Annotated in this window: 56 protein-coding genes (2 of these 56 running past the window's edge); 23 read left to right on the top strand and 33 right to left on the bottom strand. The window is 72.6% G+C overall.

The window, feature by feature from the left end:
- The 8 genes from ABD979_RS01025 to ABD979_RS00990 all read right to left on the bottom strand — a co-directional run.
- Window positions 1-755 carry the 5' portion of a GNAT family N-acetyltransferase gene (locus tag ABD979_RS01025; protein WP_345505553.1) on the bottom strand. Its footprint begins 43 nt before the window's first position, so the window shows 755 of its 798 coding nt (coding positions 1-755); the start codon lies at window positions 753-755; its stop codon lies off the left edge, out of view.
- Entirely contained in the window at window positions 745-1,911 is a 1,167-nt protein-coding gene (locus ABD979_RS01020) for a M20 family metallopeptidase (protein WP_345505552.1), read from the bottom strand. Before ABD979_RS01020 ends, ABD979_RS01025 begins: the two co-directional genes overlap by 11 nt.
- On the bottom strand, window positions 1,908-3,341 hold the full coding sequence (locus ABD979_RS01015) for a serine hydrolase domain-containing protein (protein WP_345505551.1): 1,434 nt from the start codon (window positions 3,339-3,341) through the stop codon (window positions 1,908-1,910). Before ABD979_RS01015 ends, ABD979_RS01020 begins: the two co-directional genes overlap by 4 nt.
- Window positions 3,338-4,105, bottom strand: coding sequence for an ABC transporter ATP-binding protein (locus tag ABD979_RS01010; protein WP_345505550.1), 768 nt, complete (start codon window positions 4,103-4,105; stop codon window positions 3,338-3,340). The genes ABD979_RS01015 and ABD979_RS01010 overlap by 4 nt, the downstream gene beginning before the upstream one ends.
- The gene (locus ABD979_RS01005; RefSeq protein WP_345505549.1) at window positions 4,102-6,021 is read right to left on the bottom strand and encodes a dipeptide/oligopeptide/nickel ABC transporter permease/ATP-binding protein; all 1,920 of its coding nucleotides are present in this window, start codon (window positions 6,019-6,021) and stop codon (window positions 4,102-4,104) included. The genes ABD979_RS01010 and ABD979_RS01005 overlap by 4 nt, the downstream gene beginning before the upstream one ends.
- A 2-nt stretch (window positions 6,022-6,023) precedes the next feature.
- Window positions 6,024-7,034, bottom strand: coding sequence for an ABC transporter permease (locus tag ABD979_RS01000; protein ID WP_345505548.1), 1,011 nt, complete (start codon window positions 7,032-7,034; stop codon window positions 6,024-6,026).
- A gap of 18 nt (window positions 7,035-7,052) precedes the next feature.
- A complete protein-coding gene (locus tag ABD979_RS00995; protein ID WP_345505547.1) occupies window positions 7,053-8,642 on the bottom strand; it encodes an ABC transporter substrate-binding protein in 1,590 nt (529 codons plus the stop codon).
- 79 nt (window positions 8,643-8,721) lie between these two features.
- Entirely contained in the window at window positions 8,722-10,155 is a 1,434-nt protein-coding gene (locus ABD979_RS00990; protein ID WP_345505546.1) for a serine hydrolase domain-containing protein, read from the bottom strand.
- A 116-nt stretch (window positions 10,156-10,271) separates the two neighbouring features.
- Here ABD979_RS00990 and ABD979_RS00985 point away from each other — a divergent pair, with 116 nt between their 5' ends.
- Window positions 10,272-11,753, top strand: coding sequence for an amidohydrolase family protein (locus tag ABD979_RS00985; RefSeq protein ID WP_345505545.1), 1,482 nt, complete (start codon window positions 10,272-10,274; stop codon window positions 11,751-11,753).
- A gap of 26 nt (window positions 11,754-11,779) precedes the next feature.
- On the opposite strand, the gene ABD979_RS00980 is transcribed toward ABD979_RS00985, so the two are convergent.
- Complete coding sequence (locus tag ABD979_RS00980) at window positions 11,780-12,628, bottom strand: hypothetical protein (protein WP_345505544.1); 849 nt, start codon at window positions 12,626-12,628, stop codon at window positions 11,780-11,782.
- Window positions 12,629-13,167: 539 nt separating this feature from the next.
- Here ABD979_RS00980 and ABD979_RS00975 point away from each other — a divergent pair.
- The gene (locus ABD979_RS00975; RefSeq protein ID WP_345505543.1) at window positions 13,168-13,560 is read left to right on the top strand and encodes a YciI family protein; all 393 of its coding nucleotides are present in this window, start codon (window positions 13,168-13,170) and stop codon (window positions 13,558-13,560) included.
- Window positions 13,561-13,600: 40 nt separating this feature from the next.
- Here the strand turns inward: ABD979_RS00975 and ABD979_RS00970 are convergent, their stop codons facing one another.
- The gene (locus ABD979_RS00970) at window positions 13,601-14,716 is read right to left on the bottom strand and encodes a DNA glycosylase AlkZ-like family protein (protein ID WP_345505542.1); all 1,116 of its coding nucleotides are present in this window, start codon (window positions 14,714-14,716) and stop codon (window positions 13,601-13,603) included.
- A 101-nt stretch (window positions 14,717-14,817) separates the two neighbouring features.
- On the opposite strand from ABD979_RS00970, the gene ABD979_RS00965 reads away from it, so the two are divergent.
- Window positions 14,818-15,267, top strand: coding sequence for a VOC family protein (locus tag ABD979_RS00965; protein WP_345505541.1), 450 nt, complete (start codon window positions 14,818-14,820; stop codon window positions 15,265-15,267).
- A gap of 40 nt (window positions 15,268-15,307) precedes the next feature.
- On the opposite strand, the gene ABD979_RS00960 is transcribed toward ABD979_RS00965, so the two are convergent.
- Together ABD979_RS00960 and ABD979_RS00955 are read right to left on the bottom strand one after the other, a co-directional pair.
- The gene (locus ABD979_RS00960; RefSeq protein ID WP_345505540.1) at window positions 15,308-15,901 is read right to left on the bottom strand and encodes a GNAT family N-acetyltransferase; all 594 of its coding nucleotides are present in this window, start codon (window positions 15,899-15,901) and stop codon (window positions 15,308-15,310) included.
- A gap of 41 nt (window positions 15,902-15,942) precedes the next feature.
- A complete protein-coding gene (locus tag ABD979_RS00955; RefSeq protein ID WP_345505539.1) occupies window positions 15,943-16,206 on the bottom strand; it encodes a DUF1905 domain-containing protein in 264 nt (87 codons plus the stop codon).
- 61 nt (window positions 16,207-16,267) lie between these two features.
- Between ABD979_RS00955 and ABD979_RS00950 the strand changes: the two genes are divergently transcribed.
- From ABD979_RS00950 to mraY, 4 genes are all read left to right on the top strand, one after another.
- Complete coding sequence (locus ABD979_RS00950) at window positions 16,268-16,801, top strand: GNAT family N-acetyltransferase (RefSeq protein WP_345505538.1); 534 nt, start codon at window positions 16,268-16,270, stop codon at window positions 16,799-16,801.
- A gap of 36 nt (window positions 16,802-16,837) precedes the next feature.
- Window positions 16,838-17,419 carry a DinB family protein gene (locus ABD979_RS00945; protein WP_345505537.1) on the top strand — a complete coding sequence of 194 codons (582 nt, stop codon included), beginning with the start codon at window positions 16,838-16,840 and terminating at the stop codon, window positions 17,417-17,419.
- Window positions 17,420-17,466: 47 nt separating this feature from the next.
- Window positions 17,467-18,168, top strand: a complete 702-nt coding sequence (locus ABD979_RS00940) for a class I SAM-dependent methyltransferase (protein WP_345505536.1) — start codon at window positions 17,467-17,469, stop codon at window positions 18,166-18,168.
- 120 nt (window positions 18,169-18,288) lie between these two features.
- Entirely contained in the window at window positions 18,289-19,401 is a 1,113-nt protein-coding gene (mraY, locus tag ABD979_RS00935) for a phospho-N-acetylmuramoyl-pentapeptide-transferase (protein ID WP_345505535.1), read from the top strand.
- 12 nt (window positions 19,402-19,413) lie between these two features.
- Here mraY and ABD979_RS00930 read toward each other — a convergent pair whose 3' ends face one another.
- Complete coding sequence (locus ABD979_RS00930; RefSeq protein WP_345505534.1) at window positions 19,414-19,617, bottom strand: DUF4177 domain-containing protein; 204 nt, start codon at window positions 19,615-19,617, stop codon at window positions 19,414-19,416.
- 161 nt (window positions 19,618-19,778) lie between these two features.
- Here ABD979_RS00930 and ABD979_RS00925 point away from each other — a divergent pair, with 161 nt between their 5' ends.
- The gene (locus ABD979_RS00925) at window positions 19,779-20,411 is read left to right on the top strand and encodes a dihydrofolate reductase family protein (protein WP_345505533.1); all 633 of its coding nucleotides are present in this window, start codon (window positions 19,779-19,781) and stop codon (window positions 20,409-20,411) included.
- Between the two features lie 21 nt (window positions 20,412-20,432).
- Here the strand turns inward: ABD979_RS00925 and ABD979_RS00920 are convergent, their stop codons facing one another.
- Window positions 20,433-21,467, bottom strand: a complete 1,035-nt coding sequence (locus ABD979_RS00920; RefSeq protein ID WP_345505532.1) for a zinc-dependent alcohol dehydrogenase family protein — start codon at window positions 21,465-21,467, stop codon at window positions 20,433-20,435.
- A gap of 147 nt (window positions 21,468-21,614) precedes the next feature.
- Between ABD979_RS00920 and ABD979_RS00915 the strand changes: the two genes are divergently transcribed.
- The gene (locus tag ABD979_RS00915) at window positions 21,615-22,055 is read left to right on the top strand and encodes a VOC family protein (RefSeq protein ID WP_345505531.1); all 441 of its coding nucleotides are present in this window, start codon (window positions 21,615-21,617) and stop codon (window positions 22,053-22,055) included.
- Window positions 22,056-22,058: 3 nt separating this feature from the next.
- Here ABD979_RS00915 and ABD979_RS00910 read toward each other — a convergent pair whose 3' ends face one another.
- The 4 genes from ABD979_RS00910 to ABD979_RS00895 all read right to left on the bottom strand — a co-directional run bounded on the left by ABD979_RS00910 (window position 22,059) and on the right by ABD979_RS00895 (window position 25,899).
- Window positions 22,059-22,958 (bottom strand): NAD-dependent epimerase/dehydratase family protein, encoded by a 900-nt coding sequence (locus tag ABD979_RS00910; RefSeq protein WP_345505530.1) that lies wholly within the window; start codon window positions 22,956-22,958, stop codon window positions 22,059-22,061.
- Between the two features lie 94 nt (window positions 22,959-23,052).
- Window positions 23,053-24,204, bottom strand: a complete 1,152-nt coding sequence (locus ABD979_RS00905; RefSeq protein ID WP_345505529.1) for a permease — start codon at window positions 24,202-24,204, stop codon at window positions 23,053-23,055.
- Window positions 24,205-24,309: 105 nt separating this feature from the next.
- On the bottom strand, window positions 24,310-25,095 hold the full coding sequence (locus tag ABD979_RS00900; protein WP_345505528.1) for an SDR family NAD(P)-dependent oxidoreductase: 786 nt from the start codon (window positions 25,093-25,095) through the stop codon (window positions 24,310-24,312).
- Between the two features lie 3 nt (window positions 25,096-25,098).
- Complete coding sequence (locus tag ABD979_RS00895; protein WP_345505527.1) at window positions 25,099-25,899, bottom strand: alpha/beta hydrolase; 801 nt, start codon at window positions 25,897-25,899, stop codon at window positions 25,099-25,101.
- Window positions 25,900-26,093: 194 nt separating this feature from the next.
- Here ABD979_RS00895 and ABD979_RS00890 point away from each other — a divergent pair, with 194 nt between their 5' ends.
- Window positions 26,094-27,077, top strand: coding sequence for a LysR family transcriptional regulator (locus tag ABD979_RS00890; protein ID WP_345505526.1), 984 nt, complete (start codon window positions 26,094-26,096; stop codon window positions 27,075-27,077).
- A 104-nt stretch (window positions 27,078-27,181) separates the two neighbouring features.
- Here the strand turns inward: ABD979_RS00890 and ABD979_RS00885 are convergent, their stop codons facing one another.
- Window positions 27,182-28,405 carry an amidohydrolase gene (locus ABD979_RS00885; protein WP_345505571.1) on the bottom strand — a complete coding sequence of 408 codons (1,224 nt, stop codon included), beginning with the start codon at window positions 28,403-28,405 and terminating at the stop codon, window positions 27,182-27,184.
- A gap of 106 nt (window positions 28,406-28,511) precedes the next feature.
- Between ABD979_RS00885 and ABD979_RS00880 the strand changes: the two genes are divergently transcribed.
- Together ABD979_RS00880 and ypfJ are read left to right on the top strand one after the other, a co-directional pair.
- A complete protein-coding gene (locus ABD979_RS00880; RefSeq protein WP_345505525.1) occupies window positions 28,512-29,495 on the top strand; it encodes a helix-turn-helix transcriptional regulator in 984 nt (327 codons plus the stop codon).
- A gap of 85 nt (window positions 29,496-29,580) precedes the next feature.
- The gene (gene ypfJ / locus ABD979_RS00875) at window positions 29,581-30,552 is read left to right on the top strand and encodes a KPN_02809 family neutral zinc metallopeptidase (RefSeq protein ID WP_345505524.1); all 972 of its coding nucleotides are present in this window, start codon (window positions 29,581-29,583) and stop codon (window positions 30,550-30,552) included.
- Here ypfJ and ABD979_RS00870 read toward each other — a convergent pair.
- Genes ABD979_RS00870 through ABD979_RS00830 form a run of 9 tightly spaced genes read right to left on the bottom strand, consistent with a single transcriptional unit; the run spans window position 30,545 to window position 38,739 of the window.
- Window positions 30,545-31,168 (bottom strand): acVLRF1 family peptidyl-tRNA hydrolase, encoded by a 624-nt coding sequence (locus tag ABD979_RS00870; protein ID WP_345505523.1) that lies wholly within the window; start codon window positions 31,166-31,168, stop codon window positions 30,545-30,547. The two genes, ypfJ and ABD979_RS00870, sit on opposite strands and share 8 nt — an antisense overlap.
- 19 nt (window positions 31,169-31,187) lie before the next feature.
- Complete coding sequence (locus tag ABD979_RS00865) at window positions 31,188-31,514, bottom strand: metal-sulfur cluster assembly factor (protein ID WP_345505522.1); 327 nt, start codon at window positions 31,512-31,514, stop codon at window positions 31,188-31,190.
- On the bottom strand, window positions 31,511-31,993 hold the full coding sequence (gene sufU, locus ABD979_RS00860) for a Fe-S cluster assembly sulfur transfer protein SufU (protein ID WP_345505521.1): 483 nt from the start codon (window positions 31,991-31,993) through the stop codon (window positions 31,511-31,513). The genes ABD979_RS00865 and sufU overlap by 4 nt, the downstream gene beginning before the upstream one ends.
- On the bottom strand, window positions 31,993-33,297 hold the full coding sequence (locus ABD979_RS00855; RefSeq protein ID WP_345505520.1) for an aminotransferase class V-fold PLP-dependent enzyme: 1,305 nt from the start codon (window positions 33,295-33,297) through the stop codon (window positions 31,993-31,995). Before ABD979_RS00855 ends, sufU begins: the two co-directional genes overlap by 1 nt.
- A 5-nt stretch (window positions 33,298-33,302) precedes the next feature.
- On the bottom strand, window positions 33,303-34,079 hold the full coding sequence (gene sufC / locus ABD979_RS00850; protein ID WP_345505519.1) for a Fe-S cluster assembly ATPase SufC: 777 nt from the start codon (window positions 34,077-34,079) through the stop codon (window positions 33,303-33,305).
- Window positions 34,080-34,082: 3 nt separating this feature from the next.
- Window positions 34,083-35,384: a Fe-S cluster assembly protein SufD gene (gene sufD, locus ABD979_RS00845; RefSeq protein WP_425583879.1), complete on the bottom strand. Its 1,302-nt coding sequence runs from the start codon at window positions 35,382-35,384 to the stop codon at window positions 34,083-34,085.
- Window positions 35,384-36,805: a Fe-S cluster assembly protein SufB gene (gene sufB / locus ABD979_RS00840; RefSeq protein ID WP_345505518.1), complete on the bottom strand. Its 1,422-nt coding sequence runs from the start codon at window positions 36,803-36,805 to the stop codon at window positions 35,384-35,386. The genes sufD and sufB overlap by 1 nt, the downstream gene beginning before the upstream one ends.
- Window positions 36,802-37,671, bottom strand: a complete 870-nt coding sequence (locus tag ABD979_RS00835) for a helix-turn-helix transcriptional regulator (protein ID WP_345505517.1) — start codon at window positions 37,669-37,671, stop codon at window positions 36,802-36,804. The genes sufB and ABD979_RS00835 overlap by 4 nt, the downstream gene beginning before the upstream one ends.
- A gap of 54 nt (window positions 37,672-37,725) precedes the next feature.
- Window positions 37,726-38,739 (bottom strand): CDP-alcohol phosphatidyltransferase family protein, encoded by a 1,014-nt coding sequence (locus ABD979_RS00830; protein WP_345505516.1) that lies wholly within the window; start codon window positions 38,737-38,739, stop codon window positions 37,726-37,728.
- A gap of 118 nt (window positions 38,740-38,857) precedes the next feature.
- On the opposite strand from ABD979_RS00830, the gene ABD979_RS00825 reads away from it, so the two are divergent.
- From ABD979_RS00825 to ABD979_RS00805, 5 genes are all read left to right on the top strand, one after another.
- Window positions 38,858-39,568: an ABC transporter ATP-binding protein gene (locus tag ABD979_RS00825; RefSeq protein WP_345505515.1), complete on the top strand. Its 711-nt coding sequence runs from the start codon at window positions 38,858-38,860 to the stop codon at window positions 39,566-39,568.
- Window positions 39,565-40,392 carry an ABC transporter permease gene (locus ABD979_RS00820; protein WP_425583878.1) on the top strand — a complete coding sequence of 276 codons (828 nt, stop codon included), beginning with the start codon at window positions 39,565-39,567 and terminating at the stop codon, window positions 40,390-40,392. The genes ABD979_RS00825 and ABD979_RS00820 overlap by 4 nt, the downstream gene beginning before the upstream one ends.
- Window positions 40,393-40,486: 94 nt before the next feature.
- Window positions 40,487-40,969 carry a DUF2231 domain-containing protein gene (locus tag ABD979_RS00815; RefSeq protein ID WP_345505514.1) on the top strand — a complete coding sequence of 161 codons (483 nt, stop codon included), beginning with the start codon at window positions 40,487-40,489 and terminating at the stop codon, window positions 40,967-40,969.
- Window positions 40,970-41,097: 128 nt separating this feature from the next.
- Window positions 41,098-42,024, top strand: a complete 927-nt coding sequence (locus ABD979_RS00810; RefSeq protein WP_425583883.1) for a COX15/CtaA family protein — start codon at window positions 41,098-41,100, stop codon at window positions 42,022-42,024.
- A gap of 23 nt (window positions 42,025-42,047) precedes the next feature.
- Window positions 42,048-43,061 carry an NUDIX hydrolase gene (locus ABD979_RS00805; RefSeq protein ID WP_345505512.1) on the top strand — a complete coding sequence of 338 codons (1,014 nt, stop codon included), beginning with the start codon at window positions 42,048-42,050 and terminating at the stop codon, window positions 43,059-43,061.
- A gap of 54 nt (window positions 43,062-43,115) precedes the next feature.
- On the opposite strand, the gene ABD979_RS00800 is transcribed toward ABD979_RS00805, so the two are convergent.
- Window positions 43,116-44,090 (bottom strand): heme o synthase, encoded by a 975-nt coding sequence (locus ABD979_RS00800; protein ID WP_425583877.1) that lies wholly within the window; start codon window positions 44,088-44,090, stop codon window positions 43,116-43,118.
- Window positions 44,091-44,361: 271 nt separating this feature from the next.
- Between ABD979_RS00800 and tkt the strand changes: the two genes are divergently transcribed.
- The 6 genes from tkt to pgl are packed head-to-tail and all read left to right on the top strand — an operon-like array spanning window position 44,362 to window position 53,092.
- Window positions 44,362-46,641, top strand: a complete 2,280-nt coding sequence (tkt, locus tag ABD979_RS00795) for a transketolase (protein WP_345505510.1) — start codon at window positions 44,362-44,364, stop codon at window positions 46,639-46,641.
- A 5-nt stretch (window positions 46,642-46,646) separates the two neighbouring features.
- Complete coding sequence (tal, locus tag ABD979_RS00790) at window positions 46,647-47,759, top strand: transaldolase (RefSeq protein ID WP_345505509.1); 1,113 nt, start codon at window positions 46,647-46,649, stop codon at window positions 47,757-47,759.
- Window positions 47,756-49,402, top strand: a complete 1,647-nt coding sequence (locus ABD979_RS00785; RefSeq protein WP_345505508.1) for a glucose-6-phosphate isomerase — start codon at window positions 47,756-47,758, stop codon at window positions 49,400-49,402. The genes tal and ABD979_RS00785 overlap by 4 nt, the downstream gene beginning before the upstream one ends.
- Window positions 49,399-50,940, top strand: coding sequence for a glucose-6-phosphate dehydrogenase (gene zwf, locus ABD979_RS00780; RefSeq protein WP_345505507.1), 1,542 nt, complete (start codon window positions 49,399-49,401; stop codon window positions 50,938-50,940). The genes ABD979_RS00785 and zwf overlap by 4 nt, the downstream gene beginning before the upstream one ends.
- Entirely contained in the window at window positions 50,937-52,352 is a 1,416-nt protein-coding gene (opcA, locus tag ABD979_RS00775) for a glucose-6-phosphate dehydrogenase assembly protein OpcA (RefSeq protein WP_345505506.1), read from the top strand. The genes zwf and opcA overlap by 4 nt, the downstream gene beginning before the upstream one ends.
- Window positions 52,349-53,092, top strand: a complete 744-nt coding sequence (pgl, locus tag ABD979_RS00770) for a 6-phosphogluconolactonase (protein ID WP_345505505.1) — start codon at window positions 52,349-52,351, stop codon at window positions 53,090-53,092. The genes opcA and pgl overlap by 4 nt, the downstream gene beginning before the upstream one ends.
- A gap of 92 nt (window positions 53,093-53,184) precedes the next feature.
- Here the strand turns inward: pgl and ABD979_RS00765 are convergent, their stop codons facing one another.
- The 4 genes from ABD979_RS00765 to ABD979_RS00750 form a co-directional block, all read right to left on the bottom strand.
- Window positions 53,185-53,535, bottom strand: coding sequence for an RNA polymerase-binding protein RbpA (locus tag ABD979_RS00765; protein ID WP_082081065.1), 351 nt, complete (start codon window positions 53,533-53,535; stop codon window positions 53,185-53,187).
- 13 nt (window positions 53,536-53,548) lie between these two features.
- The gene (gene secG, locus ABD979_RS00760) at window positions 53,549-53,794 is read right to left on the bottom strand and encodes a preprotein translocase subunit SecG (protein ID WP_188031918.1); all 246 of its coding nucleotides are present in this window, start codon (window positions 53,792-53,794) and stop codon (window positions 53,549-53,551) included.
- 165 nt (window positions 53,795-53,959) lie between these two features.
- Window positions 53,960-54,772 carry a triose-phosphate isomerase gene (tpiA, locus tag ABD979_RS00755; RefSeq protein WP_345505504.1) on the bottom strand — a complete coding sequence of 271 codons (813 nt, stop codon included), beginning with the start codon at window positions 54,770-54,772 and terminating at the stop codon, window positions 53,960-53,962.
- Window positions 54,772-55,127, bottom strand: partial view of a phosphoglycerate kinase gene (locus ABD979_RS00750; protein WP_345505503.1) — the 3' end only. It continues 853 nt past the right edge of the window; the window shows 356 of its 1,209 coding nt (coding positions 854-1,209); its start codon lies beyond the right edge, outside the window; it ends in the stop codon at window positions 54,772-54,774. The genes tpiA and ABD979_RS00750 overlap by 1 nt, the downstream gene beginning before the upstream one ends.

The following is a 55,127-nucleotide window of genomic DNA, read 5'->3' as shown; positions in this document are numbered from 1 at the left end:
TCCTTGTCGAAACCGGCGACACGCCCACCGACGTCCAGCGCCGCCACCAGCTGGTCGCGCACCTTGGCGCGCCAGGTCCGCGCCTGCTCGGGGTCGGTGAGCCGGAGGCCCCCGATGTCGCGCGGCACCTGCACCCAGGAGGCCGCGGCACCGGAGGGCACGGTCGCCCGCACCGGCGACCCGGCACACGCCTGCACCACCTCGGGCGAGGCCAGCGACCAGTGCACGAGGATCCGGTCGCTGTCGTCGCCACGGTTGATCGGATCGGCCATGGCGCCGTAGAAGTCTGGGAGGTACTCGGCGACGCGGGCGCCGAGCTTGGCCAGGTTGAAGTAGGCGTTCCGGGAGACGAGCGGGTCGTAGGTCCACTCGGTGAGCTCGATGCCGCGATCCAGGCACCACGCCCTCTGGTGCAGCTTGAGCGCGAACCCGGCGTGACGGCCGGCCACGGCGTCCGTGACCCCGGCGATGTGACTGTGCATCGCGCGGGCGGCCGGCGTCGAGTGGAAGCCCACGCAGACGCCGACGACTCCCGCCTCCGGCCGGTCGGCGTCGAAGGCACCGGCGACGTAGCTCTCCGCCTTGCCCATGGCGCGCAGCAGCTCCGCGCTGAGCGGCGGGTGGTCGGGGGTCCCCCAGATGCGGCCGAGGACGGCGGCGGCATCCTGCAGCTCCTCCAGGGTGAGCAGCTCGCGCACGACGACGCGGGACGCCGCGGCGGCAGCGGCGTAGGACGCCCACGGCTCAGCGGTCATGGTGGTGCTCCTCGGTCGGTGGCGACGGCGCGAGCAGCTCCTCGATGAGCGCCCGCAGCAGCAGGGTCCGGTCGACCAGCCGGTCGACGAGCACGTGCTCGTCGTCGGCGTGCGCTCCCCCGCCGACCGCGCCGAGCCCGTCGAGGGTCGGCACGCCGAGCCCGGCCGTGAAGTTGCCGTCCGAGGCACCGCCCACGCCCGTCCGGGACAGCTCGGACATCCCGAGCCGGGCGGCGACCGACTGGGCCCGCTCGAAGAGCGGTAGCGACGCCTCCTCCTCCAGCGGGGGCCGGTTGACGCCCCCCTCGACGTGCAGCCCGGCACCGGGCAGGACCGGCCGGAGCCCCCGCAGCGCGACGTCGACGCGCTCCTGCTCGCCCGCCGTCCAGGCCCGCACGTCGACCGAGAACCGGGCGAGGGCCGGCACCGTGTTGACGGTGGTGCCCGACGTCGCCACCGTGGGCGTCACCGTGGTGCCGGCGCCGGGGTCGGCCAGGGCCGCGACCTCGTGCACCAGGTGCGCCAGCTCGAGGGTGGCGTTGATCCCCTTCTGCGGCTCCAGCCCGGCGTGGGCGGCTCGACCGGTGATGCGCAGCTCGTAGAGCGACGTGCCCTTCCGGGCCGTCTTGAGTGCCCCGCCGTGGGCCGAGGCCTCGAGCACGAGCACCGCATCGGCACGGCGGGCCTCGTCCTCGATCAGCTCGCGGGAGCTCGCCGAGCCGACCTCCTCGTCGCCCGTCACGAGCAGCGTCACGCCGTCGCGCTCGTCGAGGTCGGCGATGGCGTGCAGGGCCATCACCAGGCCGCCGATCATGTCGAAGCAACCAGGACCCCGCAGCACGCCGTCGGCGACCCCGAACGGTGCCGACGCGAGCGTGCCGATCGGCCACACCGTGTCGTGGTGGGCCAGCACGAGGACGCCGCGTGGCGCCGCCGGCGGGCCGAAGCGCCAGCGCAGGTGGTGGACGCCATCGACGACGAGGCGCTCCGGCGTGACGCCGAGCCGCTCCGATCCGAGTCGCGCGACGAGATCCGCCGAGCGTTCGACGGCCGAGAGGTCGACGGACGGTGACTCGCACTCGACGAGCTCGCGCACGTCGGCGAGCAGCTCGTCGAGGCCCGGCCCGGCCCGGCGGGTGTCGCGGAGCGCTGTCATGCAGGCTGCTTCGGCGTGGCGCGGGCGCCGAAGTGGACGTACTCCTCGCCGGTGGGCAGGGCGTAGAAGCGGACCGGGTAGTACGCCTCGCTCTTGTCGGGCTTCACCGCGAAGAGGGCGTCGCCGACCGGGACCAGCTCGTGCACCTCGGGCTCCGCCGCGCCGGACGCCTCGGCGACCGGGCCGGAGACGGTGGTGCGCATCCAGGTCCTGCCGTCCTCGAGATAGACCTCCTCGGTGACAGACTCGCGGGCATAGGTGCCGAGGTACGGCGTCGGGTCGACCTCGGCCCGCTCGGCGGGCAGCTCGAACGGAGCGGGGAGGTGGACGTCGGCGAGCGCCGAGAAGATCTCCTCGTAGAGCTCCTGGTAGAGCGTGATCGCGCTGGCGAGGTTGGTGTTGAGGGAGACGGCGATGCCGGCCTCCGGCAGGAGCCGGAGGAACGCGGCCTGGCCGATCGTGTTGCCGTCGTGGCCGATCGCACGGTGGCCGTTCCAGTCGCAGCGGAACCAGCCCAGGCCCCAGGAGTCCCCGAGCAGGATCTTCTCGGGGCACTCGGTCTGGTAGTCGGCCATGGCGGCCACGCTCTCCTCGGACAGGACCCGCGTGCCGTCCGCCGCCACGCCACCGGTCAGGTGCATCCGCGCGAAGCCGAGCACGTCGGCAGGAGAGGACGTGATGAGGCCGGCCGGTCCGACCGAGCGAGGCAGGCCCCACACCGGGGCGGTCTGCGGCTCGTCGCCGCCCTTGAGGTGACCCATCGCGTGGGCGAAGACCATGGCCTCCTCGGGCAGGGTCGTCGTGTGGGTCAGGCCGAGGGGTACGAAGAGCCGCTCGCGCATCGCGTCGTCCCACGTCTTCCCGGTGACGACCTCGATGATCCGGCCGAGGAGCGAGAAGCCGGAGTTGCAGTAGGACCAGGTCGCGCCGATGGGGTGGTTCTGCGCCGCCTCACCGAGCTGGGCGACGTACTTCTCGAGCGCGTCGTCACCGCGGCCGGTGTCGGTGAAGACGTCGCCGTCGATGCCGCTCGTGTGGGTGAGCAGGTTCCAGACCGTCACCTTCTTGGTGACCTCCGTGTCGCGCAGCGCGAGCTCCGGAAGGATCTCGACCACGGGGGTGTCGAGCGCGAACCGGCCCTCGTCGACGAGCTGCATGACGACGGTCGCGGTCCACACCTTCGACACCGAGCCGATCTGGAAGACCGAGTCGGCCGTGGCGGGCTGCCCGGTGCCGGCGTGCAGGACGCCGGTCGCGGTCGTGACGACCTCGTCGTCGGCGCCGTCGACACCGAGGCGCAGGATGCCGAGCTGGGCGCCGGGGACGCCGTGCTTCTTCGCGAGCTCGGCGAGCCGGGCCTCCCAGTGGGCGCCGTCGAGGTCGGGGCGCTTCAGGGTCCCGGGGGTCCCGGGGGTCACGGGGGTGGTCATGGGGTGGTCTCCTTCGTGGGGGTGGCGTGGCCGCCGGGCACGGCGGCCAGCAGCTGTCGGGTGTAGTCATGCTGCGGGCGTCCGAGCACCTCGGCCGTGGGCCCGTGCTCGACGATCCGGCCGCCCTCCATGACGGCCACCTGGCCGGCCACGTAGCGGACGACCGCGAGGTTGTGGGAGATGAAGAGCATCGACAGGCCCAGCTCGCGCTGCATCTCACGGACGAGGTTGAGCACCGCCCCCTGCACGGAGACGTCGAGCGCCGAAGTGATCTCGTCGGCGATGACGAGCCGGGGCCGGCCGGCAAGGGCCCGGGCGAGCGCGACGCGCTGCCGCTGGCCACCGGACAGCTCGCCGGGGAGGCGCCCGGCGCGGGCGGGGTCGAGGTGGACCAGCTCGAGGAGCCGGGCGATCTCGGCGCGACGCCCGGCCCGCGAGAGGCGCCCCGCGTCGGGCCGGTGGAGCGCCTCGGCGATGCTCTCCCCGATGGTCATCCTCGGGTCGAGGGAGCTGAACGGGTCCTGGAAGACCATCTGGACGGGTCGGTGCCGACCCGTGAGGCGGATCGGCTCGCCGTCGAGCAGGATCCGCCCACCGTGCAGCGGCGCGAGCCCGACGGCCGCCTTGGCGAGGGTGGACTTGCCCGATCCCGACTCCCCGACGAGGCCGACGATCCCGCCGTCGGGAACCGTCAGGCTCACCTCGTCGAGCACGGTGCTCGCGCCGTATCGCACTGTCACGTGGTCGAACTCGAGCGTGCTCATGCGAGCGCCTCCTGCGCCGTCGTCACGACGTCGACCGGCCCGTCGGCGTGCCAGCACGCGACGCGACTCCCACCCGGGCCCGCCGTGAGGGTCGGGTCCTGCTCGCGGCAGCGGTCGGTGGCCAGCGGGCACCGTGCGGCGTAGGCGCAGCCGACCGGCACCTGCGCCGGCTCGACCGGGTGGCCGGGGATCGTGGCGAGGGGGGCATCGACGTCGGTCGTCATCGCGGGCACCGCAGCGACGAGCGCGCGGGTGTAGGGGTGGCGGGCCTTCGTGTGCAGGTCGGCGGTCGGCAGGTCCTCGACGATGCGGCCGGCATACATGACGAGCACGCGGTCACAGACGTCGGCGACGACCGAGACGTCGTGGCTGATGAGCAGGAGCGCGGCCCCCTCCTCGCGGCGGACGTCCTGGAGCAGCGCCAGCACCTGGCTCTGGACCGTGACGTCGAGGGCGGTCGTCGGCTCGTCGGCGATGATGAGCCGGGGGCTGCCCATCAGCCCCATCCCGATCATGGCGCGCTGGCGCATGCCGCCCGAGAACTCGAAAGGGTACTGCCGGGCCCGGCGCTCGGGGTCGCGGACGCGGACGGCCCGCAGCCGGTCGACGGCACGGTCCGACGCCTGCCTGCGGTCGAGTCCCTGGTGGTGGCGGCCGACCTCGGCCAGCTGGGCGCCGATCCGCATCGTCGGGTTGAACGAGGTCATCGGGTCCTGGAAGACGACGGCGAGCGAGGTGCCCAGCAGCTCGTCGCGGGACCGGTCCGTCGCCGACCTCTCGAGCAGGTCGGTACCGCAAAAGGCGAGGTGCCGGGCGTCGACGCTCGCCGGCTCCTCGACGAGGCCGGCGATCGACAGCGCCGTCAGGGACTTGCCGGACCCCGACTCCCCCACGACGCCCACGGCCTCGCCGGAGGCGATGCCGAACGAGACGCCGCGGACCGGCCGCACCGGCCCGTGCGCGCCGGGGAAGGTGACCGAGAGGTCGCGGACGTCGAGCACGAGCTCGCGGTCGGCAACCTGGTCGTGGGAGGTCTCGCTCGCGGGCACGTCCGCGGCCGGCACCCTCGTCGTTCCGGGGCCCGTGGTCGTCGGCGTGGAGATGCCGAACACCCCCGCGATCGCCTCGCCCGTGAGGTTGAAGGCGAGCCCGGCGAGGACCACCATGATGCCCGGACCGAGCGCGGCGAGCGGGTGCACGAAGATGCCGCTCAGGCCGTCCTGCATCAGCCGGCCCCAGTCGTACTCCGGCGCCTGGACGCCGAGCCCGAGGAACGACAGACCGGCGAAGCTCAGCAGGATGGCCCCGGCTGTGATGGTCACGTTGACGACGAGGGGCTCGGCGACGTTGGGCAGCACGTGCCGGGCCATGATCCGGAAGCGGTTGACGCCCGCGATCCGCGCCGCGGCGACGTACTCGAGCCCGGTCACTCCGGCGATGAGCGTGTGGCACAGCCGGGCGAGCCCCGGGGCGACCGCGAGGCCGATCGCGAGGACGGCCCCCCGCGCACCGACACCGAAGATGACGGCGAAGACGAGGACGAGGAGCAGCCCGGGGAACGCCACGAAGACGTTGACCAGGGCCGTGACGAGGCGGCCGAGCCGGCCACCGAGCAGCTCCGGCGCGGTGCCGAGCACCAGCCCGATCACCGTCCCGAGCGCGGTGGCCACGAGCGTCAGCTCCAGGGAGAGTCGGGTGGCGACCAGCACCCGGAAGAACAGGTCGCGGCCCAGGTTGTCGGTGCCGAACCAGTGCTGCGCCGACGGGCCGGCGAGGAGGTTGTCGGTGTCGACGGCACTGGCCCTGTCGCCCCAGAGGATCGGGGCGAAGACCGCTAGCAGCACGATGCAGCCGAGCAGGCCCGACCCGACGATGCCGACGGGCGTCCTGACGATGCGGGACCAGCGCTGGGACATCACTAGAGCTCACCGATCGTCGAACGGGGGTCGAGCACGGCGAGCGCGACGTCGACCAAGGTGTTGATGACGAGCACACCGAGCCCGTAGACGAGGACCGTGCCCTGGACGACCGGGTAGTCCTTGGTCACGATCGACGCGACGATCGTGCTGCCCAGACCGGGCCACGAGAAGACGTTCTCGACGAGCACCGTGCCGGCGATCATCGAGGCCAGCAGCATGCCGCCGAGGGTGAGCGTCGCCGTGACGGCATTCGGCAGCGCGTGCCTGAGGTGGATGCGTCGGGGCGGCAGTCGCTTCGCCCGGGCCGTGCGCACGTAGTCGGTCTCGAGCACGGCGAGCATCTCGACGCGGACGATGCGCGCCAGGACGGCCGCCGGACCGATGGCGAGGGCCAGGACGGGCAGGACGTACGACGAGGCATCCGTGCGGCCTGCGACGGGGAACCATCCGAGGCCGACCGCGAACACGGCGACCAGGGCGACGCCCACGAGGAAGTCCGGGATCGCGCCGAGCACGACGCTGCTGCCGGCGAACGCCAGCTCCGTGCGGCGGCGCCGGCCCCGCCTCGTCGCGACGGCGACGGCCACGCCGAGCGGAACGGCCACCGCGACGGCGACGAGGAACGCCAGGACCGCGAGGGATGCCGTCGCCGGGAGCCGCTGGCTGATCGTCTCCGAGACCGGGAGCTGCGAGGTGATCGACTCGCCCAGGTCGCCGCGGAGGAGGTTGCCGAGGTAGTGCACGTACTGGGTGGGCAACGGGTCGTCGAGGCCGAGCGCCTGCCGCTTGGCCTCGACGAGCTCGGTCGGCGCCGTCATCCCGAGGGCCGCCCGCACCGGGTCGCCCGGCACCAGGTGGATCATCAGGAACGACAGCGTGACGAGCACCCACAGCGACACCAGCAGCCGCCCCGCGCGACGCAGCGCGAAACGCGTCCACCTCCCGCCCAGCCGGCCCTGCGATCTTGCAGCAGGCCGGGGCGGAGCGGCCGCCGGTGTCAGAGTTGCCATCTCGCGGTCACCCCCCGATCAGCCGAGCATCCGGATGCTGGTGGGCACGACGCTGCCGAGGACGTCGAGCTCGGCGCCCTTGCTGAAGAACGGCAGCTTGCTGTTGGCGAAGAGGACCACGTCGTTGGCCTTGAACAGCGCAGCCTCGGCGGCCAGCCAGTCGGGGCAGCTGTCGGTGCCGACCTTGCCCATCGCCGACTGCACGTGCGAGGTGTACTCGGCGTTGGTGATGCCGGCCATGTTGTTGCCGCCGGCCGTGACGGCGGGCCCGGAGAAGAACGGCACCCCCTGCTCGGGCGTGTTGATGTTGAGCGGCTCCCAGGCGATGTCCCAGTCACCGGTGCCGAACATCGCGTTGACCATGCCGTTCTCGTCGAGCTGCTTGGCCTTGACGGTGACGCCGAGCTTCTTCCACGCGTCGACGGCGAGCTCGGAGGCGGCGCTGCCGCCCGAACCGAGCGAGGCGTCATAGAGGAAGGAGAGCGACAGCGGCTTGCCGGCCTTGGCGCGCATCCCGTCGGCGCCCTTGACCCAGCCTGCGGCGTCGAGCGCGGCTCCGGCGGCGGCCAGGTCCGTGCCGGGCACGCTGCCCTCGACCGACGAGCCGGTGCACGCGGCGGGCGCGACGACGGCGAGCTGGGTCGCGGGGCCACCGCGGTTCGAGGTGATCACCTTCTGCAGCTGCGCGAGGTCGAGCGCCTGCGTCAGGGCCTGCCGCACCGCCGGGTCGGCGGTGTCGTGGCCCTTGGCGTGGTTGTACCACTGCTCGCCGACGATCGCCTGGGCGTCGTCGTGGTCGAGCTTGGCCGCCTCCAGACGGGCGGCGTCCGGCCCGTGGATCGCGGCAGCGTTGAGCGCGCCGGAGAGGAGCTGGTTGGCGGCCGTCGTCTCGTTGGGCACGATCTTGACCTGGATGGTGGCGGGCATGCCGGTCGTGGCGGTCGTGGCGCCGCCCGGGCCCCACGCGTAGCCGGTGCGGATGGCATACGTGTAGTGGTCCCCGGGCACCGCCTCCTTGAGGGTGTAGGGACCGGTGCCGGCCGTGCCGGCCTTGAGCGAGGCGCGGTCCTTCATGCCGGCGTCGCAGACCATCGGCAGGTTGGCGAACGAGTCCAGCACGAAGGGCGACGTCGTCGCGAGGGTGACCGTGAGGGTGCTGCCGCTAGCCTTGGCCGTCGCGCCGGCCGGCACGAAGACCCCGAGGAACGGGCTCTTGTTCTTCGGGTCCTCGACGTAGGTGATGTTGTCCGCCGCGGTCTGGGCGGTGAACGCCGAACCGTCTGCGCACGTGACCTTCGGTGCGATCTCGAAGGTGACCGTCTTGCCGTCGACCGACCACTTCGACGCGAGGCCGGAGGTGACCTGGCCCTTGGCGTCGACGGAGACCAGGCTGTCGTAGGCGAACTTGCTGACCTGGAAGAGCGGGCTCGACGCGCTGCCCTGGGGGTCGAGCGCCCCGGGGTCCGCGGAGAGCGCCAGCGTGAAGGTCTTGCCGACGGCATACGTGCTGGTGCTCGAACCGCCGTCGGACCCACCGCAGGCGGCGAGGCCGACGGTGGCCGTCGAGAGGGAGAGCGCCAGGATGGCACTCGAGCGGACCGGCCTCATGGGCATTCCTCTTTCTTCGGACGTCTACGGGTGGGGCGGGGACCTGCGTGTGCGTGGGGCCGGTCGGAGGGTCGGCGCGTCACTCGACGCGGGCGACCACCCGTCCGTAGTGGACGTACTTCGCCTTCTCGGCGCCCGAGGCAGTCGCCACCGAGCCGAGAAAGGCGAAGACGACGTGGATGCCGTGGTGGTCCTCGACGGTGATGAGGCTGTCGTCGACGAGGTGCACGAGCTCGAAGCGGATCGGCTTCTCACCGATCTCGGCATGGATGTCCTTGGGCTGGCGGTCGAGCCAGACGCGGCCGTCCCCGTCCTGGCTGACGGTGATGTCGTAGATGGTGTCGGCGTAGCGACCGAGGTAGCGGCTGACGTCGACCGGCTGCGGGTCGGCCGGCGGGGTCAGGCGGCCCGGCAGCTCGACGCCGGCGAGCCGGGTGAGCAGGGTCGCGACCACGTCGGTGAAGAGCCCGAAGACGTCGCCGCCGTTGGTGAGCAGCGCGATCGCGACGCCCGCCTCGGGCACCACCCGTAGGAACGCCGCCTGGCCGATGGTGCCGCCGTCGTGGGCGACGACGGTGCCCTGCGGCGTGTCGAAGAGCTCCCAGCCGAGGCCCCAGGCGTCACCCATGCCCGCGAGCCGGGGCAGGTCGACCTCGCGGTGCCGCATCGCCTGCACCGACCCGGCACCGAGCACGCGGGTGCCGTCGGGTGCGACGCCGCCGTCGAGGTGCATCCGGACGAAGCCGAGCAGGTCGGTCGGGGTCATCGCCAGCATCGACCCCGCGGGGGCGTTCGAGCGCGCCAGCGCCCAGGTGGTCGCGGGGGCCGGCTGCTCGTCCTCACCGGGCACGTGACCGGTGGCGGCGCGGTGCCGGATCGCCTCGTACGGGCTCGGGCTGACGCGCTCGAGACCGAGGGGCGCAGCGATCCGCTCGAGGAGCACCTCGTCGAACGGCTTGTTCCGGAGGACCTCGACGAGGCGACCGAGCACGACGAACCCGGTGTTGTTGTAGGAGAAGGTCTCCCCCGGTGCGAAGACCTGGGGCAGGTCGGTGAGGGTGGCGACGTACTTCTCGATGGCATCCTCTCCGCGGCCCGTGTCGGTGAAGATGTCGCCCTCGAAGCCGGCGGTGTGGGTCAGCAGGTGGCGCGTGGTGAGCGCCTTGGCCGCCTCCATGTCGCCGATGACCAGCTCGGGCAGGTGGTCGAGCAGCGGCTGGTCGAGGTCGAGCAACCCGTCGTCGACGAGCTGCAGGACGAGCGTCGTGGTCCAGATCTTCGTGATGGAGCCGATCTGGAAGACGGTCTCGGCGTCGACCGGCACCTGGGTGGCGAGGCTCGTGACGCCGCCCGCGGCGGTGACGACCTCACCGCCCGCCAGCACGGCGATCGTCGCTCCCGGGACGCCTCGCTCCTCGACGAGGCGCGCGAAGTTCTCGTCGAGCCAGGTGGCGGCGACCCGCGGCCCGGCGCTGCCCCGAGTGCTGTCCTGGGGGCTGTCCTGTGTTGGCATAGCGGCACCGTAGGCGCGTCTCCGGCGCCATTGTTCGTCCGATCGGACAGCAAGGTCGGGAGCGATTTGTGCGATCAGCCAGTGAGAGCGCGGCGGGACGGGTGTTTCCTGTGGGGGTGCTGATTCTCCGCGGCGGGCGCGTGATCGACCCGCGCTCCGGGACCGAACAAGTGGCCGACGTCGCGGTGGACGGGGGCTCGGTGGTCGCCGTCGGCCCGTCCCTCGCGGCCGAGGGTGCGTCCGAGGGTGCGGCCGTCGTCGACGTGACCGGCCTCGTGGTCGGTCCGGGCTTCGTGGACCTGCACAGCCACGTCCACTCCATCGCAGGGCAGCGGCTGCAGGCGCTCGACGGCGTCACGACGACGCTCGACCTCGAGGCGGGGCTGATGCCGGTCGAGCACGCCTACGCCCGCGCGGCCGCCGACGGACGAGTCCTGCACTACGGCTTCTCGGCCTCCTGGGGTGACGCACGGGCCACGGTGCACCTGGGAGCGACGCCCGCGGCCGACCTGCACGCGTCGCTCCAGGTGCTGGGCGACCCGGCGTGGCAGCGCTCGTCGTCGCCGTCCGAACGGGCGGCGTGGCTGCGGCTGCTCGAGTCCGAGCTCGACGCCGGCGCGCTGGGCATCGGGGTCCTGATGGGCTACGCCCCACGGACCGACCCCGACGAGTTCCTCGACGTCGCCCGCCTCGCGGCGCGCACCGGCACCGCGACCTTCACCCACGTGCGCGAGATCATCGAGGCCGACCCGACCACGCCCATCGACGGTTCTCTCGAGATCGTCCGTGCCGCAGCGGAATCGGGCGCCGCGATGCACCACTGCCACGTCAACAGCACCTCCCGCCGTCACGTCGACCGGGTGCTGGGCCTGCTCGACAGCGCGCGGGCCGACGGGTCCCGGGTGACCGTCGAGGCCTACCCCTATGGCGCCGGAAGCACCGCCATCGGTGCCTATTTCCTCGCCCCGGAACGGCTCGGCGCGTGGGGGCTGCAGCCGTCGTCGATCCGACTCGTCACGACCGGCGAGCAGGTCGCCTCGGTCGCGCGGCTGACCGAGCTGCGCGCGACCGACCCCGGCGCCGTGTGCGTGGTCTCCTTCCTCGACGAGGAGAGCCCAGAGGACGCGGCGCTGCTCCAGCGCGCGCTCGCGTTCCCGGACTCGATCGTCGCCAGCGATGCCATGCACGTGCAGTGGCCGGACGGATCAACCGACAGCCGCGAGTGGCCGCTCCCCGACGGTGGGCAGACGCACCCGCGTACCGCCGGGACGTTCTCCCGCTCGCTCCGCCGGATGGTCGTCGAGACCGGTGCGTGGTCGTGGACGGAGGCCTTCCGGCGCTGCTCGTACCTGCCCGCGCAGGTGGTCGCAGGCTTCGCCCCCGCCGCACGGACCAAGGGCTGGCTCGGTGTCGGCGCGGATGCCGATCTGGTGGTCGTCGACCCCGCCACCGTCAGCGACCGCGCCACCTACGTCGACCCGACGCGTCCCTCCGTGGGGGTGCGCCACCTCCTCGTCGACGGCACCTTCGTGGTGCGCGACGGCAGCCTGGACGTCGGCGCCTTCCCCGGTCGGCCGATCCGGGCCGCTCTCAGCTGAGCACGTCCGCTCGAACCCGCAGGTTGCTACTCCTTCGAATCGCTCTCTGGCGCCTGCCCTTTCGCCAAGGTCATGGTCACCTTCTCCACCGCTTCCCGAACGGTGACCGGGTCGACGGACTGGAGGCGTGCCCTCCCGACTCGACCAAGCTGAGCACCCAGCTCATCCACGTCCGCCTCGAGCTGGTGCAACCTGGCCCTGTCATGGGTTGCTCGCAACTGCTCCACCCGAGCATCCTCGACCGGGCCGCTCGCCTTCCTGGCGGCCGTCTGACGTGACTCGAGTCGCGCCGAGAGCAGCTCCTTCGGGGCCTTCGCTCGCTCCCCCGGCTTGGCGGCGAACGCGACGCCGACGCCGCCGACGGCGACCACCACGCCCGCGACCGCGGTGGCCGGCGGGAAGATGGCGCTGAGCACTGCAGCGGCGAGGACGGCGATCGACAGGAGCCGAGATGGCGTGCGCTCATCCTCCCTGATGGCTCTGAGCCGGGTCCTGAAGGAGCCCGCCGCCAACTCGAGGACTTCGAGCTCCCACGCTGCCTCTGGCACCAGCTGCCTGAGACGGTCGAGCACCACCTCCTCGTCGGGGTCACCACCGCGCTCCTGGTCGTCACCCTCGAACGTCACCCGGTAGGCGACGGCAGCCGCGGCCGCATCGAAGGCCAGCTGGACGGCGTCCAGGGCGGAGAGCGTCGGACCGAGGCGACTCGTGGACCCCGAGACATCGATCGTCAGCTCCGAGAAGTCATCCGGCTCCAGCAGGGCAAGGAGCTGGGTGCCCGGACGGTATGCCGCTCCGGATCTCGCGGCGCCTCCGAGACCCAGCAAGGCACCTGCGAGGACCACGACGTCGGACTCATGAACCGCGGTGGGCATGGATCCACGCTAGAACGACAGGCATGCCAGCGCAGTCGTTCCAGGCAGCCGCTCGGCGAGTGGGCGCGCTGTTGGCGCTGGACCTCGACTCGGCCCGAGATCCAGGACGTGACCGATGCGATCACCACGCCCACGCACCGTCAAGCCCAACAGCGACGTTCACCGCACGGATCTGACACGATCCGCCGGTGCCCGAAGCCTGGCTCGGCGTCGTCTCAGCGTGTCTGCTCGGACTGGTCGTCCTGTTCCAGGCCGGCCTGGCCGCCGGCGCACCCTGGGGTGCAGCGGCCTACGGCGGCCGCGCCGCCCAGGACGACGGGAGGCTCCCGACCGGGCACCGGGTCGCCAGCGCAGGCACGGCGGTCTGTGCGCGTGGATCGCCATCGCGCGCTGACCGTGCGTCCGACGAGGTCCTCGCGGCCGATTGCGGCCGATGTCTCGCCTTCACCGGGCTCGCCGGGGGACACTGGCCGGCATGCCAGGTGCGTCCAGCCGCTGCCGTCGACAGCGGCGGACGCCATCGTGGAAGGAGCGCCCGGATGAAGTACATGTTGATGATGCATGTGGGCCAGGACGACGGCCGTGAGGCGCTGGCCTGGTCGCCGCAGGACATCACGAACATGATCGAGTTCCAGCGCGCGTTCGACCGCGAGCTGGAGGAGAACGGCGAGATGGTGTTCAACGCGGGCCTCAGCTGGCCCGACCAGGCCCGGATCGTGCGCTACGACGGCGGTGTGCCGGTCGTCACCGACGGTCCCTACCCGGAGGGCAGGGAGTTCCTCATCGGCTTCTGGGTCGTCGACTGCGCCAGCGCGGAACGAGCCCACGAGATCGCCGCCAAGGCATCGTCCTCGCCCGGCCCCGGTGGGGCGCCGACGTGCGTGCCCATCGAGGTGCGCCCGCTGGCCGGCCCACCCAAGGTGGACGCCTGACCGGCCCGCGAGCTGGACGCCGAGGGCCGTGTGGGGAGGCTCAGGTCCCCACGCTCACCCGGAGGTCCAAACCGAGGAGGCTGGCCAGCCGCTCAGTCTCCTGCTCGAGGGCCGCTCGCGGTGGCCGACCTCCTCCCATCCAGACGACCGTCACCTCGTCGCCCTTGCGCGACCACGTGCCGCCCACGAAGCCACCCGCGATCACCGGGTTGGCCTTGCGGGTCACGGCATCCCGACACGGTGGCGGCGTCACGTGGACGTCCTTCGTGCCGGGCCCCATCACCCACTGGTCGTGCCCGGGCAGGAAGCGCACGACCTCCGACGGCGAGGCGGCCGTGAGGGCGTCGACGTCCTCGCGCACGACGTAGGCCGTGGTGCCCTCCACGTCGACGGCAGCCAGACGGTCACGCAGACCCGCGAACCACGTGTCGATCCGCTTGCGGCCCGCGCTCAGGCCGTTGCCGAGCCAGTGGTGCAGGTGCTCGGGGGTCGCCGGGCCGTAGGTCATCAGGTATGCCGTGATGGCGCGCGGTCCCGCCTCGTCGAGCTCGGGGATGCCCGACCACAGCGGGTTGCGGTCGAGGCGCTGGAAGGTGCGCCGGCCGTCGCGTGGCAGGCCGAAGCTCATGTCCCCCAACCAGGTCAACGGCTTGATGAGCGTTCCGGCCCCCTCCTCGAAGACCGGTGCCAGGTGCCGGTAGGCGCGCTGCCGGGTCAGCACCGCGCCCAGCTCCCCTACCGTCAACGGCCCGTCGTCCAGCGCCTCGCGCACGGCCGCCCGGAAGGCCGGCCACGCCTCCGGCTCGAGGCGGTAGAAGTCCACCCAGCTCGGCAGCTCCCACTGTCGCCCGGCCGCGCGGAGCGCGAGGTAGATGCCGGCGTCCTCGGGTGAGAGGTAGTGCATCGAGCCCCGGAACGCGAACGCCTTGATCACCGTGCCGTCTGCCAGCGCCCGGGCCAGGTCACCGGCAGCCGCCGACGTGCTCCGGGTCCGCACGGCCAGCTCGGCGAGCGACTCGTCCATCGACAGGACGGCGCCGAGCCGGCGCACGACGTCGGCCGCGGACGCGGGCCCCACCGGTTCGAGCAGATGTCGCTCCATCCGCCAGGCCAGCGCCTGCTTCCACGTCACCGCAGCCTGTGTCGGGGTGGTCATGGCCGCATCGTCGCACTCGTCCCGGACGAAACACGGCCGCAGCACGGGTCGTGTTCCTGATGCACCGGCCACGCCGCACCGTGCTTCGCTACCGTGGCTGGATGCTCACCAACCGGTCGGCGCCGCACGCTCGTGTGGCACCCGTCCTCACCGTGACCGACGTCCGCGAGGCCGTCGCCTGGTACGCCGAGGTGTTCGGTTTCGTCGAGCACGTGCGCATCGGTGAGGGGCACCGCGCGCAGCTCGGGCTGCCCGAGGGGCCGCCTGCCGAGCTCGTCGTGGCGGAGGTGCGACCCGGGCGACGAGTCCCGCAGGAGGGGCGCTCCCACCAGGTGATGCTCAAGGTCGCTGACGTCGCCCAGGTCGTCGAGACGGCGACGGCTCGGGGTGGCGTGCTCGTCGATCCCGTGCACGACTGGGAGTACGGCGAACGGCAGGCCACCGTCGACGACCCGTTCGGTCACCAGTGGGTGCTCAACCAGACGATCGAGGACGTCGCCCCCGAGCAGTGGGGCGGCCGGAGCGTGACCCCGCGCCCTGCTACCCACTAGCCCGCCGGACCAGCGCGAAGGCGCCGCCGGCACACGGCCGTCAGCGCGCCGTGCCGAGCTGGAGCCGCACCACCCGCCGGCGCAGGGTGGGCGACGCCTCGACCTCGTAGCCGGCGTCGAGGAAGACCTGCAGCAGCCCGACCGACGCCTCGTCCCAGATCACCGTCTTGCCCGGAGCCTGCTCGGTGGGATAGCCCTCGAGCACGCGCGCGCCGACCTGCGTGCCGTACTCGACCGTCGCCGCGGCGAGCTCGTACATCAGCCCCTGACGCCGGAATCCCTTGCGCACGACGAAGCAGGTGACCGACCAGACGCCCTCGAGCTCAGGGTCCTGGCGCATCCACGCCTTCTGCCGCGCCCAGATGCGTGGGTAGTTCTCCCGCGGCTCGACGGCGACCCAGCCGGCCGGTTCGCCGTCGACGTAGCCGATGAGGCCGGAGGTCGGCCCCTCGGTGCCGCAGCCGGCCTGCTCCACGAGGGCGGCGTCGCGCTCCTCCTGGGTCGTGTCGCGCCAGATCCAGCCCGCGACCTTCAGGCCCTGGCAACGGCACTTGCGCGCACCGCCACTCTCGAACACGGCCTCGAGGTCCGCATCCGTCGCCTCGTTGGCCGGTCGCCAGCTGAACTCGGGCACACCGCGACCCTAGCGGCGCGCCAGCCCCTGGAGGGCTTTCTTCAGCGGTCGGGATCGACGACGAGCTCGACCTCGACCTCGTCGCCCGCACCGCGCCCCGTCTGCTTGCGCGTCTCGGCGTTGAACGACACGAGGTAGCGCCCGCCCATGACGCCGACCGTGGTGCGGTACGTGTAGCCGCCGTCGATCGTGACCACCACGGGCACTCGCTTGCCGCGCCCGAACGACAGCACGGTCTCCTCGGGCACGACGATGCCGACGTTGTTGCCGCCGGTCGCCTCGAGCACGGTGCGGAAGATCGCCATGCCGCCGAGCGTAGCCCGTGCGCCGCCGAACCGCGGCCGATCGGACCCCGTACGGTGCAGCATGCGCACCATCACCTCGGAGCGTCTCGTGCTGCGGCCGTGGCAGGTCGACGACGCCGACTTCCTCCTCGACCTCGAGAGCCGCTGGGACGTCGTGCGATTCCTCGGCGCCGCGCCACGCACCATGACCACCCGCGACGAGGCGCTGGCCTCGATCGCCCGGCGCCGCACGACAAGCGAGCACTACGTCCACGGCATCTGGCTCATCGCGGACCACGACGGCACCCGCCTGGGCAACCTGCTGCTCAAGCCGATCCCGTTCTCGGGCGGCGAGCACTCCACTCCCGCACCAGAGGTGGAGGTCGGCTGGCACCTCCACCCCGACGCCCGCAGCCACGGCTACGCGACCGAGGCTGCCGCCGCCGCGTGCACCGACGCCTTCGCCCGCGGGCTCGAGCACGTCGTCGCCGTGACCCATCCCGACAACACCGCCTCGCAGGCCGTATGCCGCCGCCTCGGGATGCGTCACCTCGGCACCACCGCGCGCTACATGGACACGACGACCGAGCTCTTCGAGCTCCTGGCGCCGCGCTGACCCCGCTGGGTCGCCCGACGTGGCAGGGTGGCTCGCGTGAGCGAGCAGCCTGACGAGGCAACGGCCCGGACGGAGTCCGGCCTCACCGACGACGACTTCGCACCGGAGTGGCCCGACGACGACCGTCCCCGCATCCCGAGGGTGGCCCCCGAGCGTGAGGCGCTGGCGGCATACCTCGACCACTACCGCGCGACGATCGAGATGAAGTGCCGTGGCCTCTCCCAAGAGCAGGCGCGGCAGCGCTCGATGCCGCCGTCGACGATGTCGGTGCACGGCCTCGTGCGCCACCTCGCCGGCGTGGAGCGCTGGTGGTTCCAGCAGAACTTCGAGCGGCGCGACGTGCCGTTCCTCTTCTTCACGACGGAGAACCCCGACCTCGACTTCGAGCCACCGCCCGACGCCGACTTCGAAGCCGACCTCGCCACGTGGCGCGCGGAGTGCGCCGTCTCGCGCGCGATCGTCGCCGCGCACGACCTCGACGACACGGCCCGCCCGCTCGACTGGGTCGAGGACGTCGACCTGCGCTGGCTCGTGCTGCGGATGATCACCGAGTACGCCCAGCACTGCGGCCACCTCGACCTGTTGCGCGAGGGCGTCGACGGCCGCACCGGCGCCTGACGTCCCGCGCACCCGCCGACCCACCGACTGCTGACAGGGAACCGCCGATGCGAGCCGACCACTACGACACCTTCGCCCGCAGCTACGCCGAGACGAACGAGTCGGGCCTCTTCAACGCCCACTACGCCCGGCCCGCCATGCTGCGCCTCGCCGGCGACGTCGAGGGCCACCGCGTACTCGACGCCGGCTGCGGCACCGGGCCGCTCTTCGAGGACCTGCGCGCCCGCGGCGCCACGGTCACCGGCTTCGACGGCAGCCCCGCCATGGTCGAGCTCGCCCGTGAGCGGCTCGGGCCCGGAGCCGACCTGCAGGTCGCCGACCTCGGCGCGCCGCTCCCCTACGCCGACGACACGTTCGACGACGCCGTCGTCTCCCTCGTGCTGCACTACCTGCAGGACTGGTCGGCGCCGCTCGCCGAGCTCCACCGGGTGCTGAGGCCCGGAGGCCGCCTCCTCCTGTCGGTCAACCACCCGCGCATCCTCGAGGCGAGCGACCCCGAGGCCGACTACTTCGCCGTCACCCCCTACTCCGACGTCTACACCTTCGGCGACGGCCACGACGTCACCCTCACCTTCTGGCACCGTCCGCTCCACGCGATGTCCGACGCCTTCGCCGACGCCGGCTTCCGCATCCGCGTCATCAGCGAGCCGCCGTTCGACCCCGACACCCCGCGAGAGCTGCTGCCGCCCGACCTCGGCGACCGCACCGCCTTCATCTGCTTCCTCTTCTTCGTCCTCGAAGCCGAGTGAGGCACCCCTGACCCGCCGGGGCGCGACGTCCCCCGCCCGGGGAGCGACCGCGCCTAGGGTGGGTCGCCGTGACCCGCGTGGCACGGCCGCGTCACCGACAGGGAAGGCAGCGCGAGCTCCATGGTCAACGTCCTGCTGGCGGGCGGCCTCTCGATGGCCTTCGCGCTGCTCTGCACGAAGCCGTTCATCCGCTTCCTCGTGCGCAAGCGCTACGGGCAGTTCATCCGCGACGACCTCGTGCACCACCACGTCAAGCGCGGCAAGCCGACGATGGGCGGTGCGGTCATCATCGCCGCGGCGATCGTCGGCTACCTCGGCTCGCACGCCGTCCTCGTCGCGCTCGGCGCCATGGGGGTCTTCCGGTCCATCCACAGCGGCCTGTCGCTGAGCGCCGGCCTCGTGCTCTTCCTGCTCACCGGCCTCGGCGTCGTCGGCTTCCTCGACGACTACACGAAGATCCGCAAGGAGCGCAGCCTCGGGCTCACCTCGAGGCAGAAGCTCCTCGGCCAGACGGTCGTCACGGTCCTCTTCGCCCTCGGCGCCCTGCTGCTCACCGACGACCGCGGCTTCTCCCCCGCGTCGACGGCGATCTCGTTCATCCGCGACACCGGGGTCGACCTCGCCTTCGCCGGCCCCGTCGTCGCCGTCCTGCTCTTCATCGCCTGGTCGAACGTGCTCATCGCGGGCGCCTCGAACGGCGTCAACATCACCGACGGCCTCGACGGCCTCGCCACCGGCGCCTCGGTCATGGTCTTCGGCGCCTACACCGTCATCTCGATGTGGCAGTACAACCAGAGCTGCTCCGTCGCGCCGGGACCGAACTGCTACGACGTGCGCGACGCCCTCGACCTCGCCGTCGTCGCGTGCGCCATCGGTGGTGCCTGCTTCGGGTTCCTCTGGTGGAACACCTCGCCCGCCGAGATCATCATGGGCGACACCGGCTCGCTCTCCCTCGGCGCGGCGCTCGCCGGGCTCGCGATCCTCACCCACACCCAGCTGCTGCTCGTCGTGCTCGGCGGCCTCTTCGTGATCATCACGGCCTCCGTGATCATCCAGGTCATCAGCTTCAAGACGACCGGCCGGCGCGTCTTCCGGATCGCTCCGCTCCACCACCACTTCGAGATGGTGGGCTGGTCGGAGGTCACCATCGTGGCGCGCTTCTGGATCATCGCCGGCCTGTGCGTGTCCGCCGGCCTGGCCCTCTTCTACGGCGAGTGGGTCTCGAGCGCCTGAGGCGCCCCGGCGTCAGTGGCCGTCCGAGCGCTCGAGCGTCACGAGCAGCCCGTCGACACCACCCGGCCCGACCCGGCCCTTGACCTCGACGGACGTGATGGCCTTGAGCTGCCAGCCCTCACGCGCGTGCTCGTTGAGCAGCTTCTCGAGCTTCTCGCCCGACATCTTGCCGCCGATCATCTTCTCGCGGACCTCGACGACCTTGTACGTGAACACGCGTGGGACCTCCCTGGAGTCGGCGGTGCTGTCGCCTCGACCGTAGCCGCCCGCGCGCGATCCGGGGCCGTATGCGCCCCGCCCCCTTCAGCTCGGCCGTGCCGTCTATCGTGCGAGGAGGCTCGAGCACGCCCCTCGGCCGACGACCTCGAGGAGGGCGCATGCCCAGGACGCGGATCCACAACTTCTCCATCTCGCTCGACGGCTTCGCGACCGGCGAGCCGCAGTCGTTGGAGGCACCCTTCGGCCACGCCGGTCAGCGCCTCCACCAGTGGATGTTCGCCACCCGCTTCTGGGATCCGAGCGGTTCGGCCGGGGTCGACGACGCCTTCGCCCAGCAGTTCGCCGTGGGCATCGGCGCCGAGATCATGGGTTCCAACAAGTTCGGGCCGCCCGGCTGGCAGGACGACGAGTCCTGGACGGGCTGGTGGGGCGAGGACCCGCCCTTCCACACCCCGGTCTTCGTGCTGACCCACCGCCCCCGACCGGCCCTGACGATGGGCGGCGGCACGACCTTCCACTTCATCGAGGCGTCGCCGTCCGAGGCGTTGTCTGCCGCGCAGGAGGCCGCCGACGGGCTCGACGTGCGCGTCGGCGGCGGGCCGACGGTCGTGCGCGACTTCCTCGCCGCTGGGCTCGTCGACCACCTGCACCTCGTCCAGGTGCCGATCCTGCTCGGTCGGGGCGTGCGGCTCTGGGACGGCCTCGAAGGGGTCGAGGAGTCGTTCGACGTCGAGAGCGTCGCCAGCCCGAGCGGCGTGGTGCACCTGACGTTCACGCGCCGCACCGACTGACGCCCCACCGGCCGGCGTGCCTCAGAGGCTGACGACGGTCATGCCCCCGGCGGACGGCTGGTCGAGGGCGGCGAGGGCGGCGCCGGCCTCGTCGAGCCCGATGACGCGGCCGACGAGCTCACCCGGGCGCAGCGTGCCCTCCTCGATGAGTCGCAGCATCGCGGGGTAGTCGCGCGCCGGCATGCCGTGCGAGCCGTAGAGCTCGAGCTCGTGGGCCACGACGAGGTCCATCGGCAGCGGCGGCCGCGAGGCGTCGCCGAGGAGCAGACCCGCCTGCACGTGCCGACCGCGCCGGCGCAGGCTGCGCACCGACGCGACGGCCAGGTCGGGTGAACCGAACGCGTCGACGGACACGTGCGCTCCGCCGGCCGTGACGTGGCGCACCCGGGCAGCCACGTCGTCGACGGCAGTCGCGTCGATGACGACCTCGGCGCCGCACGCCGACGCGCGCTGCAGCGCAGCGGGATTCACGTCGATGGCGACGACCCGGGCCCCGAGGGCCGAGCCGATCATAACGGCCGACAGACCGACCCCGCCGCACCCGTGCACGGCGAGCCAGTCACCGGCACCGATGCGCCCGTGGGTCGTGACGGCGCGGTAGGCGGTGGCGAAGCGGCACCCGAGCGACGCCGCGGTGACGAAGTCGACGGCATCCGGGAGTCGGACGAGGTTCGTGTCGGCGGCGTGCAGAGCGACGCGCTCCGCGAAGGAGCCGTGGCCGGTGAAACCCGGCTGGGTCTGGTCGGGGCACACCTGCGCCTCGCCGGCCTCGCACCACGAGCACCGACCGCAGCCGCAGACGAAGGGCACCGTCACCCGGTCGCCGACCTGCCAGTGGCGCACCTGCGCGCCGACGCCGGCCACGACGCCGGCCAGCTCGTGGCCCGGCACGTGCGGCAGGGAGACGGGGTCGTGGCCCTTCCACGCGTGCCAGTCGGACCGGCACACCCCGGTGGCCCGCACCGAGACGACGACGCCGTCCGCGGGGCAGTCCGGCTCCGGCAGATCCGTGACGACGGGCAGCGCCCCGTGCTCCTCGTAGACGACGGCCTTCACGCGACCATCCTCACCCCTCCGCCTCGTGCGACGTCGCGCCGTCTCGCCGCGCCGCCTCGTGTGCCGAGATCTCGCCGTGTCGAGAACCGCGATCCGGCTCCGTCCACCGGTTGAATGTCCACACCACCACGAGGAGAGACCACCACCATGACCTACCTGCGCCGCTTCGACCACGTCGGCGTCACCGTCGCCGACCTCGACGCCACCATCGACTTCTTCGTGACGATCGGGCTGGAGGTCGAGGGACGCATGTTCCTCGACGGCGACTTCGTCGACACCGTCACCGGCATCCCCGGCACGCGGTGCGAGATCGCCATGCTCCGCGCGCCCGAGGGCGGGTCGGCGCTCGAGCTCGCGCGCTTCGTCCACCCCGACCACGTGCCCGGCTCCCCCGCCGCCATGGCGAACGAGCTCGGTCTGCGCAACGTCTCGTTCGAGGTCGTCGACCTCCGGGGCGCCGTCGACCAGCTCGCCGCCGACGGCTACGGGCTCGTCGGTGGCGTCGGCGAGTACGAGAACGAGTGGAGGATGGCCTACGTCCGCGGTCCGGAGGGGATCATCGTCTCGCTCGCCGAGCGGATCGGCTGACGCTCAGCCCCGGCGCGGGTCGTCGAGCACGTCGCGCCACGAGTGCTCCGGCTCGTAGCCGAGCAGCTCACGCGCCTTGTCGATGGAGTAGAACGTCTCGTCGCGCCCCATCGTCCGGCGCTGCTCCACCCCGGCGTAGAAGCGCTCGCGCACCTCGTCGGTGGTCGCGGCGACGGACATGTCGGCGTTCGCGACGTTGAAGACCTCGTAGCCGAGCCCGTCGGTCTGCAGGCAGCGCTGCACCATCTGGCCGAGGTCTCGGGTGTCGATGTAGGCGAAGACGTTGCGCCGCCGCAGCGCCGGGTCGGCGAGGAACGGCGGGAACATGTCGGCGTACTCGTGCGGCTCGATGACGTTGTTGATGCGCAAGCCGTAGACGTCGGCGCCGGTGCGGGCCTGGAACGAGCGCGCCGTCACCTCGTTCGCGACCTTCGACATGGCATACGAGTCCTCGGGCACCGTCGGGTGCTCCTCGTCGACCGGCACGTAGAGCGGCTTGCGCTCGCCCTGGGCGAAGCAGATGCCGTACGTCGTCTCCGAGGACGCGAAGATCACCTTGCGGATGCCGAGCCGGGTCGCGGCCTCGAGCACGTTGTAGGTGCTGAGCACGTTGGTGGCATACGTCTTCGCCTCGGACGTCAGCAGGATCGCGGGCACCGCCGCGAAGTGCACGACGGCGTCGTAGGCCGGCTTGGCCGCGAGCTCGAGCTCGTCGAAGCGTGCCAGTCCCGCGAGCGCCGAGTACGTCTCGCCGATGTCGGTGAGGTCGACCCGGAGGTCGTCGACCCCCTCGTGCCGCAGCGGCACGAGGTCGGCGTTGGTGACCTGGTGGCCCTGCTCGGCGAGGAAGGGTGCGACGTGCTTGCCGGCCTTGCCGCTGCCGCCCGTGAAGAAGATGCGCATGTGCCGATCAAACCACCCGCCCGACCTCTCGTCGCCGCGGGCCCGGTCTCGTGACCCGCGGCACGGGCGTTTCGTCGAACGGTGCGGCGAGCCGTCAGCCGACGGGCACGAGCTGGAGAGCCAGCCCCGCGACGATCCCGCCGACGACGACCACGCTCGTCACCGCCGCGGTCACCCGCCAGGAGAAGGTGCGCGCGACCATGAGGATCGACGGGATGCTCAGTGCCGGCAGGGTGACGAGCACGACTCCCACGACGCCGAAGCCGGCCCCGGCGGCGACGAGGCCGGCGACGACCGGGATCTCACCGCCCGTGGGGATGACGAGCGCGGCACCGACGAGCCCCACCACGAGCAGCGCCACCGGACCGGCGGCCCGGTCGAGCCCGGCGAAGTCGGAGAGCCAGCCGCTGAGCCATCCGGTCAGCAGCACGAGGACGAGGTACTCCGGCACGAGGACGACGACGTAACGCACCAGCGTCCGCGCGAACCGCAGCGGCAGCTCGCGCACCTGCGTGGCGTCACCCTCCTCCCCGGCGGGCGCACCGAGCCAGGGGCTCCTCGTGCGACCCACCGAGATCTCCGGCGCCGGGACGTCGGCGCCGCGCACGCGGCCGGCGACGGCCGCCGCCGCGACCGCTGCACCCAGGACGATGACCACCCCGACGACGACGCGGACCGCGACGAGCTGCCACGGCAGGGTCAGGGCGAGGAAGACGAGGACGGCCGGGTTGAGCAGGGGGTTGCCGAGCCAGTAGGCAACGGTGGCACCGATGGGGGCGCCCTTGCGCCGCAGGCCGATCGCGACGGGTGCGGTGCAGCAGGTACACATCATGCTCGGTAGCGACAGGGCCGCACCCGTGACGCCCTGGCCCACGGCGCTGCGCCGCGACATGAGGCGCACGAACCACCTGCGGGGCACGAGCGACTCGATCGCGGCCGCCACGACGAGGGCCACGAGTGCCGCCTTCCAGACGGCAGCGGCATACGCCCTCGTGAAGTCGAGGGCACCGGCCACACTGGGTGCGGACCCCGGCTCGCCGCTCGCGCCGAAGATCGCCGAGCCGCTCCAGGCGCCCGTGGCCGACAGCGTGCGGGTGCGCTCGGCATACGGGAGCCACTTCGCCCACAGCAGGCCGGCGACGAGCAGGGCGAGCACGACGAGGACGCCCGTGACGCCGACCCGGCGCGGCGGCTCCTGGACGGTGACGTCGCACGCGGCGTCACCGTCCAGGACGGGACTGGTCACGGGGCGCTGACTCATCGGGAACCTCCACGGCTGCCGGGGACGAGGGCGGAGCGCACGGCCGGGCGGTCCGTGGTGCACGTACCCACCGACGGGCCGCTCCCCCGGTCAGGTCGTGGGGACGAGGCCTCCGTCGATCGTCACGTCGGCACCGGTGACGTTGCCGGCGACGTCGCTGGCGAGGAAGGCGACGACGGCCGCGACCTCGTCCGGGCGGGTGAAGCGGCCGGTCACCGAGTCGCGAGCGGCCACGGCGGCCACGGTGGCGGGGTCGCGACCCTGCCGCGAGGCGACGGCGGCCGCGACCCCGTCCGCACCGAGCCAGAGGTCGGTGCCCACCGGGCCGGGGCTCACGGTGTTGACGCGGATGCCCTGCGGGCCGAGCTCCTTCGAGAGCGACTTGCAGAAGCTGCGCAGGGCCGCCTTGGCCGCGCTGTAGTCGATGACCGAGGGGTCGGCGAGCGTCGCGTTGACCGAGCAGGTCGACACGATCGACCCCCGCCCGCGCGCCAGCATCATCGGCAGCGCCGCCCGGGTCGTGCGCACGGCGGCCATCAGGTTGAGCGTCCATGACGTCGACCACTGCTCGTCCGTCACCGCTGCGAAACCGTCGAGTCGCGGGGTCACGGCGCCGACGTTGTTGACGAGCACGTCGAGGCGCCCGAGACCCGCCGCCGCGTCGACGAGGTGGTCGGCGCCCTCCGGCTCGCCGAGGTCGGTCGCGACGAAGGTGACCTGACCCGAGCGGGTCAGGGCGTCGAGCTCTGCGGACGCGTCGCGCGCTCCGGCGACGACCGACATCCCCTCGTCGGCGAACGTCCGGGTGATCGCCAGCCCGATGCCCTTGCTCGCACCGGTGACGATGGCGACCTTGCCGCCCAGAGCGAGGTCCACGGCTCAGAACCCGTGCTCGCGGAGCCAGCCGAGCACGGCCGTCGCGACGTCGCGCCACCCGTCGTCGACGGTGAGCGAGTGGCCCCGGCCCTCGAACTGCCGCAGCTCGGTCACGGCCGTCGACCTGCGGTACTGCTTGAGCGTCGAGCGCGTGACGACGTCGGGCACCGTGTGGTCCTCGAGGCCCGAGACGAGCAGCAGCGGGCCGCGCGTGCTGTTGTCGGTGTCGACGGCGGCCTCCGAGTGGAGCGAGAAGTTCGCGGCGGCGGCCTGGAAGAGCGGCTTGGCCGGCGACGGGATCGTCCACGCGTCGAACAACGCCTGGGACTCCTCCTCGCTCACGGCGTTGCCGAAACCGAAGCGGAACTCCTTGGCCGTCAACGAGACCGCCCGGTTGCGGTTCGCCGGGTTGCCCAGCGCGGGCAGGCCCGCGCGGAGCTGCGCGAGCGGGAGCGGCAGCACGCCCTTGATCTGCGCCGGGTCGATCGCGACGGCGGCCGCGGCCTTGCCCTGCCCGAGCAGCTTCTCGGCGATGAGCCCTCCGAAGGAGTGGCCGACGACGACCGGTGCCTCGGGGAGGCCGGCGATGTGCGCCGCGTAGTGGTCGGTGACGTCGTCGATGCCGAGCCCGGCGACGGCGTCGGGGTGCTCGCGGGCGGCCTCGACGGTGTCGGGCTCCCCCGGCCACCCGGGGGCGGTCGGCGCGTACCCCTCCGAGTGGAAGAGCTCGACCCACGGTCCCCAGCTCGACGCATGGAGCCAGAGGCCGTGGACGAAGACGACGGGGCGCGGAGCTGTGGTCATGAGGGGTCCTTTCGACGGAGCCCGCCGCCGGGGAACGGCCGGGCCGGAGCGGCGCTGGGTGCGACCTCCCAAGGCTCGCGCGACGGCAGCATCCGGGTCCAAGACCTGTTGCGTGCCGATCGATAACCGCGCGACACTCCTTGCGGGCGCCGCTCGGGCGACGACCGATCCTGGCCGGGCGGGGAGGCGCGCACATGGACCTGGACCTGCGGCTCGTGCGCTACTTCGTCGCCGTCGCCGACGAGCTGCACTTCGGTCGCGCCGCGGCGCGCCTCTTCGTGAGCCAGCCGGCCCTGTCGAGACAGATCCGGCGACTCGAGGACCAGCTCGGCGAGCCGCTCTTCGTCCGCGACAGCCGGCACGTGACCCTCACCGCACGCGGTGAGCAGTTCCTCGACGACGCCCGGCGCCTCCTCGCCCTCGCCGACACGATGGCCCAGCCGGCCCGCCCGCCGGGGCTGCGCATCGCGCACGTCTTCGAGCTGTCGACGAGCCGCCTCGTCGCCGACGCGTTCAGCGCGGCCGAGCCCGGCATCGAGCTGCGCGAGCACGCGATGGACAGCATCACCCAGCTCGGGGCCCTGCTGCACGGCCGGCTCGACGTCGCCATCCTCCGCGTCACGCCACGGATGCTGCTCGCGCACCCGAGCGGATGGCGGCACCGGCTGCTCCGGCTCGAGCCGATGGTGCTCGTCGGCTCGCCGGGCGACGCGGAGGCCCCGACGGCGTCGTTCCGTGACCGGCCGGTCCACGTCTTCGGTGACCCGCCCGACTCGGGCACGTACACGGCCCACGGCCAGTACCTCACCGCGCTGGAGGAGCGGCTCGGCCTGGGCATGCGCTGGCTCGGAACCCCCGGCGCGTTCAGCTTCTGCGTCGCCCACGTGCTGCGCTCCGCCGAACGCGTGCGGTACCTCGAGTTCCTCAGCTACGCGGACAAGTACGCCGCCGCCGGGGTGCCGATGTCATGGCCCGAGGAGCTGCAGCCGCTCTACCCGTGGTCGCTGGCGTGGCGCAGCGACGACCTCGCGCCGGCGACGACCCGTCTCGTCGAGGTGGCCGTGGCCCTGGCCGCCGAGCGCGGCTGGCTGGCGCCGGTGCCCCCGGGCGCGGCGGCTCCGACGTGGATGCCCGACGACGAGCCCGCGTGGGCCGAGCTGCGCCCGCACCCTCGGTGACCGCCGCGCGACCGGACATCGAGACGTGGCCTCTCGACGCGTGGGGGCCCGTCAGGAGTGGCCTCTCGACGCGTGGGGACCCGCAAGGAGTGGCCTTTCGACGGTCACGGGTGGTGGAGCCAGGATCCGGCGGCGCCGACGAGAGCCTGCACGCCGAGCTCGAGCGTGGGGTCGATGACGGGCGCGAACAGGGGCGAGTGGTTGGAGGGCAGCGACGCCAGCACGGCCCGGATGCCCGCGAGGTCGTGCGCGCCCGCGAAGGCCACGGGGTCGGCGCCGCCGAGCAGCCAGAAGACGCAGGGGGCGTCGGCCGCCTCGGCGAGCACGCCGACGTCCTCGCTGCCCGTGATCGGGCCGGGGTCGACGACCCGGCCGGCGCCGACGAGCGCCTCGAGCGCGGGCCGCGTGCGCTCGACCCCCGCCGGGTCGTTGACGACGGCCGGCGACTGCTCGAACGGCTCGACGAGCGGGGCTCGACGCGCCCCGGCCGTGGCTGCCTCGCCCTCGACGATGCGGGTCACGGCCGCGAGCGCCTTCTCGCGCACGCGCACGTCGTAGGTGCGCAGGTTGGCGAGCAGCACCGCCTCGTCGGGGATGATGTTCGACTTCGTGCCCGCCTGCACCGAGCCGACGGTGAGCACGGCCGTGTCGGTGCCCGCGACCTCGCGCGAGACGACGGTCTGCAGGCGCAGGATGGTGGCGGCCGCGAGGACGACCGGGTCGACCGTCGCCTCGGGGCGTGAGCCGTGCCCGCCCTCGCCGAAGAGGGTGATGCGCAGGCTGTCGGTGGCCGCGAACGAGGGCCCCGGCCGCAGCCCGATCGTGCCGGCCGGGATCGGGGCGACGTGCTGGCCGAGCACGACGTCGGGCCGTGGCACGGTGTCGTAGAGGCCGTCCTCGACCATGGCGCGCGCACCCTGAGCGACCTCCTCCGCGGGCTGGAACACCGCGACGAGCGTGCCGCTCCACGACGCGTCGGCCGCGAGCACCGAGACCGCGCCGAGCAGGCACGTGACGTGCACGTCGTGGCCGCACGCGTGCATGACGGGCACGTCACGCCCCTCGGGGTCGATGCCGCGGGCGCTGCTGGCATACGGCAGGCCGGTGGCCTCGGCGACGGGAAGGCCGTCCATGTCGGCGCGCAGCAGCACGACGGGCCCGTCGCCCCGGCGGAGGACACCGACGACGCCGGTGCGCCCGACCCCCTCGGTCACGGTGAGGCCGAGCTCGCGCAGCCAGGCGGCCACGAGCCCGGCCGTGCGGTGCTCGGTGAACGACAGCTCGGGGTGCGCATGGAGGTCGCGGTAGGTCTCGCGCAGGCGGGGCATCAGGTCAGCGAGCGAGGTCGTGTCCACGATCCCGACCCTACCGAGCCCCCGGCGTCGGCGCCCGGCGCTACGGTCGGTGCGACGACCTGCTCGCGGGAGGGAACGGATGCGGCACGACACGAGCCCCACGGCGCGCGCCCTGCTCGCGCTCGAGGCGATCCAGGACTCCCCCGGCATCACGGCCCGGGCACTGGGTGACCGCCTCGGCGTCACCGAGCGCGCGGCCCGCCGCTACGTCGCGATCCTCCGCGAGGCGCAGGTGCCGATCGAGTCGGCCACGGGCCCGGGCGGCGGCTACCGCCTCGGGCGCGGGCTGCGGCTCGCGCCGCTCATGTTCACCCCGGCGGAGGCGCTCGGGCTCGTCATGGCCGTGCTCGAGGGGCACCGGCAGGCGGTCGACCCGGCCGACCTCGTCGGGGGCGCGCTCGCGAAGATCCTGCGCGTGCTCCCCGAGCCGGTGGCCGGCGCGGTGCGCGCGGTGCGGCGGCCGAGCGGGCCGCCGCCCGACCCGTCGCTGCGCGTCGACCCGGCGACGACGGCCCGGCTCGTCGAGGCCTGCAGCGCCTCGCGCCGGGTGCGTCTGGGCTACCGCCTCGAGGACGGCCGCGACCGCGACATGGAGGTCGACCCGTGGGCCGTCGTGCTGCGCCACGGCCGGTGGTACCTGCTGTGCTGGTCGCACACGAGCTCGGCCCGGCGCGTGCTCCGCGTCGACCGCATCCGGTCCGCCTTCGTCACCTCGCTGCGCGTCGAGGCTCCCGAGCAGCTCGACGCCCTCCGCGTGCTCGAGGAGCACCTGTCGCAGGGCTGGCGGCACGAGGTCGACGTGCTGCTGCGCGCCGACCTGCTCGAGGCCGGCCGGTGGCTGCCGCGCAGCCTGGGCCGGCTCGAGGAGGTCGACGGCGGCGTGCGGCTGCGGGCCACGACCGACGACCCCGAGTGGTACGCCCGCCAGCTCGCCGCCACCCCGCTCACCTTCGAGGTGGTCGGCTCGCCCGCCCTCGTGCAGGCCACCGAGGACCTCGCCGCCCGGCTCGTCAAGGCCGCCGGCGGCGCCGGACCGCCCGCACCGGGTACGCACCAGCCATGACACCGGCCGACCGACACCCCCCGCGCACTAGGGTGATCCCGACCGGCCCGGGCAGCCCCCGGACCCGAGACCGAGGACCGATGACATGACCTTCAACGACAACGCGCAGCTCGACACCTCCCAGGTCGAGAGCGGCGGCAGCAGCGGCGGGTTCGGCGGCGGTGGAGGCGGCGGCTTCCCCGGCGGCATCCAGGTCGGCGGCGGCATCGGCGGCCTCATCCTGCTCGTGCTCGCACTCGTCTTCGGCGGCGGCAACATCCTCGGTGGCGGCGACTCCGGCGGCTCGGCCGGGTCGGGCAGCGGCCTGCCCTCGCAGCAGCTGGACGCCAACCAGGTGTCGGCCGCGGGACAGGTCGACCGTGGCAGCTTCAGCCAGTGCAAGAGCGGCGCCGACGCCAACAAGGACGACGTCTGCCTCATCATCGCCACGGTCAACAGCGTGCAGGACTACTGGGCCACGACGCTGCCGAAGTACTCGATGAACTACGAGCCGGTCAAGACGGTCATCTACCAGGGCCAGACCCGCTCCGGTTGCGGCACCGCCAACAGCCAGGTCGGCCCGTTCTACTGCCCGCTCGACTCGAAGGTCTACGTCGACGCGAGCTTCTTCTCCGAGCTGCAGAGCAAGTTCGGCTCCGACGGCGGGCAGCTGGCCAAGGAGTACGTCATCGCGCACGAGTACGGCCACCACGTGCAGAACCTGCTCGGCCTGCTCGACCGCGCCCAGCAGGACCCGCAGGGGGCCAACTCCGGGGCCGTGCGCGTCGAGCTCATGGCCGACTGCCTCGCGGGCACGTGGGTCAGGCACGCCACGGAGACGACCGACGCGGGCGGCGTGCCGCTGCTCAAGGCGATCACGCCCGACGACATCCAGTCGGCGCTCTCGGCCGCGTCGGCGGTCGGCGACGACCGCATCCAGGAGAAGGTGCAGGGCCGGGTCACGCCCGAGAGCTGGACCCACGGGTCGTCGGAGGCGCGCAAGCGCTGGTTCTCGCAGGGCTACGAGACGGGCGACCTGAACCAGTGCAACACCTTCGGCGTCGGCAACGTCACGTGAGGCCCGGGGCCGTCTCGGTCAGCTCGACGCGGACGGCTCGACCCCGCCGCAGCGCGGTCTCGAGCACGTCACGCCTCGGGTCCGGCAGGTCGTAGAGCTCGCGCGCCGGCAGTCCGGCGAGGGCCCGCAGCGCGGGCGCCGCCAGCACCTCCCGCACGAGCGCCCGGTCTCCCCCGACGACGAGCCCACGAGGTATGCCGTCCGCCCCCGTCCGCGGGGACTCGTCGTCGCCGAGCAGCACCCGCCGCGCGTGCCCGACGACGGCGTCGACGAGCTCGTCGGCCTGCTTGCCCCGGCGGCGCGCGAAGCGCTGCTGCGACCAGCCGCCGGCCGCGGTGCGCGACTGCACGTGGCGGGTGCCGACCTTCGAGGTGGTGAACGTCCCCGCGCGAGCGAGCCCGACGGCATACCCGCCCCGGCGCACGAGCACGACGCCGAGGGGGTCGTGCTCGAACGGCGTCGCGACGAGCGTGGAGCCGTCCGCGGCGCGCGCGGACACGACGACGCCGCCGGGAGCAGGCTCCTCGGCGGCGTCGTAGGTGCCGTGGCGACCGGCGAAGCCCGCCATCCAGCGGTCGAACCGTTCGGGGTCGACCTCGATGACGCGCGTCGTCATCGTCGCGGGTGCAGCGGTCTCAGAGGTTGAAGCCGAGCGCGCGCAGCTGCTCGCGACCGTCCTCGGTGATCTTGTCGGGGCCCCACGGCGGCATCCACACCCAGTTGATGCGGTGGGTCGTGACGAGGCCCTCGAGGGCCTGGGCCGTCTGGTCCTCGATGACGTCGGTCAGGGGGCAGGCCGCCGACGTCAGCGTCATGTCGATGACGGCGTGTGACTGGGCGTCGACGGTGATGCCGTAGACGAGGCCGAGGTCGACGACGTTGATGCCGAGCTCGGGGTCGACGACGTCGCGCATGGCCTCCTCGACGTCGGCCACGTTCGGCGGGGTTGCGGTCTGGCTCATGACGAAACTCCTTGGGGGGAGGGCGAACTCGTTGACGAGATGTCGACGCCGGCTCGGGCGAGGGCGTCGGTGAAGGCGGTCCAGCCGAGGAGGGCGCACTTGACGCGCGCGGGGTACTTCGACACCCCGGCGAAGGCGACGCCGTCGCCGATGACGTCCTCGTCGCCCGCGACCTGGCCCTTGGAGGTCAGCATCGTGCGCATGGCCTCGAAGGTCTCGAGCGCCTCGGCGACCGGGTGGCCGATGACCTCCTCGGCGAGCACCGAGGAGCTCGCGACGGAGATCGAGCAGCCCTGCGCGGCGTAGGACACGTCGCGCACGACGGCGTCGGGGCCGGTGCCCTCGACGTCGACCCGCAGGGTGACCTCGTCGCCGCACGTCGGGTTGATGTGGTGCACCTCGGCGTCGAAGGGGTCGCGCAGGCCCGCGTGGTGCGGGCGCTTCGAGTGCTCGAGGATGAGCTCCTGGTAGAGGTCCATCAGCTGGCCTCCCTCTCGGTGTCGATGCCGAAGACGACCGGCACGCGGTCGAGCGCGGCGAGGAGGGCCTCGACGTCGGCGGGCGTGTTGTGCACGGCGAACGACGCGCGCGTCGTCGCCGCGGCGCCGAGGGCGCGGTGCAGCGGCCACGCGCAGTGGTGGCCCACGCGCACGGCGACACCGGCGTCGTCGAGCACCTGCCCGACGTCGTGGGCGTGCACGCCGTCGACGACGAAGGCCACCGCGCCCCCGCGGCCGGTGCCGAGGGCCGGGCCGACGACCCGCACCCACCGACGCTCGGCGAGGCCGCGCATGAGCAGCTCGACGAGGGCCGACTCGTGGGCGTGGATGCGCTCGATGCCGACGGCCTCGACCCAGCGCACCGCGGCCGCGAGGCCGACAGCCTGGGCAGCGTTCGGCACGCCTGCCTCGAACTTCTGGGGCGCCGGCGCGTACGTCGAGCGCTCCATCGTGACGAGCTCGATCATCGAGCCGCCGGTGAGGAAGGGCGGCATGACCTCGAGCAGCTCGCCGCGACCCCAGAGGACGCCGACCCCCATGGGCCCGTACATCTTGTGGCCGCTGAAGGCGATGAAGTCGGCCCCCAGGGTGGCGACGTCGACCGCGAGGTGCGGCACCGACTGGCACGCGTCGACGACGACGAGCGCCCCGACGGCGTGCGCGCGCTCCGCGAGCTCGGTGACCGGGTTGACGGTGCCGAGCACGTTGGAGACGTGGGTGAACGCGAAGACCTTGGTGCGCTCGGTGAGCAGCTCGTCGAGCCCGGAGAGGTCGAGCGCGCCGTCGGCGCCCACGGGCACCCACCTCAGCGTCGCCCCGGTGCGCCGCGCGAGCTCCTGCCACGGCACGAGGTTCGCGTGGTGCTCCATCTCGGTGACGAGGATCTCGTCGCCGGGGCGCAGCACGAAGCGCTCGTCCTTGGGCTCCTGCGTCGGCGCCGCGTTGGAGAACGCGTAGGCGACGAGGTTGAGCGCCTCGGTGGCGTTCTTGGTGAACACCACCTCGTCCGCCGGAGCACCGACGAAGGCGGCGATCGTCGCGCGGGCCGCCTCGAAGTCGTCGGTGGCCTCCTCGGCGAGCTGGTGCGCGCCGCGGTGCACGGCCGCGTTGTGCTGCTCGTAGAAGGCCCTCTCGGCGTCGAGGACGGCGGTCGGCTTGTGCGACGTGGCCCCGGAGTCGAGGTAGACGAGCGGCCTGCCGTCGCGCACCGTGCGCGCGAGGATCGGGAACTCGCCGCGGATCGCGGCGAGCTCCCTCTCCGTCAGGGGCAGGACGTCGGGCATCGGGCTCAGGCCTGCGTCGCCACGGCCGGGGCCGGGGCCAGGTAGCGGTCGTAGCCCTCGTCCTCGAGGCGGTCGGCCAGCTCGGGGCCGCCCTGCTCGACGACCTTGCCGTCGACGAAGACGTGCACGAAGTCGGGCTTGATGTAGCGCAGGATGCGCGTGTAGTGCGTGATGAGCAGGACGCCGAGGTCGCTGCCCTCCTTGGCGCGGTTGACGCCCTCGGAGACGATCTTGAGCGCGTCGACGTCGAGGCCGGAGTCGGTCTCGTCGAGCACGGCCACCTTCGGCTTGAGCAGCTCCATCTGGAGGATCTCGTGGCGCTTCTTCTCGCCACCGGAGAAGCCCTCGTTGACGTTGCGCTCGGCGAAGGCGGGGTCCATGCGCAGGTCGGCCATGGCGGACTTGACGTCCTTGACCCAGGTGCGCAGCTTGGGGGCCTCGCCGTCGATGGCGGTCTTGGCCGTGCGGAGGAAGTTGCTCACGGTCACGCCGGGCACCTCGACGGGGTACTGCATCGCGAGGAAGAGGCCCGCGCGGGCGCGCTCGTCGACGCTCATCGCGAGGACGTCCTCGCCGTCGAGCGTCACGGTGCCGCCGGTGACGGTGTACTTCGGGTGGCCGGCGATGCTGTAGGCCAGCGTCGACTTGCCGGAGCCGTTCGGCCCCATGATCGCGTGGGTCTCCCCCGACTTCACGGTGAGGTCGACCCCGCGCAGGATCTCCTTGGGGCCGTCCTCGGTCTCGACCGAGACCGTCAGTCCCTTGATCTCGAGCGTGCTCATGGGTCAGTTCTCCTTGCTGGTGCTGGGGATGTCGGTGCTGGGGGTGTGCTGGGTGGGAGCCGCGTACGCCGTCGCCGCGAGCTCCTCCTCGATGGCCGCGGTGATCTCGTCGCGCAGGTCGGCGAGCGGGATCTCCCGGATGATGTCGGCGAAGAAGCCGCGCACGACGAGACGCTTGGCCTCGTCCTCGGTGATGCCGCGCGACTGCAGGTAGAACAGCTGCAGGTCGTCGAAACGCCCTGTCGCAGAGGCGTGCCCGGCTCCCTCGATCTCGCCGGTCTCGATCTCGAGGTTCGGCACCGAGTCGGCGCGGGCGCCGTCGGTGAGCACGAGGTTGCGGTTGAGCTCGTACGTGTCGGTGCCCTCGGCCTCGGCCCGGATGAGGACGTCGCCGACCCAGACCGTGCGGGCCGTCTCGCCCTGCAGCGCGCCCTTGTAGGTGACGCGGCTCTTGCAGTGCGCGGCGTTGTGGTCGATGTACGAGCGGTGCTCGAGGTGCTGGCCGGCGTCGGCGAAGTAGACGCCGAGCAGCGTCGCGTCGCCGCCGGGGCCCGCGTAGCGCACGTTGGCGTTGACGCGCACGACCTCGCCGCCGAGCGTCACCGAGAGGTGCTTGTAGCGCGCGTCGCGGCCGACGAGGGCGTCGTGCTGCGCGAGGTGCTGCGCGTCGTCGTCCCAGCGCTGCACCGAGACGAGCGTCAGGTCGGAGCCGTCACCCGTGACGACGGAGACGAGCTGCGAGTAGCGGCTCGAGCCGGTGTGCTCGACGACGACGGTCGCCTTGGAGAAGCGGCCGGCCCGCACGACGAGGTGGCCGTGCACGGGCTCGCCGCCCTGGCCGACGAGCGAGAGGCGCACGGGCTCGTCGAGCTCGGCGTCGGCGGGGATGTCGAGGAGCAGCGCGCTCCCGGCCGCCCCGGCGACGACGGCCGCGCGGTCCTGCGGGGGCAGGATGCCGAGGGCCTGCGCCGCCGCGGCGTCGACGACCGAGGTCGTGACGCCCGCGGGCAGCTGCGTGCCGATCTCGAGGCGACCCGAGGCGCCGTCGGCGAGCAGGTCGCGCAGCTTCTTGACCGGCGTGAAGCGCCAGTCCTCCTCGCGGCCGGTGGGCACCGGGAAGTCGGCGACGTCGAACGACGCCGTGCGCTCGGCCCGCGACTGGTCGGGCACGAAGGCGGCGGCCGAGTCGGTGTGGGCGGCAGCGCCGGGCAGGGTGGCGGTCGTGCTGGGGGCGGCGTCGGGCACCGTGGTCTCGCTCTGCTGGGTCTCGGGGTTGTCGGTGGTCGTGTCAGCCAGAAGGCCCATCAGCCGACGGCTCCTTCCATCTGCAGCTCGATGAGGCGGTTGAGCTCGAGGGCGTACTCCATCGGCAGCTCCCGCGCGATCGGCTCGATGAAGCCGCGCACGATCATCGCCATCGCCTCGTCCTCGGCCATGCCGCGGGACATGAGGTAGAAGAGCTGGTCCTCGGAGACCTTCGAGACGGTGGCCTCGTGGCCCATCGAGACGTCGTCCTCGCGGATGTCGACGTAGGGGTAGGTGTCCGAGCGGCTGATCGTGTCGACGAGCAGGGCGTCGCAGCGCACCGTCGAGGCCGAGTGCGAGGCGCCCTCAAGCACCTGCACGAGGCCGCGGTAGCTCGCACGACCGCCGCCACGGGCGACCGACTTGCTGATGATCGAGCTCTTCGTGTTGGGCGCGGCGTGCACCATCTTGCTGCCGGTGTCCTGGTGCTGGCCCTCGCCGGCGAAGGCGATCGAGAGGGTCTCACCCTTGGCGTGCTCGCCCATGAGGAAGACGGCGGGGTACTTCATCGTCACCTTGGAGCCGATGTTGCCGTCGACCCACTCCATCGTGGCGCCCTCCTCGCAGGTGGCGCGCTTCGTGACGAGGTTGTAGACGTTGTTCGACCAATTCTGGATCGTCGTGTAGCGCACGCGGGCGTTCTTCTTGACGATGATCTCGACGACGGCCGAGTGCAGCGAGTCCGACTTGTAGATCGGGGCGGTGCAGCCCTCGACGTAGTGCACGTACGAGCCCTCGTCGGCGATGATGAGCGTCCGCTCGAACTGGCCCATGTTCTCGGTGTTGATGCGGAAGTACGCCTGCAGCGGGATGTCGACGTGGACGCCCTTGGGCACGTAGATGAACGAGCCACCCGACCAGACGGCCGTGTTGAGCGCGGCGAACTTGTTGTCGCCGGCGGGGATCACCGTCGCGAAGTGCTCGCGGAAGATGTCCTCGTGCTCCTTGAGCGCGGTGTCGGTGTCGAGGAAGATGACGCCCTGCTGCTCGAGGTCCTCGCGGATCTGGTGGTAGACGACCTCCGACTCGTACTGCGCGGCGACGCCGGAGACGAGGCGCTGCTTCTCGGCCTCGGGGATGCCGAGACGGTCGTAGGTGTTCTTGATGTCCTCGGGCAGGTCGTCCCACGTGGCCGCCTGCTTCTCCGTCGACTTCACGAAGTACTTGATGTTCTGGAAGTCGATGCCGGTGAGGTCGGAGCCCCACGACGGCATGGGCTTCTTGCCGAAGAGCGAGAGGCTCTTGAGGCGCAGCTTCGTCATCCACTCCGGCTCGCTCTTGCGCGCCGAGATGTCGCGCACGACGTCCTCGTTGAGGCCACGACGGGCGGTCGCACCGGCCACGTCGCTGTCGGCCCAGCCGTACTCGTAGGTGCCGATGCCCTTGAGACCCGGGTTGAGCTCTTCGATGTGGGTGGTCATGAGGAACCTTCCTTGACGTGCGTGAGCGTGTCGGTCCGTGCAGTGGTGACGGTCGTGCTGGTGGTGGGGAGCGTGCTGGGGGTCGAGCCCGCGTCGGGCCCGCCCGCCGGTGCAACAGCCGCGGGTGGCGGTGTCTTCCGCCCCCGGCCGGCGAGTCCGCCGGTCGGGACGAAGGTCGTGCAGACGTGGTGGCCACCGGCGAGCGTGGCCAGGCGCTGGACGTGGACGCCGAGCAGGCGCGAGAACGCGTCGGTCTCGGCCTCGCAGAAGGCGGGGAACTCGGCGGCGACGTGCTGCACCGGGCAGTGGCCCTGGCACAGCTGCACCCCGGTCAGCCCGCCCGTGCCGACCGGACGCGCGGTGGCGGCGAAGCCGTCCTCGCTCAGGGCCTCGACGAGCGCGGCGGTGCGCGCGGTGGGGTCCTCGCCCGCGGCGGCGAGCCGGTCGGCATACCTGCTCTCGAGGGCGGCGACGCGCGTGCGGGCGAAGTCGGTGACGGCGTTGGGCCCGGCGTGGCCCTCGAGGTAGCGCAGCACCTCGACGGCGAGCGCGTCGTAGTCGGCCTCGAGGGCGCCGTGGCCGGCGTCGGAGACGACGTAGGCGCGGGCCGGGCGACCACGGCCCCGGCGACCGCCGACGGGCTCGTGCGGCTCGACCGCGCCCTGCTCCACGAGCGCGTCGAGGTGGCGGCGCACCGCGGCGGGCGTCAGGTCGAGGCTGCGGCCGAGCTCGGCCGCCGTGATCGGGCCGTCGGCCGAGACCGCGTGGAGCACTCGCGAGCGCGTGCGCGACTCGAGCGGCGAGACGGGCTGGCCGTCGTCGCCGTCCTTCGTCTCACGCGGAGCGTGCTCATCGAAAAACACCACACCATTGTGACGTAATTGCGAACACCGGGTCCAGTCAGGGGACCCTAACCGGCGTCAGCGAGTGGGCGGTGCCGAGCCGTGGTCGGCGTCGTGGTGGGCCTCGGAGTGCGCGCCGTGGGCGTCGTGGTCGTCGTGGTCGAAGTCGAGGTCGCCGTCCTGGTCGTCGTCCCCCTCGTCCGGGTCATCGACGTCGTCGGCCTCGGGCGGCATGATGACCGACGGCATCCGGACCCGGGGCGGCGCGACGGCGTCGTCGCCGAACCAGCGGCGCCGCAGCGGGGCCGTCGCCCAGCCGAGCGGGCAGGTGAGCACGTAGCCGTAGGCGAGCGCCATGCCGGTGGCGCCCGGGAAGAGCACGAGGCCGAGCACGACGACCACACCGATCGGCACCGTGATCCGCAGGTGCCGCGGCGAGAGCAGGTCGCGGAACGAGCGGAACCGGAACGACGACGCCATGAGGGCAGCCGGGAGCACGCCGGCCGCGACGGGCACGAGCGGGGCCCAGTCGTAGAGCGGGTCGCCGATCGCGAGCACCGTGGAGATGACGACGCCCGCGGCCCCCGGGCTCGCCAGCCCGACGAAGTAGCGCTTGTCGGCGAGCGGGTCGATCGTCACGTTGAAGCGGGCGAGGCGGTAGGCCGCGCACGCCAGCCAGAACATCGCCCCCGCCCACGCCCACACCGGGTATGCCGGCAGCGCCCACGTGTAGACGAGCACCGCCGGCGCGATGCCGAAGGAGATGAGGTCGGCCAGCGAGTCGAACTGCAGCCCGAAGGGCGTGATCGCCCCGACGGCGCGGGCCACCGCGCCGTCGCAGATGTCGAGCACGATCGAGATGCCGACGAGCACGGCCGCCGTGCGGAAGTGGCCCTGGAACGACAGGAGCACCGAGCTGAAGCCGCACAGCATGTTGCCGAGCGTGAAGAGGCTGGGCAGGGTGGCCCGGGCCCGCACGCGTGGGTTGAGCCGATCGAGCGGGATGACGCGAGCGCCGGTGGCCGACACGAGCCGCATCCGGCGACTCACACGGTCACGGCGGCGGTCGTGGGCGGCTGGGTCGATCGTCACGGGTGGGCTCCGTCAGGGTCGCTCGGTGGGTCGCCCCGGCCGGGCCCGGGGGGGTCGGCGACCGGTGCGGCCGGTGCGATGACCGGCGTGGTCGGGACCGAGCCTAGACTCATGAGTCATGACCGCCGCGGTGACACTGTCCGATCTGCACCGCTCGTTCGGCCGGGTCACCGCCCTCGACGGCCTCACGTGGTCGGCTCCGGCCGGGCGCGTCACGGCCGTGCTGGGTCCCAACGGCGCCGGCAAGACGACCGCCGTCGAGTGCGCCGTCGGCCTGGCCCGCCCCGACCGCGGTGCGGTGCGCGTGCTCGGGGCCGACCCGTGGCAGGCCGACGCCGACCACCGGGCCCGTGTCGGGGTCATGCTCCAGGCGGGCGGCCTGCCCAACGGCACGAAGCCGCTGCGCCTGCTGCGCCACCTCGCGCGCCTCTACGCCGACCCCCTCGACGTCGACGACGTCGCGGAGCGCCTCGGCGTGACGCAGTTCGCCGGCACGACCGTGCGCCGGCTCTCGGGCGGGCAGAAGCAGCGGCTCGCGCTCGCCGCAGCCCTGCTCGGGCGCCCCGAGGTGCTCTTCCTCGACGAGCCCGCCGCCGGGCTCGACCCGCACGGGCGCCTCGACGTCTGGGACCTCGTCGCCGCCCAGCGCGACGCCGGCACGACCGTCGTCGTGACGACGCACTCCTTCGAGGAGGCCGAGCGCCTCGCCGACCACCTCGTCATCATGAACGCCGGCCGCACCGTCGCGGAGGGCACGCCCGGGTCGGTGACGGCCGGGCGCTCGCTCGAGGACGTCTACTTCAGCCTGACCCGCAAGGGAGCCGCGTGAGCACCACCCCGACCTCGCCGCCCTCGCCGACCACTCCGGGCACCCCGGGCCCCCCGGGCACCGCGACCGGCGCGGGCCGCGCGCACGCCGCGCCGCCCCGGCAGCGCGTGCTCGCGCAGGCCCGCTTCGAGGTGGGCAGCCTGCTGCGCAACGGCGAGCAGCTGCTCGTCTCGCTCGTGCTGCCCGCGATGGCCCTCGTCGGCCTGCACCTCAGCACCGCGCCGTCGCTCGGCCCGGGCGACCGCACCGCGCTGGCCGTGGCCGGCGTCGTCGCGCTCTGCGTCGTGTCGGCCGCCTTCACCTCGCAGGCGATCGCGACCGGCTTCGACCGGCGCTACGCCGTGCTGCGCTACCTCGGGGTGACCCCGCTCGGGCGCGGTGGCCTCGTCGCGGCGAAGGTGCTCGCGACGCTCGCCGTCGAGGTCGTCCAGATCGCCCTCATCGCCGCGCTCGGTCTCGCCCTCGGCTGGCGGCCGCCCGTCGCCGGGCTCGCATATGCCGTCCTGTTCGTCGTGCTCGGCACGTGGGCCTTCGTCGCGCTCGCGCTCCTGCTCGCCGGCACGCTGCGGGCCGAGGCCGTGCTCGCCGTCGCCAACCTCGTCTGGGTCGTCCTGCTCGCCGTCGGTGGCGTCGTCGTGCCGCGCACCGAGCTGCCCGCCGGGGTGTCGCACGTCATCGGCCTGCTGCCGTCGGCGGGCCTGGGCGACGGCCTCCGCTCGGCCCTCGTCGCCGGCGAGCTGAACCTCTCGGCCCTGCTCGTCGTCCTCGGGTGGGCAGGAGTCGCGACGGCGCTCGCGGCGCGGCTGTTCCGCTTCGACGACTGACCAGGTGAGACTGACCAGGTGAGACTGACCGGGTGAGGCCGGCGGTGCGGAGCGCCACCGGAACCCAAAGCACCCCCGCACCCTGGAGGCGACGTTGTTCGACTACATCCTCGGCCTGCCGATGCACGCCCTCGTGATCCACGCCGTCGTCGTGCTCGTGCCCCTCTCGGGCCTGCTCGCCATCGGCTACGTCGCCCGCCCCGACTGGCGGCGCGTCCTGCGCTGGCCGACGGCTGCCGGCGCCCTCATCTCGGGCGTGACGGCGTTCGTCGCCGCCGAGAGCGGCGAGGCCCTGCAGCGGCGGGTGTCGCAGGTGCGCGCGAGCACCACCGACTTCGAGTTGCTCTCCCGGCACACCGCCTGGGGCGACCGGGCCAAGCTGCTCTGCCTCGTCTTCATGGTGCTGACGCTCGTGGCGCTGTGGTTCGTGCGCCCGCCCGAGGAGGAGTCGCCGCGCGGCCACGCCTTCGACGTCCTCATCGGCACCCTCGTCGTGCTCGCCGCCGTCGCGGCGACCACCACGGTCGCCATCGCCGGGCACGCCGGCTCGCAGGTCGTCTGGAACGGCTTGGCCTGACGAGGCACCGAGCCGCACACCCGGCCGCACACCCGGCCGCGTACCCGGCCGCGCACCGGGCACCCCGCAGTCCGGCATACCCTTGGAGGGTGTCCTCCACCCCCACCGTGACCGGCGCGGAACCGTCCGTGCGCGCCGGGCGCGTCGCCCGTGTCGTCCGCCACCTCCCGCGCCTCCCCGCCCGCTGGGTCCGCCCCGTGCTCGTCGCGAACCTCGTCGCCGAGGTCGGCATCGTCGTGACGGGCGGCGTCGTGCGCCTGACCGGCAGCGGCCTCGGGTGCAGCACCTGGCCGGAGTGCCAGCCGGGCTCGTTCACCCCGGTGCGCACGCCCGAGAGCGCCTACCACGACCTCGTCGAGTTCGGGAACCGGACGCTGACCGGGGTCGTCGCCGTGCTCGCCCTCGTCACCCTCTACGTCGTGCTGACGACGTGGCCCGACCGCCGGCGCATGCAGCTGGTCGCCGTCGGCGTGCTCGCCGGCATCCCGGCCCAGGCGGTGCTCGGCGGCATCACGGTGCTGACGGGACTCAACCCGTGGCTCGTCATGGGTCACTTCCTGCTCTCGATGGTGCTCATCGCCTTCTCGTCCGCGCTGGTGCGCGGCTCCCGGGACGAGGTCTCCGGCCCGGGCGAGCTCGTCGTGCACCCGCTCGCGCGCCGGCTCGCCCTCGGCACGAGCGCCGTCGGCGCCGTCGTGCTCCTGCTCGGCACCATCGTGACCGGCTCGGGCCCGCACTCGGGCGACGCCGACACGCCGGCCCGCACCGGCTTCGACCCGCGCTTCGTCTCGTGGATGCACGCCGACGCCGTCATGCTCTTCGTCGGGCTCGTCGTCGCCACGCTCGTGGCCGTGCGCATCACCGCGACGACCGACCGGGCCAGACGGTCCTGGGACATGGTGCTCGTCGTGACGCTCGCGCAGGGGCTCGTGGGCTACGTGCAGTACTTCACCGGGCTGCCGGAGCTGCTCGTGCTCGTGCACATGCTCGGTGCGAGCCTCCTCGTCGTCACCCTCACCGTCGGCGTGCTCTCCACCCGCCGGAACCCGGTCTGACGCGCGTTGCCTAGGCTGGGCGCGTGACCGACCAGCCGACCCTGCGCGACGGCGAGCTCGTGCTCCGCCCGTGGGAGCTCGACGACAGCACGGCCACCCGCACCCTGCACGACCCCGAGATCGCGCGCTGGTTCGACTTCCCGCACACGCCTCCCCCGGAGGACGAGCACCTCGCCTGGATCGAGGGCACGCACGCGGAGTGGGCCGAGCGGCGCAAGGCGACCTTCGTCGTCGACTGGCGCGGGGAGCCCGCCGGCACCGTCGACGTGCGCGTGCAGGAGCCCGGCGTCGGCGTCCTCTCGTGGGCCGTCTACGCCCCCTTCCGTGGCCACGGCATCGCCTGGCGCGCCGTGCGGCTGCTCGTCGAGTGGGCCTTCGAGGCGCTCGAGCTCGAACGCGTCGAGGCCCACGTCAACCCGGACAACCGCGCGTCGGTGCGCACGGCGCTGCGGGCCGGGCTGCGCCGCGAGGGACGGCTGCGTGGCAACGCCGTGCTCGCGGGCGTGCGCCAGGACACCCTCGTGCTCGGGCGCCGCCGTGACGACCCGCACCCGGACACGCGCGAGGGCTTCACCTCGATGCTCGACTCCACCCTGCCGACGAAGCGCGCCATCGCCCAGGGCGTGCTGCGCTCGACGACGGGTGGCCTGCTGCTCTGCGAGCTCGTCTACAAGCGCGAGTGGGACCTGCCCGGTGGTGTCGTCGACCAGCACGAGTCGCCGGCCGCCTGCGTCGTGCGCGAGGTCCGCGAGGAGCTGGACCTCGAGGTGCGCGCCGGCGAGCTGCTCGCCGTCAACTGGCTGCCGCCGCTGCAGGGGTGGGCCGACGCGACCGTCTTCGTCTTCGACCTCGGCACCGTCGAGCCGGATGCCGCGGCGCGGGCCCACCTGCAGGCCCGCGAGATCCGCGCGGTGCACTGGACGGGACCCGATGACTGGGCCACGCGGGTGGCGCCCTACAACGCGCGCCTGCTGCGCCGCCTGCACCAGCACCGGGGCGGGACGCTCTACCTCGAGGACGGCACGCCGACCGGCTGAGCGCGGCGGCCGGCATACGGCCTCGGCGGCGACCTCCCGGTCACGTGACGACGGTCAGGAGAAGAACGGCAGCGGCAGGTGCCAGACGGGATCGATCGCGACGCCGACGAAGAGGATCGTCAGGTACGTGATGGAGAAGTGGAAGAGGCGCATCGGGCGCAGCACGTCCTCCGCCACGCCCGCGCGGGCCTTGGCGAGCAGGCGGTGCGCCTCGAGGAGGAAGAGCGCGCCCGCGACCACGGCGGCGACGGTGTAGACCCAACCGACCTGCTGCACCGGGATGAGCGCGAGCGACGTCAGCACCATGGCCCAGGAGTAGACGACGATCTGGCGCGCGACGACGACGAAACGCTCGACGACCGGCAGCATCGGCACGTGCGCGGACGCGTAGTCGTCCTTGTAGCGCAGCGACAGCGGCCAGTAGTGCGGCGGCGTCCAGAAGAAGATGACGAGGAAGAGGATGAAGGCCGACCAGCTGAGCGAGTCGGTGACGGCCGACCAGCCGATGAGCACCGGCATGCAACCGGCGGCCCCACCCCAGACGATGTTCTGCGCCGTGCGGCGCTTGAGCAGCAGGGTGTAGCCGAAGACGTAGAAGAGCAACGCCGCGAGGGCGAGCCAGGCGCTCAGCCAGTTGACGAGCAGGCCGAGCCACAGCGTCGAGGCGACCGCGAGCGCGACGCCGAAGACGAGGGCCGCACGCGGGCTCACCGTCCCGGTGACGAGGGGGCGCTTGCTCGTGCGGTGCATGACCGCGTCGATGTCGCGGTCGATGTAGCAGTTGAGCGTGTTGGCCGCGCCCGCCGAGAGCGTGCCGCCGACGACCGTCGCGACGACGAGCCAGAGGTCCGGCACGCCCTGCTCCGCGAGGAACATGACGGGGATCGTCGTGATGAGGAGCAGCTCGATGATCCGCGGCTTCATCAGCGAGACGTACTGTCCGATCAGGAACTTCAGCCCACTGCCGTCCGGACCGTTCAGCGCCGAGAGGTCGGCGCGGGGGTCCACCGTTGTCACTGACATCCTCACCGCTGGTACGTCGCTCCGACCGGGGGGTACGGAACCCTTGCGTCGCAAGTCTAGACCGTCGGCGCGGACGGTCGGCACCGCACCAGCACGAGCACGTACCGCCCGTCGGGCGAGGTGTCGTCCCCTCCGAGCCGGGGACTAGGCTCGCTCCCGTACGCGATCCGCCGTGTCGAAGGAGAACCGTTCCGTGCCCACCGCTGCGTCCAGCACCACCGCCCCGGCGAAGAAGCCCGCCCGATCCAGCACCGCGAGAACGGGAAAGGCGAAGGGCGTGCTGGCACAGCGTGACCCGGGTCTGCCGCTCCCCCGCGCGAGGAAGGCCGGCTGGAGCGACCTCGACGTCCGGGCCGTCGACACGACGCGCCTGCTCGCGGCCGACGCCGTGCAGAAGGTCGGCAACGGCCACCCCGGAACGGCCATGTCGCTCGCGCCGCTCGCCTACCTGCTCTACCAGAACGTCATGACGCACGACCCGTCCGACCCGACGTGGCTCGGGCGCGACCGTTTCGTGCTCTCGTGCGGTCACTCGAGCCTGACGCAGTACGTCCAGCTCTACCTCAGCGGCTACGGCCTCTCGCTCGACGACCTCAAGTCGCTGCGCACGTGGGGCTCGCTGACGCCCGGCCACCCCGAGGTGCACCACACACCCGGCGTCGAGATCACGACCGGGCCGCTCGGCTCGGGCCTCGCCTCGGCCGTCGGCATGGCGATGGCCCAGCGCCGCCAGCGCGGCCTCTTCGACCCGGACGCCAAGCCCGGCACCAGCCCGTTCGACCACTCGGTCTACGTCATCGCCTCCGACGGCGACATGCAGGAGGGTGTCTCGCACGAGGCCTGCGCCCTCGCCGGCCACCAGGAGCTCGGCAACCTCACGGTCGTCTACGACGCCAACCAGATCTCCATCGAGGACGACACCGACATCGCCTTCAGCGAGGACGTCGCCGCGCGCTTCGAGGCGTACGGCTGGCACGTCGTCGAGGTCGACTGGCGCCAGGACGCGAACGGCGCGACCTACGTCGAGGACGTCGACGCGCTGCTCGCCGCGATCCGCTCCGGCGACAAGGTGACGAACAAGCCGACCCTCGTCGTGCTCCACACGATCATCGCGTGGCCCGCCCCGACGAAGCAGAACACGGGCAAGTCGCACGGCTCGGCCCTCGGCGATGCGGAGATCGGCGCGACGAAGGAGCTGCTCGGCTTCGACCCGAAGAAGACCTTCACCGTCGAGCCCGCCGTGCTCAAGCACGCCCGCGACGTCGTCAAGCGGGGCAAGGCCGCCCACCGCGAGTGGAACACCGCGTTCAAGGCGTGGCGCAAGGCCAACCCGGACCGCGCGGCCCTGCTCGACCGCATCCTCGCCGGCGACGCCCCCGCGGGCCTCGCCAAGGCGCTGCCGACGTTCCCGGCCGACGAGAAGGGCGTCGCGACGCGCGCCGCCTCCGGCAAGGTGCTGACCGCGCTCGCCGACGTCATGCCCGAGCTCTGGGGCGGCTCGGCCGACCTCGCCGAGTCGAACAACACGACGATGGAGGGCCAGCCCTCGTTCATCCCCTCCGGCAAGCAGACGTCGACGTGGACGGGTGGCCCCTTCGGGCGCACGCTGCACTTCGGCATCCGTGAGAACGGGATGGGCATGATCCTCAACGGGATCGCGCTCGAGGGCCTGACCCGCCCCTACGGCGGCACCTTCCTCGTCTTCTCCGACTACATGCGGCCGGCCGTGCGCCTCGCGGCGATCCAGCAGGCACCCGTCACGTACGTGTGGACCCACGACTCCATCGGGCTCGGCGAGGACGGCCCGACGCACCAGCCGATCGAGCACCTCGCCTCGCTCCGCGCGATCCCCGGCCTCGACGTCGTGCGCCCCGCGGACGCCAACGAGACGGCGGCGGCGTGGGCGCAGATCCTCACCAACGCCAACGGCCCGGCCGCCCTGTGCCTGACCCGTCAGCCGGTGCCGACGTGGGACCGGAAGAAGTACGGGAAGACCAGCGGTGTCGCCAAGGGCGCCTACGTGCTCGTCGAGGAGTCGCGTGCGGGTGACCCGGACGTCGTCCTCGTGGCCACCGGCTCGGAGGTGCAGCTCGCCGTGAGCGCGGCCGAGAAGCTCGAGAAGTCGCGCATCTCCACGCGCGTCGTGTCGATGCCGTGCCGGGAATGGTTCGAGAAGCAGAGCCGTTCCTACCAGGACAAGGTTCTGCCGCCGGCAGTCCGCGCCCGTGTCAGCGTCGAGGCGGGGATCTCGATGGGCTGGCACGACATCGTCGGTGACGCCGGGCGCATCGTCAGCATCGAGCACTTCGGTGCCTCGGCCGACCAGGCGACGCTGTACCGCGAGTTCGGCATCACCGCCGAGGCCGTCGTCAAGGCCGCCAAGGACTCCCTCAAGGCCGCCGGACGCGCCGCCACTCGGGCGCCCGGCGTCACCGAGACCAACCCGGCCCGCGCCGCCCAGAGCGCGTCCACGGACGTCATGGGTGGCGACGCGGGGACCGGCAGCGGCAACGCCGCCGGCGCGGCAGCCGCATCCGCTACGAGCAAGGGGAAGTGACCAGCATGACCAACCCGAACACCCAGGCCCTGTCCGACGCCGGAGTCTCCATCTGGCTCGACGACCTGTCCCGCGAGCTCATCGAGACCGGCAAGATCTCCGACCTCATCACCGAGCGCAACGTCGTCGGCCTGACGTCGAACCCGTCGATCTTCCAAGCGGCCCTGTCCAAGGGAGAGCGCTACAACGACGACCTCGCGGCCCTGACGAAGGACGGCAAGGACGTCGAGGAGGTCGTCCACGCGCTGACGACGTCCGACGTGCGCAACGCCTGCGACCTCTTCCTCCCGCTCTACGAGTCCACGAAGGGCGTCGACGGCCGCGTCTCCATCGAGGTCGACCCGCGCCTCGCGCACGACACCGAGAAGACCATCGAGCAGGCCATGTCGCTCCACGAAGCCGTGGGCCGCGAGAACGTCCTCATCAAGATCCCGGCGACGAAGGCCGGCCTGCCGGCCATCACCGCCGCCATCGCCGAGGGCATCAGCGTCAACGTGACGCTCATCTTCTCGCTCGAGCGCTACCGGGCCGTCATGAACGCCTACCTCGAGGGCCTCGAGAAGGCGCACGCCGCCGGTCACGACCTGTCCAAGATCCACTCGGTCGCCTCGTTCTTCGTCTCGCGCGTCGACTCGGAGATCGACAAGCGGCTCGACGCCATCGGCACCGACGAGGCCCGCGGCCTCAAGGGCAAGGCCGGCCTGGCCAACGCCCGCCTCGCCTACCAGGCGTTCGAGGAGGTCTTCTCGACGCCCCGCTGGGGCACGCTCGCCGAGGCCGGCGCCAACGCGCAGCGCCCGCTCTGGGCCTCCACCGGCGTCAAGGACCCGGCCTACCCCGACACGATGTACGTCACCGAGCTCGTCACGGCGAATGTCGTCAACACGATGCCCGGCGCGACGCTCGAGGCGACCGCCGACCACGGCGACGTGCACGGCGACACCGTGACCGGCGGCTACGAGCTCGCGAGCAACCTGCTCGACGACCTCGAGCGCGTCGGCGTCTCCTACAACGAGGTCGTCGAACTGCTCGAGACCGAGGGCGTCGAGAAGTTCGAGAAGGCCTGGGGCGAGCTGCTCGACGGCGTCACCGCGGAGATGGAGAAGGTGACCGCATGAGCTCGCTGTCCGTCAGCGCATCAGGAGCTGCGGCGGACGCGATCGGGAGGCACGTGCCCGGCCTCGTCGAGGACGCCGTCGCGAGCCGACTCTTCGCCAAGGACGCCACCCTGTGGGGTCCGGATGCCGAGTCCGAGTCACGGATCCGCCTCTCCTGGGTGGGTCTCCCCCGTTCCTCGCGCCCGCTCGTCGGCGAGATCGCCGCGATGCGCGAGTCCTTCGCCGAGCAGGGCCTGACGCACGTCGTGCTCTGCGGCATGGGCGGTTCCTCGCTCGCCCCCGAGGTCATCTGCGCCACCGCCGGGAAGCCGCTGGTGGTGCTCGACTCCTCCGACCCCGACTACGTGCGCCGCGCGCTCGGTGACGACCTGGAGCACACCGTCGTCGTCGTGTCGAGCAAGTCGGGCTCCACCGTCGAGACCGACTCGCAGCGCCGCGCCTACGAGCAGGCGTTCACCGACGCCGGCATCGACCCGGCCGCGCGCATCGTCATCGTCACCGACCCGGGCAGCCCCCTCGACGCCGAGTCGCGCGAGAAGGGCTACCGCGTCGTCAACGCCGACCCCGAGGTCGGCGGGCGCTACTCCGCCCTCACCGCCTTCGGCCTCGTGCCGAGCGGCCTGGCCGGCGTCGACGTCGAGGGCCTCCTCGACGACGCCGAGTCGGTCGCCGACCTGCTCGCCGAGGACGACGACGCCAACCCCGGCCTGCGCCTGGGCGCCGCCATGGCGGGCACCGACCCGCTGCGCGACAAGCTCGTGCTCGTCGACGACGGCTCCGGCATCGTCGGGTTCGCCGACTGGGCCGAGCAGCTCATCGCCGAGTCGACCGGCAAGAACGGCACGGGCGTGCTGCCCGTCGTCGTCGGCGGCGACTCCGACCCCGAGGTCACCTGGCCCGCCGCCGACGTCACGGTGGCGCGCCTCGTCGACGCCGACGCCGACGTTCCCGGCGAGGGCGCCGCCTCCGAGGTGCGGGTCGGCGGGGCGCTCGGCGCCCAGCTGCTCCTCTGGGAGGTCGCGACCGCGGTCGCCGGGCGCCTGCTCGGCATCAACCCCTTCGACCAGCCGGACGTCGAGAGCGCCAAGAAGGCCGCGCGTGCCCTGCTCGACCAGGGCACCGGCGCGAGCGAGGCCCCGGCCGCCACCGACGGCGCGGTCGAGATCCGCGCCCTGGGCGGCAGCGACGGCTCGGGCGGCTGGCTCGGCGACGCGGCCACCGTGCCCGCGGCCCTCGACGCGCTCTTCGCGCAGCTCGACGCCGACCGCGGCTACGTCGCCGTCATGGCCTACCTCGACCGCCTCGCGGACGCCGACCTCGCCGAGTGCCGGGTGCCGCTCGCGCGGCGCACCGAGCGTCCGACGACCTTCGGCTGGGGCCCGCGCTTCCTGCACTCCACCGGCCAGTTCCACAAGGGTGGACCTGCTCTCGGCGTCTACCTCCAGGTGACGACGGCTCCCAAGCAGGACCTCGCCATCCCCGGCCGCGAGTTCACCTTCGGCGACTTCATCGGCTCGCAGGCCGGCGGCGACGCCGCCGTGCTCGCCGAGCACGGTCGCCCCGTGCTGCAGCTGCACCTGACCGACCACGACGCCGGTCTCGCGCAGCTGCGCGAGGTGCTGGCCGACGGAGGGCGTGCATGAGCCCGGCGCGGATCGCCCACGGCCAGAACCCGCTTCGCACCGCCGAGGACAAGCGCCTGCCCCGCATCGCGGGTCCGTGCGGCCTCGTCCTCTTCGGCGTGACGGGTGACCTCGCCCGCAAGAAGCTGATGCCGGCCATCTACGACCTCGCGAACCGCGGGCTGCTGCCACCGGGCTTCTCGCTCATCGGCTTCGCCCGTCGTGACTGGGCCACGCAGGACTTCGGCCAGGTCGTCCACGACGCCGTGAAGCAGCACGCGCGCACGCCCTTCAGCGAGGACGTCTGGCGCAACCTCTCCGAGGGGTTCCGCTTCGTGCCCGGCACGTTCGACGACCCGGTCGCCTTCGACCTGCTCGCCAAGACGGTGGCCGACCTCGACCGCGACCGCGGCACCGGTGGCAACCACGCGTTCTACCTGTCCGTCCCGCCGAGCTTCTTCGCGACGGTGTGCGAGCAGCTCGAGCGGTGCGGCCTGACGAGCGCCGACGGCGACAGCTGGCGCCGGGTCATCATCGAGAAGCCGTTCGGCCACGACCTCAAGAGCGCCCAGGAGCTCAACGAGATCGTCGAGGGCGTCTTCCCGCAGGACTCGGTCTTCCGCATCGACCACTACCTCGGCAAGGAGACGGTGCAGAACCTGCTGGCGCTCCGTTTCGCCAACCAGCTCTTCGAGCCGGTGTGGAACGCCAACTACGTCGACCACGTGCAGATCACGATGGCCGAGGACATCGGCATCGCCGGCCGCGCGGGCTACTACGACGGCATCGGCGCGGCTCGCGACGTCATCCAGAACCACCTGCTCCAGCTGCTCGCGCTGACCGCGATGGAGGAGCCGGTCTCCTTCGACGCCAAGGACCTTCGCGCGGAGAAGGAGAAGGTGCTCTCCGCCGTCCGGCTGCCCGCCGACCTCGACAAGGGGGCTGCGCGCGGTCAGTACGCGGCCGGCTGGCAGGGCGCCGAGGAGGTCGTCGGCTACCTCGCGGAGGACGGCGTCGACTCCGCCTCCACGACCGAGACGTTCGCGGCGGTGACCCTCGAGGTCGACACCCGACGCTGGGCCGGCGTGCCGTTCTACCTGCGCACCGGCAAGCGCCTCGGCAAGCGCGTCACCGAGATCGCCGTCGTGTTCAAGCGGGCGCCGCACCTGCCCTTCGAGCACACGGCGACCGAGGAGCTCGGCCAGAACGCGATCGTCATCCGCGTGCAGCCCGACGAGGGCGTCACCCTGCGCTTCGGCTCCAAGGTGCCGGGTGCGCAGATGGAGGTGCGCGACGTGACGATGGACTTCGGCTACGGCTCGTCGTTCACCGAGGCCTCCCCCGAGGCCTACGAGCGGCTCATTCTCGACGTGCTGCTCGGCGACCCGCCGCTCTTCCCGCGGCACGAGGAGGTCGAGTCGTCCTGGCGGATCCTCGACCCGCTCATGAAGCACTGGGCCAAGTCGGGCAAGCCGGAGCAGTACCCCGCCGGCACGTGGGGGCCGCCGTCGGCCGACCGCATGCTCGAACGCGACGGACGCACGTGGAGGATGCCGTGATCCGCGACCTGACCGACACCACGACCACGGGCATCAGCAAGACGCTCGTGCGGCTGCGCAACGAGGTCGGCGCCATGGCGCTCGGCCGCGTGCTCACACTCGTCGTCGTCGTCGAGGACACCGACGCCCAGCGCGCCATCGACGTCGCCAACCAGGCGAGCCGGCAGCACCCCTGCCGCATCATCGTCGTCATCTCCGGCGATCGTCGCGGCAAGAACCGGCTCGACGCCCAGATCCGCCTCGGCGGCGACGCCGGCGCGAGCGAGATCGTCGTGCTGCGCCTCTACGGTGCCCTCGCCAACCACGGGCCGAGCGTCGTCGTGCCGCTGCTGCTGCCCGACTCCCCCATCGTCGCGTGGTGGCCCGGAGAGGCGCCGGCCGACGTCGCCAAGGACCCCATCGGGGCCATGGCGCAGCGTCGGATCACCGATGCCGCCGAGCACCGCAACCCGCGACTCATGCTCAAGAAGCGCGCGGCGAGCTACAGCCCCGGCGACACCGACCTCGCCTGGACCCGGGTCACGCACTGGCGCGGCCTGCTCGCGGCTGCGATCGACCAGCCGCCGTACGAGCCGATCACCGGCGCCGTCGTCAGCGGGGCACCGGACTCCCCGTCCGCCGACCTGCTCGCCGGCTGGCTCGCCGTGCAGCTCAAGGTGCCGGTGCACCGGGTCTCGACGCCGCGGGGCTCCGGCATCACGGCCGTGCGCCTCGAGCGCAAGAGCGGCCCCGTCGACCTCGTGCGCCCCGGCGACGTCGTCGCGACGCTCTCGCAGTACGGCCAGCCCGACCGGCGGATCAGCCTGCCCCGGCGTGAGCTCCCCGAGAGCCTCGCCGACGAGCTGCGCCGCCTCGACCCCGACGAGACCTACGAGGCCGCTCTCGTGCAGGGCCTGAAGAAGCTGCTCCCGGTGCGCCTGACGGCCAGTGCGGCGGCCAAGGCCGGCAAGGCTCCCGATCCCGAGGAGGCCCGCAAGCTCGCGGCTCGCCTCGGCCGGGACGACTCGGCGCGCGAGGCCTCGGCCATGATCACGGCGCCGCCCGCGCCGGAGCACGCCGAGACCGAGCAGGTGCACGTCGCGGCGGCGCGCAAGCTCGCCGGCAAGCGCACCCCGCGCGAGAAGGAGACGGCGCGCAACCGTCAGCGGGCGGAGGCGGCGTCCTCGTCCTCGGCTGCGTCGAAGGCGTCGGGCACGTCGACGACGTCGGGCACGTCGAAGGCCTCGACCTCGGGCACGTCGAAGACCACGACGTCGAAGAAGGCCGCAGCCACGACGAAGGCCGCCGGTGCCCGCAAGGCCGCGGGCACGAAGAAGGCCGCGGTCACGAAGAAGGCCGCGGGCACGAAGAAGGCGGCGGGCACGAAGAAGGCGGCGGCGAGGACGGCCACGACGCAGCAGGCGTCGTCGTGACGGCCGAGCCGCAGGTGCTCGTCCACGCGGACAAGCAGGCGCTCGCCGACGCGGCCGCGGCCCGTCTCGTCGCGGCCCTGCAGGAGGCGCAGTCCCGCTCGCCGGAGGCCCAGGTCGCCCTGACGGGAGGCTCGATGGGCTCGGCGATCATCGCCTCGGTGGTCCGGCTGCCCGAGCGCACCGCGGTCGACTGGCAGCGGGTGCGGGTGTGGTGGGGCGACGAGCGCTACCTGCCGGCCGGCGACCCCGACCGCAACGACACCCAGAACGACGAGGCGGGCCTGCTCGAACTCGGGCTCGACCCGGCCAAGGTGCACCGGGTGGCCGGCCCGGACACCTCCGGCAGCGCCGAGGAGAGTGCCGAGGCCTACGCCCGCTCGATCCGCGAGCACGGCCAGGGCGGCTGGGACGTCGTGCTGTTCGGCGTCGGCCCGGACGGGCACGTCGCCTCGCTCTTCCCGCACCACCCCGCCCAGCGCGTCACCGATGCGATCGCCGTGGCGGTGCACGACTCCCCCAAGCCGCCGCCCGACCGCGTCAGCCTGACGTTCGAGTGCTTCGAGCGCAGCCGGCAGGTCTGGTTCCTCGTCTCGGGCGCCGACAAGGCCGAGGCCGTCGCCGCCGCCCAGGCGCCCGGCGCCGACCGCTGGGAGGTGCCGGCCGCCGGACCGCGGGGCAGCGAGGCCACGCTGTGGCTCCTCGACGAGCCCGCGGCATCCGGCCTCGGCGACGAGCGCTGACGGCAGCCGGCGCTGACCGCAGGGCGCACGACGAAGGGCCCGGGATCACTCCCGGGCCCTTCGTCGTGTCAGGTCGCGCCGCGACCGTCAGGTCACTGGATGAGGCCGCGTTCGCGCAGCGTGCTCAGGGCCTCGTCGAGGATGGCCGCGCCGTCGGCGTCGCTGCGCCGCTCCTTCACGTAGGCCAGGTGCGTCTTGTAGGGCTCGACCTTCGGCGGGGCCGGCGGGTTCTCCTTGTCCTGCCCGGCGGGGAAGCCGCAGCGGGGGCAGTCCCACGTCTCGGGGAGCACCATGCCCGGCTCCTCGGCGAAGCTCGGGCGCGTCTCGTGCCCGTTGGAGCACCAGTAGGAGATGTGGACGCGGGGGGCGGCGTCGCCGCGCTCCGCCTCGCCCATGGGGCCGGCACCGACCCGGCTGCCGCGAATGGCGTTTCCGCTTGCCATGTGTTGGTTCCTCTCAGCTCGCGAAACGGGCCAGCAGGCCCAGACCGATGATGGATGCCGCCCAGACGGCGGCGACGGCCACGGTGAACCGGTCGAGGTTGCGCTCGGCCACCGAGGAGCCGCCGAGCGAGGTCGACATGCCGCCCCCGAACATGTCGGACAGGCCACCACCCTTGCCCTTGTGCAGCAGGATGAACAGGGTCAGGACCATGCTGGACAGCACCAGCAGGACCTGCAGCACGATGCGAACCGCATCCACGTGGTCACTCCAAATCGTCGGGCTCTCGGGGCTTGCGGGCCGCAGCCCGCCGCCCGCGCGTTCCGGGCTGGTCCCGGTCGTGTTCCGGGGCTCGGGCAAGGATACCTGCCCGCACGCCCGTCGGCCGAACGCACCACTCGGGTGCGTCCGGCCGACGGCGGTACGTCAGGACGTCGCGAGGTGGTCGCGGTAGCGGCAGATCGACGCGAACTCGGTCGGGTCGATCGACGCGCCGCCCACGAGCGCGCCGTCGACGTCCTCCTGGGCCATGATCGAGGCCACGTTGTTGGCCTTGACGCTGCCGCCGTAGAGCACGCGCACGGCGTCGGCGACGTCGCCGCCGTAGAGGTCGGCGAGCAGGCTGCGCACGGCCGCGCAGACCTCCTGCGCGTCGTCCGGGGTGGCGACCTCGCCGGTGCCGATCGCCCAGATGGGCTCGTAGGCGATGACGATGGTGGCCGCCTGCTCCTTGGTGACGCCCTCGAGCGCCGCGCGCAGCTGGGCGACGACGTGCTCGACCTGGCCGCCTTCCTTGCGCACCTCGAGCGCCTCGCCGCAGCAGAGGATCGGCGTCAGGCCGTGGGCGTATGCCGCCCGCACCTTCGCGCCGACGACCTCGTCGGTCTCGCCGTGACCCTCACGACGCTCGCTGTGGCCGACCACGACGTACGTGCAGCCGAGCTTGGCGAGGAACGCGCCGGAGATGTCGCCCGTGTAGGCGCCGGAGGTGTGGGGCGAGAGGTCCTGCGCGCCGTAGCGCAGCTCGAGCTTGTCGCCCTCGACGAGCGTCTGCACGGAGCGCAGGTCGGTGAACGGCGGCAGCACGGCGACCTCGACGGCCGTGTGGTCGTGCTTGGCGTCGCGCAGCGTCCAGTCGAGCTTCTGCACGAGGTGCGTGGCCTGGAAGTGGTCGAGGTTCATCTTCCAGTTGCCGGCCATGAGCGGCACGCGGCCGACCTGCTTGGTGTCCTTGGCCATCAGGCGTCGCCCTCCTCGAGAACGGTCAGACCGGGCAGCTCCTTGCCCTCGAGGTACTCGAGGCTCGCGCCGCCACCGGTCGAGATGTGGCCGAACTGCTCGTCGTCGAAGCCGAGCTGGCGCACGGCCGCGGCGGAGTCGCCGCCGCCGACGACGGTGAGCGCACCGCGCGCGGTGATGTCGACGAGCGCCTCGGCGAGGGCCTTGGTGCCGGCGGCGTAGGGCGCCATCTCGAAGGCACCCATCGGGCCGTTCCAGAAGACGGTGCGGCAGTCGGCGAGCTTCTCGGCGAAGAGGCGGCTCGACTCGGGGCCGATGTCGAGGCCCATCCGGTCGGCCGGGATCGCGTCGACGG

Source organism: Terrabacter aeriphilus (assembly GCF_039542985.1).
Classification (GTDB): domain Bacteria; phylum Actinomycetota; class Actinomycetes; order Actinomycetales; family Dermatophilaceae; genus Terrabacter; species Terrabacter aeriphilus.
This window is presented reverse-complemented; position numbering and strand designations above follow the sequence as displayed.

What these genes read in the sequence shown, in the direction of transcription:
- mraY (WP_345505535.1), top strand. Translation starts at nt 18,289, where the DNA reads ATGGTCAACGTCCTGCTGGCGGGCGGCCTCTCGATGGCCTTCGCGCTG.
- ABD979_RS00785 (WP_345505508.1), top strand. Translation starts at nt 47,756, where the DNA reads ATGAGCTCGCTGTCCGTCAGCGCATCAGGAGCTGCGGCGGACGCGATC.
- tal (WP_345505509.1), top strand. Translation starts at nt 46,647, where the DNA reads ATGACCAACCCGAACACCCAGGCCCTGTCCGACGCCGGAGTCTCCATC.
- ABD979_RS01005 (WP_345505549.1), bottom strand. Translation starts at nt 6,021, where the DNA reads ATGTCCCAGCGCTGGTCCCGCATCGTCAGGACGCCCGTCGGCATCGTC.
- ABD979_RS00910 (WP_345505530.1), bottom strand. Translation starts at nt 22,958, where the DNA reads ATGCGCATCTTCTTCACGGGCGGCAGCGGCAAGGCCGGCAAGCACGTC.
- ABD979_RS00950 (WP_345505538.1), top strand. Translation starts at nt 16,268, where the DNA reads ATGCGCACCATCACCTCGGAGCGTCTCGTGCTGCGGCCGTGGCAGGTC.
- ABD979_RS00925 (WP_345505533.1), top strand. Translation starts at nt 19,779, where the DNA reads ATGCCCAGGACGCGGATCCACAACTTCTCCATCTCGCTCGACGGCTTC.
- ABD979_RS00975 (WP_345505543.1), top strand. Translation starts at nt 13,168, where the DNA reads ATGAAGTACATGTTGATGATGCATGTGGGCCAGGACGACGGCCGTGAG.
- ABD979_RS00970 (WP_345505542.1), bottom strand. Translation starts at nt 14,716, where the DNA reads ATGACCACCCCGACACAGGCTGCGGTGACGTGGAAGCAGGCGCTGGCC.
- ABD979_RS00865 (WP_345505522.1), bottom strand. Translation starts at nt 31,514, where the DNA reads ATGAGCCAGACCGCAACCCCGCCGAACGTGGCCGACGTCGAGGAGGCC.
- sufD (WP_425583879.1), bottom strand. Translation starts at nt 35,384, where the DNA reads ATGGGCCTTCTGGCTGACACGACCACCGACAACCCCGAGACCCAGCAG.
- ABD979_RS00885 (WP_345505571.1), bottom strand. Translation starts at nt 28,405, where the DNA reads ATGCCCCGCCTGCGCGAGACCTACCGCGACCTCCATGCGCACCCCGAG.
- ABD979_RS00855 (WP_345505520.1), bottom strand. Translation starts at nt 33,297, where the DNA reads ATGCCCGACGTCCTGCCCCTGACGGAGAGGGAGCTCGCCGCGATCCGC.
- ABD979_RS01010 (WP_345505550.1), bottom strand. Translation starts at nt 4,105, where the DNA reads ATGAGCACGCTCGAGTTCGACCACGTGACAGTGCGATACGGCGCGAGC.
- ABD979_RS01000 (WP_345505548.1), bottom strand. Translation starts at nt 7,034, where the DNA reads ATGGCAACTCTGACACCGGCGGCCGCTCCGCCCCGGCCTGCTGCAAGA.
- ABD979_RS00890 (WP_345505526.1), top strand. Translation starts at nt 26,094, where the DNA reads ATGGACCTGGACCTGCGGCTCGTGCGCTACTTCGTCGCCGTCGCCGAC.
- ABD979_RS00990 (WP_345505546.1), bottom strand. Translation starts at nt 10,155, where the DNA reads ATGCCAACACAGGACAGCCCCCAGGACAGCACTCGGGGCAGCGCCGGG.
- ABD979_RS00915 (WP_345505531.1), top strand. Translation starts at nt 21,615, where the DNA reads ATGACCTACCTGCGCCGCTTCGACCACGTCGGCGTCACCGTCGCCGAC.
- ABD979_RS00870 (WP_345505523.1), bottom strand. Translation starts at nt 31,168, where the DNA reads ATGACGACGCGCGTCATCGAGGTCGACCCCGAACGGTTCGACCGCTGG.
- ABD979_RS00980 (WP_345505544.1), bottom strand. Translation starts at nt 12,628, where the DNA reads ATGCCCACCGCGGTTCATGAGTCCGACGTCGTGGTCCTCGCAGGTGCC.
- ABD979_RS00825 (WP_345505515.1), top strand. Translation starts at nt 38,858, where the DNA reads ATGACCGCCGCGGTGACACTGTCCGATCTGCACCGCTCGTTCGGCCGG.
- sufB (WP_345505518.1), bottom strand. Translation starts at nt 36,805, where the DNA reads ATGACCACCCACATCGAAGAGCTCAACCCGGGTCTCAAGGGCATCGGC.
- ABD979_RS00765 (WP_082081065.1), bottom strand. Translation starts at nt 53,535, where the DNA reads ATGGCAAGCGGAAACGCCATTCGCGGCAGCCGGGTCGGTGCCGGCCCC.
- ABD979_RS00995 (WP_345505547.1), bottom strand. Translation starts at nt 8,642, where the DNA reads ATGAGGCCGGTCCGCTCGAGTGCCATCCTGGCGCTCTCCCTCTCGACG.
- ABD979_RS00940 (WP_345505536.1), top strand. Translation starts at nt 17,467, where the DNA reads ATGCGAGCCGACCACTACGACACCTTCGCCCGCAGCTACGCCGAGACG.
- ypfJ (WP_345505524.1), top strand. Translation starts at nt 29,581, where the DNA reads ATGACCTTCAACGACAACGCGCAGCTCGACACCTCCCAGGTCGAGAGC.
- ABD979_RS00880 (WP_345505525.1), top strand. Translation starts at nt 28,512, where the DNA reads ATGCGGCACGACACGAGCCCCACGGCGCGCGCCCTGCTCGCGCTCGAG.
- sufU (WP_345505521.1), bottom strand. Translation starts at nt 31,993, where the DNA reads ATGGACCTCTACCAGGAGCTCATCCTCGAGCACTCGAAGCGCCCGCAC.
- ABD979_RS01015 (WP_345505551.1), bottom strand. Translation starts at nt 3,341, where the DNA reads ATGACCACCCCCGTGACCCCCGGGACCCCCGGGACCCTGAAGCGCCCC.
- ABD979_RS01020 (WP_345505552.1), bottom strand. Translation starts at nt 1,911, where the DNA reads ATGACAGCGCTCCGCGACACCCGCCGGGCCGGGCCGGGCCTCGACGAG.
- zwf (WP_345505507.1), top strand. Translation starts at nt 49,399, where the DNA reads ATGAGCCCGGCGCGGATCGCCCACGGCCAGAACCCGCTTCGCACCGCC.
- ABD979_RS00895 (WP_345505527.1), bottom strand. Translation starts at nt 25,899, where the DNA reads ATGACCACAGCTCCGCGCCCCGTCGTCTTCGTCCACGGCCTCTGGCTC.
- ABD979_RS00965 (WP_345505541.1), top strand. Translation starts at nt 14,818, where the DNA reads ATGCTCACCAACCGGTCGGCGCCGCACGCTCGTGTGGCACCCGTCCTC.
- ABD979_RS00955 (WP_345505539.1), bottom strand. Translation starts at nt 16,206, where the DNA reads ATGGCGATCTTCCGCACCGTGCTCGAGGCGACCGGCGGCAACAACGTC.
- sufC (WP_345505519.1), bottom strand. Translation starts at nt 34,079, where the DNA reads ATGAGCACGCTCGAGATCAAGGGACTGACGGTCTCGGTCGAGACCGAG.
- tpiA (WP_345505504.1), bottom strand. Translation starts at nt 54,772, where the DNA reads ATGGCCAAGGACACCAAGCAGGTCGGCCGCGTGCCGCTCATGGCCGGC.